50 protein-coding genes (2 of these 50 only partly in view) are annotated in these 56,628 nt (G+C 63.5%); 23 read left to right on the top strand and 27 right to left on the bottom strand.

Translation table 11 applies throughout. The features are described 5' to 3' along the window. Nucleotides 1-539 carry the 3' portion of a proline iminopeptidase-family hydrolase gene (locus tag BHD07_RS01050; RefSeq protein ID WP_338277155.1) on the top strand. 385 nt of this gene lie to the left of the window's left edge, so only the last 539 of its 924 coding nucleotides appear in the window; its start codon lies beyond the left edge, outside the window; it ends in the stop codon at nt 537-539. A gap of 30 nt (nt 540-569) precedes the next feature. On the opposite strand, the gene BHD07_RS01055 is transcribed toward BHD07_RS01050, so the two are convergent. The 3 genes from BHD07_RS01055 to BHD07_RS01065 are packed head-to-tail and all read right to left on the bottom strand — an operon-like array spanning nt 570 to nt 2,834. Then, nucleotides 570-1,565: a bile acid:sodium symporter family protein gene (locus BHD07_RS01055; RefSeq protein ID WP_338277158.1), complete on the bottom strand. Its 996-nt coding sequence runs from the start codon at nt 1,563-1,565 to the stop codon at nt 570-572. 58 nt (nt 1,566-1,623) lie between these two features. Next, the gene (locus BHD07_RS01060; protein ID WP_338277160.1) at nt 1,624-1,746 is read right to left on the bottom strand and encodes a hypothetical protein; all 123 of its coding nucleotides are present in this window, start codon (nt 1,744-1,746) and stop codon (nt 1,624-1,626) included. Nucleotides 1,747-1,787: 41 nt separating this feature from the next. Then, on the bottom strand, nt 1,788-2,834 hold the full coding sequence (locus BHD07_RS01065; RefSeq protein ID WP_338277161.1) for a threonine aldolase family protein: 1,047 nt from the start codon (nt 2,832-2,834) through the stop codon (nt 1,788-1,790). A 578-nt stretch (nt 2,835-3,412) separates the two neighbouring features. On the opposite strand from BHD07_RS01065, the gene gltB reads away from it, so the two are divergent. Next, complete coding sequence (gene gltB / locus BHD07_RS01070; protein WP_338277163.1) at nt 3,413-8,137, top strand: glutamate synthase large subunit; 4,725 nt, start codon at nt 3,413-3,415, stop codon at nt 8,135-8,137. Between the two features lie 97 nt (nt 8,138-8,234). Continuing rightward, the gene (locus BHD07_RS01075) at nt 8,235-9,692 is read left to right on the top strand and encodes a glutamate synthase subunit beta (RefSeq protein WP_018096768.1); all 1,458 of its coding nucleotides are present in this window, start codon (nt 8,235-8,237) and stop codon (nt 9,690-9,692) included. Nucleotides 9,693-9,765: 73 nt separating this feature from the next. On the opposite strand, the gene BHD07_RS01080 is transcribed toward BHD07_RS01075, so the two are convergent. After that, entirely contained in the window at nt 9,766-11,028 is a 1,263-nt protein-coding gene (locus BHD07_RS01080) for an SGNH/GDSL hydrolase family protein (protein WP_338277165.1), read from the bottom strand. A gap of 103 nt (nt 11,029-11,131) precedes the next feature. Further along, nucleotides 11,132-12,349 carry a lytic murein transglycosylase gene (locus BHD07_RS01085; RefSeq protein ID WP_338277167.1) on the bottom strand — a complete coding sequence of 406 codons (1,218 nt, stop codon included), beginning with the start codon at nt 12,347-12,349 and terminating at the stop codon, nt 11,132-11,134. A 300-nt stretch (nt 12,350-12,649) separates the two neighbouring features. Between BHD07_RS01085 and galU the strand changes: the two genes are divergently transcribed. Next, nucleotides 12,650-13,537 carry a UTP--glucose-1-phosphate uridylyltransferase GalU gene (galU, locus tag BHD07_RS01090; RefSeq protein ID WP_100672930.1) on the top strand — a complete coding sequence of 296 codons (888 nt, stop codon included), beginning with the start codon at nt 12,650-12,652 and terminating at the stop codon, nt 13,535-13,537. A gap of 43 nt (nt 13,538-13,580) precedes the next feature. Here galU and BHD07_RS01095 read toward each other — a convergent pair whose 3' ends face one another. From BHD07_RS01095 to BHD07_RS01115, 5 genes are all read right to left on the bottom strand, one after another. Beyond that, complete coding sequence (locus BHD07_RS01095; RefSeq protein ID WP_338277169.1) at nt 13,581-15,017, bottom strand: outer membrane beta-barrel protein; 1,437 nt, start codon at nt 15,015-15,017, stop codon at nt 13,581-13,583. Between the two features lie 99 nt (nt 15,018-15,116). Further along, on the bottom strand, nt 15,117-15,572 hold the full coding sequence (locus tag BHD07_RS01100; RefSeq protein WP_127709051.1) for an NfeD family protein: 456 nt from the start codon (nt 15,570-15,572) through the stop codon (nt 15,117-15,119). Between the two features lie 9 nt (nt 15,573-15,581). Next, the gene (locus tag BHD07_RS01105) at nt 15,582-16,568 is read right to left on the bottom strand and encodes an SPFH domain-containing protein (RefSeq protein WP_338277173.1); all 987 of its coding nucleotides are present in this window, start codon (nt 16,566-16,568) and stop codon (nt 15,582-15,584) included. Between the two features lie 144 nt (nt 16,569-16,712). Then, nucleotides 16,713-18,218 carry a xylulokinase gene (locus BHD07_RS01110; RefSeq protein ID WP_338277175.1) on the bottom strand — a complete coding sequence of 502 codons (1,506 nt, stop codon included), beginning with the start codon at nt 18,216-18,218 and terminating at the stop codon, nt 16,713-16,715. Nucleotides 18,219-18,330: 112 nt separating this feature from the next. Then, on the bottom strand, nt 18,331-19,317 hold the full coding sequence (locus BHD07_RS01115) for a sugar-binding transcriptional regulator (RefSeq protein ID WP_338277177.1): 987 nt from the start codon (nt 19,315-19,317) through the stop codon (nt 18,331-18,333). A gap of 112 nt (nt 19,318-19,429) precedes the next feature. On the opposite strand from BHD07_RS01115, the gene BHD07_RS01120 reads away from it, so the two are divergent. From BHD07_RS01120 to BHD07_RS01165, 10 genes are all read left to right on the top strand, one after another. Further along, nucleotides 19,430-20,785, top strand: coding sequence for a sn-glycerol-1-phosphate dehydrogenase (locus BHD07_RS01120; protein WP_338277178.1), 1,356 nt, complete (start codon nt 19,430-19,432; stop codon nt 20,783-20,785). A gap of 4 nt (nt 20,786-20,789) precedes the next feature. After that, nucleotides 20,790-21,602 carry an HAD-IIB family hydrolase gene (locus BHD07_RS01125; RefSeq protein ID WP_338277180.1) on the top strand — a complete coding sequence of 271 codons (813 nt, stop codon included), beginning with the start codon at nt 20,790-20,792 and terminating at the stop codon, nt 21,600-21,602. Then, nucleotides 21,599-23,134, top strand: coding sequence for a glycerol-3-phosphate dehydrogenase (gene glpD / locus BHD07_RS01130; RefSeq protein ID WP_338277181.1), 1,536 nt, complete (start codon nt 21,599-21,601; stop codon nt 23,132-23,134). Before BHD07_RS01125 ends, glpD begins: the two co-directional genes overlap by 4 nt. Nucleotides 23,135-23,257: 123 nt before the next feature. Next, entirely contained in the window at nt 23,258-24,145 is an 888-nt protein-coding gene (locus BHD07_RS01135; protein WP_102762211.1) for a carbohydrate ABC transporter permease, read from the top strand. A 1-nt stretch (nt 24,146) separates the two neighbouring features. Beyond that, nucleotides 24,147-25,028: a carbohydrate ABC transporter permease gene (locus BHD07_RS01140; protein WP_018096781.1), complete on the top strand. Its 882-nt coding sequence runs from the start codon at nt 24,147-24,149 to the stop codon at nt 25,026-25,028. 68 nt (nt 25,029-25,096) lie between these two features. Beyond that, the gene (locus BHD07_RS01145; RefSeq protein WP_324762327.1) at nt 25,097-26,593 is read left to right on the top strand and encodes an ABC transporter substrate-binding protein; all 1,497 of its coding nucleotides are present in this window, start codon (nt 25,097-25,099) and stop codon (nt 26,591-26,593) included. A 122-nt stretch (nt 26,594-26,715) separates the two neighbouring features. Next, entirely contained in the window at nt 26,716-27,441 is a 726-nt protein-coding gene (locus BHD07_RS01150; protein WP_018096783.1) for an SDR family oxidoreductase, read from the top strand. Nucleotides 27,442-27,491: 50 nt separating this feature from the next. Then, nucleotides 27,492-28,556, top strand: coding sequence for an ABC transporter ATP-binding protein (locus BHD07_RS01155; RefSeq protein WP_100672938.1), 1,065 nt, complete (start codon nt 27,492-27,494; stop codon nt 28,554-28,556). Between the two features lie 81 nt (nt 28,557-28,637). Then, nucleotides 28,638-30,686 carry a bifunctional aldolase/short-chain dehydrogenase gene (locus tag BHD07_RS01160; RefSeq protein WP_338277187.1) on the top strand — a complete coding sequence of 683 codons (2,049 nt, stop codon included), beginning with the start codon at nt 28,638-28,640 and terminating at the stop codon, nt 30,684-30,686. Between the two features lie 19 nt (nt 30,687-30,705). Then, nucleotides 30,706-31,722 carry a glycerol-3-phosphate dehydrogenase gene (locus tag BHD07_RS01165; protein WP_338277189.1) on the top strand — a complete coding sequence of 339 codons (1,017 nt, stop codon included), beginning with the start codon at nt 30,706-30,708 and terminating at the stop codon, nt 31,720-31,722. Nucleotides 31,723-31,756: 34 nt separating this feature from the next. On the opposite strand, the gene hemH is transcribed toward BHD07_RS01165, so the two are convergent. The 4 genes from hemH to BHD07_RS01185 form a co-directional block, all read right to left on the bottom strand. Continuing rightward, nucleotides 31,757-32,791 carry a ferrochelatase gene (gene hemH / locus BHD07_RS01170; RefSeq protein WP_445190474.1) on the bottom strand — a complete coding sequence of 345 codons (1,035 nt, stop codon included), beginning with the start codon at nt 32,789-32,791 and terminating at the stop codon, nt 31,757-31,759. A 124-nt stretch (nt 32,792-32,915) separates the two neighbouring features. Next, the gene (locus BHD07_RS01175) at nt 32,916-34,868 is read right to left on the bottom strand and encodes a 5'-nucleotidase C-terminal domain-containing protein (protein WP_338277190.1); all 1,953 of its coding nucleotides are present in this window, start codon (nt 34,866-34,868) and stop codon (nt 32,916-32,918) included. Between the two features lie 189 nt (nt 34,869-35,057). After that, nucleotides 35,058-35,426: an outer membrane lipoprotein Omp10 gene (omp10, locus tag BHD07_RS01180; RefSeq protein ID WP_003531074.1), complete on the bottom strand. Its 369-nt coding sequence runs from the start codon at nt 35,424-35,426 to the stop codon at nt 35,058-35,060. A 295-nt stretch (nt 35,427-35,721) separates the two neighbouring features. Beyond that, entirely contained in the window at nt 35,722-37,173 is a 1,452-nt protein-coding gene (locus BHD07_RS01185; RefSeq protein ID WP_018096789.1) for a homospermidine synthase, read from the bottom strand. A gap of 390 nt (nt 37,174-37,563) precedes the next feature. On the opposite strand from BHD07_RS01185, the gene BHD07_RS01190 reads away from it, so the two are divergent. Continuing rightward, complete coding sequence (locus tag BHD07_RS01190) at nt 37,564-38,514, top strand: sensor domain-containing diguanylate cyclase (RefSeq protein WP_018096790.1); 951 nt, start codon at nt 37,564-37,566, stop codon at nt 38,512-38,514. Here BHD07_RS01190 and BHD07_RS01195 read toward each other — a convergent pair. The 3 genes from BHD07_RS01195 to BHD07_RS01205 are packed head-to-tail and all read right to left on the bottom strand — an operon-like array spanning nt 38,479 to nt 42,197. Then, nucleotides 38,479-39,105, bottom strand: coding sequence for an aminotransferase class IV family protein (locus tag BHD07_RS01195; RefSeq protein WP_338277198.1), 627 nt, complete (start codon nt 39,103-39,105; stop codon nt 38,479-38,481). The genes BHD07_RS01190 and BHD07_RS01195 overlap by 36 nt on opposite strands. Next, a complete protein-coding gene (locus BHD07_RS01200) occupies nt 39,102-40,259 on the bottom strand; it encodes an aminodeoxychorismate synthase component I (protein ID WP_338277200.1) in 1,158 nt (385 codons plus the stop codon). The genes BHD07_RS01195 and BHD07_RS01200 overlap by 4 nt, the downstream gene beginning before the upstream one ends. Before the next feature lie 54 nt (nt 40,260-40,313). Then, the gene (locus tag BHD07_RS01205; protein ID WP_338277202.1) at nt 40,314-42,197 is read right to left on the bottom strand and encodes a M3 family oligoendopeptidase; all 1,884 of its coding nucleotides are present in this window, start codon (nt 42,195-42,197) and stop codon (nt 40,314-40,316) included. A gap of 199 nt (nt 42,198-42,396) precedes the next feature. Here BHD07_RS01205 and BHD07_RS01210 point away from each other — a divergent pair, with 199 nt between their 5' ends. Together BHD07_RS01210 and BHD07_RS01215 are read left to right on the top strand one after the other, a co-directional pair. Next, nucleotides 42,397-43,938 (top strand): sigma-54-dependent transcriptional regulator, encoded by a 1,542-nt coding sequence (locus BHD07_RS01210; RefSeq protein ID WP_338277204.1) that lies wholly within the window; start codon nt 42,397-42,399, stop codon nt 43,936-43,938. A 180-nt stretch (nt 43,939-44,118) separates the two neighbouring features. Then, nucleotides 44,119-45,942: a DUF882 domain-containing protein gene (locus BHD07_RS01215; RefSeq protein WP_338277206.1), complete on the top strand. Its 1,824-nt coding sequence runs from the start codon at nt 44,119-44,121 to the stop codon at nt 45,940-45,942. Between the two features lie 66 nt (nt 45,943-46,008). On the opposite strand, the gene BHD07_RS01220 is transcribed toward BHD07_RS01215, so the two are convergent. The 3 genes from BHD07_RS01220 to BHD07_RS01230 form a co-directional block, all read right to left on the bottom strand. Beyond that, nucleotides 46,009-46,281, bottom strand: coding sequence for a DUF2312 domain-containing protein (locus tag BHD07_RS01220; protein WP_018096796.1), 273 nt, complete (start codon nt 46,279-46,281; stop codon nt 46,009-46,011). Nucleotides 46,282-46,388: 107 nt separating this feature from the next. Next, nucleotides 46,389-46,694 (bottom strand): DUF1244 domain-containing protein, encoded by a 306-nt coding sequence (locus BHD07_RS01225; RefSeq protein ID WP_100672949.1) that lies wholly within the window; start codon nt 46,692-46,694, stop codon nt 46,389-46,391. A 19-nt stretch (nt 46,695-46,713) separates the two neighbouring features. Continuing rightward, a complete protein-coding gene (locus BHD07_RS01230; RefSeq protein WP_338277208.1) occupies nt 46,714-47,508 on the bottom strand; it encodes an N-formylglutamate amidohydrolase in 795 nt (264 codons plus the stop codon). A 229-nt stretch (nt 47,509-47,737) separates the two neighbouring features. Here BHD07_RS01230 and BHD07_RS01235 point away from each other — a divergent pair, with 229 nt between their 5' ends. After that, nucleotides 47,738-48,175: a DUF1036 domain-containing protein gene (locus tag BHD07_RS01235; RefSeq protein WP_100672951.1), complete on the top strand. Its 438-nt coding sequence runs from the start codon at nt 47,738-47,740 to the stop codon at nt 48,173-48,175. Continuing rightward, entirely contained in the window at nt 48,175-49,614 is a 1,440-nt protein-coding gene (pyk, locus tag BHD07_RS01240) for a pyruvate kinase (protein WP_338277212.1), read from the top strand. Before BHD07_RS01235 ends, pyk begins: the two co-directional genes overlap by 1 nt. A gap of 256 nt (nt 49,615-49,870) precedes the next feature. Here the strand turns inward: pyk and BHD07_RS01245 are convergent, their stop codons facing one another. The 5 genes from BHD07_RS01245 to BHD07_RS01265 all read right to left on the bottom strand — a co-directional run bounded on the left by BHD07_RS01245 (nt 49,871) and on the right by BHD07_RS01265 (nt 52,724). Further along, on the bottom strand, nt 49,871-50,485 hold the full coding sequence (locus BHD07_RS01245; protein WP_100672953.1) for a tetratricopeptide repeat protein: 615 nt from the start codon (nt 50,483-50,485) through the stop codon (nt 49,871-49,873). Between the two features lie 175 nt (nt 50,486-50,660). Beyond that, nucleotides 50,661-50,786 (bottom strand): type B 50S ribosomal protein L36, encoded by a 126-nt coding sequence (ykgO, locus tag BHD07_RS01250; protein WP_010970191.1) that lies wholly within the window; start codon nt 50,784-50,786, stop codon nt 50,661-50,663. A gap of 174 nt (nt 50,787-50,960) precedes the next feature. Then, nucleotides 50,961-52,010, bottom strand: coding sequence for a 5-(carboxyamino)imidazole ribonucleotide synthase (locus tag BHD07_RS01255; RefSeq protein ID WP_338277221.1), 1,050 nt, complete (start codon nt 52,008-52,010; stop codon nt 50,961-50,963). Then, nucleotides 52,007-52,519: a 5-(carboxyamino)imidazole ribonucleotide mutase gene (purE, locus tag BHD07_RS01260; RefSeq protein ID WP_018096802.1), complete on the bottom strand. Its 513-nt coding sequence runs from the start codon at nt 52,517-52,519 to the stop codon at nt 52,007-52,009. The genes BHD07_RS01255 and purE overlap by 4 nt, the downstream gene beginning before the upstream one ends. Nucleotide 52,520: 1 nt before the next feature. Beyond that, on the bottom strand, nt 52,521-52,724 hold the full coding sequence (locus tag BHD07_RS01265) for a YdcH family protein (RefSeq protein ID WP_003536028.1): 204 nt from the start codon (nt 52,722-52,724) through the stop codon (nt 52,521-52,523). Nucleotides 52,725-52,935: 211 nt separating this feature from the next. On the opposite strand from BHD07_RS01265, the gene BHD07_RS01270 reads away from it, so the two are divergent. Next, nucleotides 52,936-53,109: a YdcH family protein gene (locus tag BHD07_RS01270; RefSeq protein WP_003536026.1), complete on the top strand. Its 174-nt coding sequence runs from the start codon at nt 52,936-52,938 to the stop codon at nt 53,107-53,109. A gap of 152 nt (nt 53,110-53,261) precedes the next feature. Here the strand turns inward: BHD07_RS01270 and BHD07_RS01275 are convergent, their stop codons facing one another. Together BHD07_RS01275 and BHD07_RS01280 are read right to left on the bottom strand one after the other, a co-directional pair. Beyond that, complete coding sequence (locus BHD07_RS01275) at nt 53,262-53,522, bottom strand: ArsR/SmtB family transcription factor (protein ID WP_100672955.1); 261 nt, start codon at nt 53,520-53,522, stop codon at nt 53,262-53,264. Between the two features lie 78 nt (nt 53,523-53,600). After that, entirely contained in the window at nt 53,601-54,383 is a 783-nt protein-coding gene (locus BHD07_RS01280) for a sulfite exporter TauE/SafE family protein (protein ID WP_100672956.1), read from the bottom strand. A gap of 99 nt (nt 54,384-54,482) precedes the next feature. Here BHD07_RS01280 and BHD07_RS01285 point away from each other — a divergent pair, with 99 nt between their 5' ends. The 3 genes from BHD07_RS01285 to BHD07_RS01295 all read left to right on the top strand — a co-directional run. Further along, nucleotides 54,483-55,136: a thiamine phosphate synthase gene (locus tag BHD07_RS01285; protein WP_100672957.1), complete on the top strand. Its 654-nt coding sequence runs from the start codon at nt 54,483-54,485 to the stop codon at nt 55,134-55,136. A gap of 9 nt (nt 55,137-55,145) precedes the next feature. Continuing rightward, the gene (locus BHD07_RS01290) at nt 55,146-56,291 is read left to right on the top strand and encodes a tetratricopeptide repeat protein (protein WP_100672958.1); all 1,146 of its coding nucleotides are present in this window, start codon (nt 55,146-55,148) and stop codon (nt 56,289-56,291) included. A 239-nt stretch (nt 56,292-56,530) separates the two neighbouring features. After that, on the top strand, nt 56,531-56,628 hold the beginning of the coding sequence (locus BHD07_RS01295) for an inositol monophosphatase family protein (RefSeq protein ID WP_018096807.1). It continues 703 nt past the right edge of the window; 98 of the gene's 801 nt are visible here — the first part of the coding sequence; it begins with the start codon at nt 56,531-56,533; the stop codon falls past the right edge of the window.

Raw genomic sequence — 56,628 nt, forward strand, 5'->3', positions numbered from 1 at the left:
CCCCCGGTCTGAAGGCGCTGGTCATCGCCAATTCGCCGGCCAACATGCATACCTGGGTGGCGGAAGCCAATCGCCTGCGCGGGGAACTGCCGAAGGCGGTTCAGGATACGCTGCTCAGGCATGAGCAGGCCGGGACGATTACCGATCCGGAATACATCGCCGCCTCGCGCGTCTTCTACGACCGCCATGTCTGCCGCGTCACCCCGTGGCCTGCGGAAGTCGCGCGCACCTTTGCGATCATGGACGAGGACAATACGGTCTATCGCAACATGAACGGCCCGACCGAGTTCCACGTAATAGGCACGATGAAGGACTGGACGATCGAGGACCGGCTGATGCGGATCGAAGCACCGACCCTTTTGATTTCCGGAAGATACGACGAGGCCACGCCGCTCGTCGTCAAGCCGTATGTGGATCGCGTGAAGGGCTGCGAATGGGTGCTGTTCGAGCATTCCAGCCACATGCCGCATGTGGAGGAGAAGGAATTGTGCCTGGAAACGGTCTCTCGTTTCCTGTCATCCCACGATACCGACGCTTGATAAGACGACGCGCCGTTTCGTTCATGCTCTTCAGGTGGGCGTAGCCGGGACGGCGGTTCCCTCGAGCTCTGCCGCCTTGGCGGCATAGCGCTGGGCAATGACCGCACAGGCCATCAACTGGATCTGATGGAACAGCATGACCGGCAGGACGATCATGCCGATGTTCTGTCCGGCGAAGATCGCGCTTGCCATCGGAATGCCGCTCGCCAGGCTCTTCTTCGATCCGCAGAAGGTGATGGCGATTTCGTCCGCGCGGTCGAAACCGAGGAGCCGGCTGCCGAATGTGGTGGCCGCCAGAATAAGCGCGAGCAGAGCAATCTCGATTACCGTCAAAACGGTGAGGTCCGTCAGGGTGAAGGACTGCCAGAGGCCCGCCGTGACGGCCTGGCTGAAAGCCAGATAGACGACCATCAGGATCGAACCGCGATCGACCGGTGCGAGCAGTTTCTTGCGGGCGCGAATCCAGCCGCCGATCCAGGGCTGCAGGATCTGGCCTGCGACGAAGGGCGCAAGCAGCTGCAGGAGGATCTGTTCGATCGCGTCGAGCGATACGCCGCCATGTCCGCCGGCCGAGAAGATGACGCCGACGAGAAGCGGCGTCAGGAACACGCCCAAGATGTTGGATGCCGACGCCGCGCAGACGGCTGCCGGAACATTGCCGCCGGCCATCGACGTGAATGCGATCGACGACTGTACCGTCGAAGGCAGAACGCAGAGGAAAAGGATGCCGGTATAGAGCGACGGCGGCAGGATCCATGGCGGGACGAAACCGACCAGGAGGCCGATGAGCGGGAAAAGGGCGAAAGTCGAAAACAGAATCGCCAGGTGCAGCCGCCAATGCAGGAAACCGGCAATGACGACCTCGCGCGAAAGCCGTGCGCCGTGGAGAAAGAAGATCAGGCCGACGCCAAGCTTCGTCGCGATGGCGAACCAGGCCGCGGCGGCTCCGTCGATGGGCAAAACCGCTGCGAGAGCGACTGTCAGCATCAGGAGGATGGTAAAGGTGTCGGGGAGATAACGGCGCATGGTGCTTGCCGTGTAAGCCCATCCGGAAGCCGGATGCAAGCACTAGATCACGATGTTTTCAGATCGGGTCGACGAAAAACATGAACGCGATCGCTTCCGAGAAGTTGAGACGCGGGATGCGGGCGGAAAACCGCACGCACTTTTCCTCATCCCGCTCCATCGGTCGCGATGCGCGTGGCATTCAAGCGATTTCATGCGGCGCGCTTCGAAATCTGCCATGCATCAGCAGGCGGCGACGAAGCGGTCGACGTCCTCGGCGCGGGTGGCGAAGCTGGTGACCAGGCGATAGAGCCCTTCGTCTTCCGCGAGGTCGCCTTCGAGATCGTGCGGCACTTCCCAATCGTAGAAAAGGGCGCCCTGCTGCTGCAGCCGGCCGGCGGCCTCCCGCTTCAGCACGACGAAGACCTCGTTGGCATCGGGCGCCCAGGCGAGCCGGCTCCCAGCCGAAGCGGTGATGCCGTCGGCGAGGCGCCGCGCCATCGCGTTGGCGTGGCGCGCGAGATCGAGCCAGAGATCTCCGGCGAAATAGGCGTCGAACTGGGCGGAGACGAAGCGCGACTTGGAGAAGAGCTGAGCCGAGCGCTTGCGCAGGAAGTGCATCTCCTGCGCCTTCGAAAGGTCGAAGAGCACCAGCGCCTCGGCGCACCAGCAGCCGTTCTTCGTTCCGCCGAAGGAGAGCAGATCGACGCCACGCTTCCAGGTCATCTCGGCCGGTGTCGTCCCAAGGCTGACCAGGGCATTGGCGAAACGAGCGCCATCCATGTGCAGCGGCAGTTTATGGGACCGGGCGATCGAGGCGATCGTTTCGATCTGGTCGAGCGAATAGACGGTGCCGCTCTCGGTCGCCTGCGTCACCGTCACCGCCATCGGCTGACCGCCATGGACGTTCTCCTTCGGGAACCGCCGAATTTCGGCCTCGAGCTTCGCCGGCTCCATCTTGCCGTGGGCGCCCTCGACCGGGCACAGCCTCGCGCCGTGCGAAAAGAACTCCGGCGCGCCGCACTCGTCGACGTTCACATGCGCTTCGCGATGGCAGAAAGCGATTCCGCCCGCCCGATTGGCGCTCGAAAGTGCAAGGGAGTTTGCGGCGGTTCCGGTGCCCACGAAGAATACCGCAACCTCCCTCTCGAAAATCTCCGAAAAGCGCTGTTCCACCTTCCGATCGAGCTCGCTCGTGCCGTAGGCGGAAGCATAGCCCTGCGCATTCGTGACCAGACTTTCGGCGATCGCCGGATGCGCGCCGGCCCAGTTGTCGGAGGAGAAGATCATCTGAAGTTTACCCTGTTTACATCGAGCCACGCCGTGCGGAGAGGCGCGTCGGCGCGACCATAGCCGAGTCCCGTCGGCAAGCAAACGGCTGCGCTCGACTGTGCCTGCCTTGTAGTGCCAACCGGAGACCAGTTTGAAACCAAAGTAAAGAAAGTGCCGGATACGGGTAATTAAATTTTAAACCCGGGCAATTTCCGGCAATGTTCGGCAAAATCTCTCGTATTATTTGCGGCCGAGGCCCTTGCGAAGGAGGGCGGTTTCTGGCATAGAGCGCATGAAATAGGACAGGTTTGCTGTCCTATTTCGGTCTAGGGGCCGGAACAATCGCCGGAAGCACCGTGAAAAGCGGCAGCCGGCGTGAAGCGCGAGGGGGTTTCGCCGGATTTCATCCGGTCGTTATTCCTTGGCGTCAGGATGGTCGCGGACATCGGTGCCTGACGCGGCCGCGCTTCATTTGCGACCTGATCAGGATCATGCGACGATAATGCCCGGCTTGCCGCCGTGCGAAAAGCACCATGCGGCAACTGCGTGCGGGCCGCGTTATGCCCGGAATTCCCGGGTTCAACAGGAGGGAAAAGATGACGGATCATTCGCCATCACGACAGATTGGGCTCAACCTCGCACAAGACGCTGCGACGGCTGTGAAAACGCCCGCATTCCCCTCCGGCCTGCCGCGAAAACAGGGGTTGTACGATCCACGGAACGAACATGACGCCTGCGGCGTCGGCTTCGTCGCCCATCTCAAGGGCGAGAAGTCGCATCAGATCGTGCGCGACGGCCTCTTCATGCTCGAAAACCTGACCCATCGCGGAGCGGTCGGTGCCGACCCGCTGATGGGCGACGGCGCGGGCATTCTGGTCCAGATCCCCGACCGCTTCTTCCGCGAGGAGATGGCGAAGCAGAGCGTCACCCTGCCGAGGGCCGGCGAATATGCCGTCGGCTATCTCTTCATGCCGCGCGACGAGACGCTTATCGCTCACTTCAAGGAGGTGATCAGCGAGGTCGTGGCCGAGGAGGGCCAGATCGTGCTCGGCTTCCGCGACGTGCCGGTCGATAATTCGTCTCTCTCCAAGGCGCCCGATATCGCCGCGACCGAGCCGCACCATGTCCAGGTGTTCATTGGCGCCGGCCGGGAGGCCGCGAGCAGCGATGAATTCGAACGGCGGCTGTTCACACTTCGCAAGGTGATCTCCAACCGCATCTATGCGGAAGCCGATGGTGGCGATCTCGGCTTCTATATCGTGTCGCTGTCGACCACCACCATCGTCTACAAGGGCATGTTTCTCGCCTACCAGGTGGGTGCCTATTACAAGGACCTCGCCGACGAGCGCTTCCAGTCGGCCGTCGCACTCGTGCACCAGCGCTTCTCGACCAACACCTTCCCGTCCTGGAAGCTCGCGCATCCCTATCGGATGGTTGCGCATAACGGCGAGATCAACACGCTGCGCGGCAACGTCAACTGGATGGCCGCACGACAGGCTTCCGTTTCCTCGCCGCTCTTCGGCGACGACATTTCCAAGCTCTGGCCGATCTCCTATGAAGGTCAGTCGGACACGGCCTGTTTCGACAATGCGCTCGAATTCCTCGTGCGCGGCGGTTATTCGCTCTCGCATGCCGTCATGATGCTGATCCCCGAGGCCTGGGCCGGCAACCAGCTCATGTCGCCTGAGCGCAAGGCCTTCTACGAATATCATGCGGCGCTGATGGAGCCTTGGGACGGCCCGGCGGCGGTCGCCTTCACCGACGGCCGCCAGATCGGCGCCACGCTCGACCGCAACGGCCTGCGTCCGGCGCGCTACATCGTCACCAGCGACGACCGCGTCATCATGGCGTCGGAGGCCGGCGTGCTGCCGGTCGCCGAAGACAAGATCGTCAAGAAATGGCGGCTGCAGCCCGGCAAGATGCTGCTGATCGACATGGAAGAGGGGCGCATCATCTCCGACGAGGAGGTGAAGTCGTCGCTCGCCGGCAAGCATCCCTATCGCCAATGGCTCGACAACACCCAGCTGATCCTCGAAGAACTGAAGCCGGTCGAGCCGCGGGCGCTGCGGCGCGACGTGTCGCTGATCGACCGCCAGCAGGCCTTCGGTTACACCCATGAGGACACGAAGCTCCTGATGTCGCCGATGGCGACGACCGGTCAGGAGGCGATCGGATCGATGGGCACCGACACGCCGATCTCGGCGATGTCCGACAAGCCGAAGCTGCTCTACACCTATTTCAAGCAGAACTTCGCGCAGGTCACCAACCCGCCGATCGATCCGATCCGCGAGGAACTGGTGATGAGCCTCGTCTCCTTCATCGGCCCGCGCCCGAACATCCTCGACCACGAGGGCATGGCGCATGCGAAGCGGCTGGAAGTCCGCCAGCCGATCCTGACCAATGGCGACCTCGAGAAGATCCGCTCGATCGGCCACACCGAAGACCGCTTCGACACGAAGACGCTCGATTTCACCTATGACATTTCGCGCGGTGCCGAAGGCATGCTGGAAATGCTCGATCGTCTCTGCGAAAGGGCGGAAGCGGCAGTCAAGGGCGGCTACAACATCATCGTGCTTTCCGACCGGCAGATCGGTCCCGATCGCGTGGCGATCCCGGCGCTGCTCGCGACCGCGGCCGCCCATCACCACCTGATCCGCAAGGGTCTGCGCACCTCGGTCGGCCTCGTCGTCGAGTCGGGCGAACCGCGCGAAATTCATCATTTCTGCCTGCTCGCCGGCTACGGCGCGGAAGCGATCAACCCCTATCTCGCCTTCGACACGCTCGTCGACATGCACAAGCGCGGCGAGTTTCCGAAGGAAGTCGACGAGAAGGAAGTCGTCTACCGCTACATCAAGGCGGTCGGCAAAGGCATCCTCAAGGTCATGTCCAAAATGGGCATCTCCACCTACCAGTCCTATTGCGGCGCGCAGATATTCGACGCCGTCGGCCTTTCGTCCGCGCTGGTCGGCAAGTACTTCTTCGGTACTGCGACGACGATCGAAGGCATCGGCCTCGAGGAGATCGCTGCCGAAACCGTGGCGCGTCACAAGGCGGCCTTCGGGAGCGATCCGGTGCTTGCCAATACGCTCGACATCGGCGGCGAATATGCCTTCCGGATGCGCGGCGAAAGCCATGCCTGGACGCCGGACGCCATCGCCTCGCTGCAGCATGCCGTGCGCGGCAATGCCGAGGACCGCTATCGCGAATTCTCGGCGACGATGAACGAGTCGGCCAGCCGCATGAACACGATCCGTGGGCTCTTCACGATCAAGGGGGCCGAGGCGGCCGGCCGCAAGCCGATCCCGATCGAAGAGGTCGAGCCGGCTGCGGAGATCGTCAAGCGCTTCTCGACGGGCGCCATGTCATTCGGCTCGATCAGCCGCGAGGCGCATACGACGCTCGCGGTCGCGATGAACCGGATCGGCGGCAAGTCCAACACCGGCGAAGGCGGCGAGGAGAGCGATCGCTACCTGCCGCTGCCGGACGGCTCGACGAACCCCGAGCGGTCGGCGATCAAGCAGATCGCCTCCGGCCGCTTCGGCGTCACCACCGAATATCTGGTCAATGCCGACGTTCTGCAGATCAAGGTGGCGCAGGGCGCAAAGCCCGGCGAAGGCGGCCAGCTGCCGGGACACAAGGTAGATGCGACCGTCGCCAAGACGCGGCATTCGACACCGGGGGTCGGCCTGATCTCGCCGCCGCCGCATCATGACATCTATTCGATCGAGGATCTGGCGCAGCTGATCTACGATCTGAAGAACGTCAACCCGGAAGCCGATGTCTCGGTCAAGCTGGTATCGGAAGTGGGTGTCGGCACCGTTGCGGCCGGCGTTGCCAAGGCACGCGCCGATCACATCACCATTGCCGGCTTCGACGGCGGCACCGGTGCTTCGCCGCTGACCTCGCTGAAGCATGCGGGTAGTCCGTGGGAGATCGGCCTTGCCGAAACGCAGCAGACGCTGGTGCTCAACGGTCTGCGCTCCCGCATCGCGCTGCAGGTCGATGGCGGCCTGAAGACCGGCCGTGACGTCGTCATCGGAGCGCTGCTCGGCGCCGACGAATTCGGCTTCGCGACCGCGCCGCTGATCGCGGCCGGCTGCATCATGATGCGCAAGTGTCACCTGAACACCTGTCCCGTCGGCGTCGCCACCCAGGATCCGGTGCTCCGGAAGCGTTTCAAGGGGACGCCGGAGCATGTCGTCAACTACTTCTTCTTCGTTGCGGAAGAAGTGCGCGAGATCCTCGCATCGCTTGGTGCCAGAAGGCTCGACGACATCATCGGAGCCTCGGATCTGCTCGACCGCGACCGGATGATCGAGCACTGGAAGGCGAGGGGCCTCGACTTCTCGAAGATCTTCCACAAGGTGGAGGCTCCGAAGGAAGCCACCTATTGGACGGAGCGCCAGAACCATCCGATCGACGACATTCTCGACCGCAGGCTGATCGAGAAGGCGAAGCTCGCGCTCGAGACCAAGGTGCCGGTCGCCTTCGAAGCCGGGATCAGGAACGTCGACCGTTCGGCCGGCGCGATGCTTTCGGGCGCGCTTGCCAAGCGCTGGGGCCACAAGGGGCTGAAGGACGATACGATCCACGTGACCCTCAAGGGCACGGCTGGCCAGTCCTTCGGCGCGTTCCTCGCCCGCGGCATCACCTTCGATCTCGTCGGAGACGGCAACGACTATGTCGGCAAGGGCCTCTCGGGCGGGCGCATCATCGTCCGGCCGCCGGAGAACGCTCGGATCGTGCCGCACCAGTCGATCATCGTCGGCAACACCGTGCTTTACGGCGCGATTTCCGGAGAGTGCTACTTCAACGGCGTCGCCGGTGAACGCTTTGCCGTGCGCAATTCCGGTGCGATCGCGGTCGTGGAAGGCGTCGGCGATCACGGCTGCGAATACATGACCGGCGGTGTCGTCGTCGTTCTCGGCGGCACGGGCCGCAACTTCGCGGCCGGCATGTCGGGCGGTGTCGCTTACGTGCTCGACGAGGAGGGCGACTTCGCCCGGCGCTGCAACATGGCCATGGTCGAACTGCAGCCGGTTCCGGAGGAGGACGACATGCTGGAGAAGCTGCATCACCACGGCGGCGACCTCATGCACAAGGGCATGGTGGACGTCTCGGGCGACATGACGCGCCACGACGAGGAGCGCCTCTACCAGCTCATCTCGAACCACCTGCACTATACGGGTTCGGTCCGCGCCAAGGAGATCCTCGATCGCTGGGCGGATTACCGGCCGAAGTTCCGCAAGGTGATGCCGGTAGAGTACCGCCGCGCGCTCGAGGACATGGAGCGCATGAAGATGGCTGAAGCGGCCGAGTAACCGGCCTTCGTGAATACGGCTCCCGGCCCGCCCGGGTCAGGGGCCATCACGCGCGCTCGAGCGCGCCTGTTGAGATTGAAGATGTCAGGATCATAAGATGGGCAAGGTTACTGGGTTTTTGGAGATCGACCGGCAGGTGGCGAAGTACCAGCCGGCATCCGACCGCATCCGCCATTTCCGCGAATTCACCATTCCGATGTCCGATCAGGAGGTGCAGAAGCAGTCCGCTCGCTGCATGGACTGCGGCATTCCCTATTGTCACGGGCCGACGGGGTGCCCGGTGCACAACCAGATCCCGGACTGGAACGACCTCGTCTATAACGGCAATTGGGATGAGGCGATCCGCAACCTGCACTCGACCAACAACTTCCCGGAATTTACCGGCCGCGTCTGCCCGGCGCCCTGCGAGGAAGCCTGCACGCTGAACCTCGAAGACGTGCCGGTGGCGATCAAGACGGTCGAGCAGGCGATTGCCGACAAGGCCTATGAGATGGGCTATATCGTGCCGCAGCCGGCCGTGACCAAGACCGGCAAGAAGGTCGCGGTCATCGGCTCCGGGCCGGCCGGCATGGCGGCTGCCCAGCAACTGGCGCGCGCCGGCCACGAGGTGCATGTCTACGAACGCGAGTCCAAGCCCGGCGGGCTGCTGCGCTACGGCATTCCCGATTTCAAGATGGAGAAGAACTTCATCGACCGTCGGGTCGAGCAGATGCGGGGCGAGGGCGTGACCTTCCATTGCGGCGTCAATGTCGGTGTCGATGTCGCGGTGCAAAAGCTCGTCGATGAAAACGACGCCGTGCTCTATTGCGGCGGCTCCGAGACGCCGCGCGACGCCGGCATCCCCGGCGTGGAGTTCGTCGGCGTGCACGACGCCATGCCTTATCTGGTACAGCAGAACCGTCGTGTCGGCCGCGAGAACATCGACAGCGTGGGCTGGCCGTCCGAGCCGATCCTCGCCGGCGGCAAGCACGTCGTCGTCGTCGGCGGCGGCGACACGGCATCCGACTGTGTCGGTACCGCCTTCCGCCAGGGCGCCGTCAAGGTGACGCAGCTCGATATTCGTCCGCAACCGCCCGAGAAGGAAGACAAGCTTGCGGTCTGGCCCTTCTGGGCGACGAAGATGCGCACCTCCTCCAGCCAGGCCGAGGGTGCGGTTCGCGAGTTCCAGGTCGCGACGCTCGAGTTTGTCGGCGACGAGGACGGTAATCTCACCGGCGTCAAATGCTGTCAGGTCGACGAGCGCCGCAAGCCGATCGCCGGTACCGAGTTCATCATCAAGGCCGATCTGGCCTTCATCGCCATCGGTTTCCGCGGGCCCTTCGCAGACAGCGTCCTCAAGGATCTCGGCGACAAGCTGACGGTCAACACCGACCGCCGCGGTTCGACCAATGTCGTCGCCAACGAGCGCGACTACAGGACTTCGGTCGACAAATTGTGGGCGGCGGGCGACATTCGCCGCGGCCAGTCGCTCGTCGTATGGGCTATCCGCGAAGGCCGGCAGGCGGCGCGCGCGATCGACGAGGCGCTGATGGGCTCGACGGTGCTGCCGCGGTAGGGCCAGTCCTCGCCCGGCCCGGCAGGCGGATGAGGGGCAAAGGCGGTATTCCCGGAGAGCCGCGTTTCCGCAATCAACGGGTAGAACTGCCCGGCGGCCCCTGCTTCGTCAGCCGGAAATCGTCGATACGTCCGGCCGGGGCGACGACCACCTCGCCCTTTTCGATGAGCCGGTCGCGCGGGCTCTTGCCCGTGCTCTTGAGGGGCGTGTCGCCGCCGAGAAGGGCGGTCGCTCCATCGAGTTCGGGATCGATGAGGCTGATCGGCTGCGTCTTGATGATATCTTCGTTGGCAAGCGGCTTGCTGACGACCAGGTCCTTCAGGCCTTCCGCACCGGGAACGTCCGTGGTCGCTGCCGCTTCGCCCAATAGCTTGCGAATGTCCTTTTCGACATAGAAGGCCAGTTTGCGCTTGCCGGCCTTGGTCAGGTTGATGCCGTCAGAACCCCTGAGGCGGACCTGCTGCCCGTTGATGTCGGAGCCGGTCAGGACGAACTTTCCCCCTTCATCGACGAAGCCGTCCCAGATGTCGATGAACTGGCCGCCGACCTTCTCCACCTCTTCGCGGTAGATTCCGTTGAACGTCACCATGTCGGCGGTCATGGACGTCGATTGGAAGGGCGGCATTCCGACCCAGAGGACCGGAAGATTGTCCTTGCGCGCAAGCGTCGCCAGTGCGTTGACGCGCTTGCGGTATTCTTCCGTCCAGGCGTCGGTCCGGAACTTCTCCTGCACGTCGCCGATCCGCATCATCTGGCGATCATTGGCGCCGAGGCTCACGACGATGACGGCGGGCTTGAGTTCCGCGATGGCGTCCGGCAGCGCCTTGGGCCAGTCGAAATAGTCGTCGCGGACGATGCCCGAGGAGCCGTTGGCGCGCGTCTCGATGACGATGCCGGGCGTCGTTTCGAACGCGATCTTCAAACCGTCGCCAAGGCTGCCGGCAACGAAGTCTCCGACGACCAGGACCTTCTTGGCGTCCGGAGATTTCTCCACGACGACCGGCGCGGGCGGCGGTGCCGCGGCGGGCCGCGGCTTGGCCCGGCTCGGGCGCGACTGCCGTGGCTCCGATGGTTGCGCTCGGCGCTTCTGTATGCGCTGCGGCCGCGGCTGGCGCCGAAGATCGTATTGATCCTCGTAATAGACGCGCCTTTGCGGCGTGAAGACGCCGAAGAGCCTTTGCAGCACGTTGCGTCGTGGCACCCGCTCCTGCGCCTCGGCCACAGTGGCAAAGAAACCGGCGGCGACCATCGCCGCAGCGCCGAGCAAGACGGGAGCCAGCCGAAGCAAACGCGAAAACAGTCCCTTCCCGCGGTATCGGATCGTCAGCATGATCATTTCACCGTCGAATGGCAGACACTCCCGCAACCATACGCCAGATCACGGCGATTGGCACCGTTTGATCGGGAATCGCCGTGATGAGAGAAAGCTGCGGGTGCGTTCACCTGCGTAGGGCGCGCAACAGACGCTGTGTCGGCTCCCCGTCCGGCGCCAGGCCGTTCTGGTTCTGGAACGCCTGGATTGCCGCTTTCGAGCCCGAGCCGAAGTTGCCGTCGACTTCGCCGTCGTAATAGCCGAGTTCCTTCAACCGGTTCTGCAGTTCGAATTTTTCGCTGATGTCGAGCGAACCGTCCGGACGCGGCCAGCGTTGCTGCATGCCGGCATATCCTGCGATCTGATCCGCAAGAAGCCCGACCCCGAGCGCGTAGGAATCGGAGGCGTTGTAGCGCTTGATGACGAAGAAGTTCTTCGTCATCAAGAATCCGGGGCCGTTGCCGCCGCCGGGCAGCTTCAGTTCGGCCCGCATCTTCGGATTGCTGAAGCCCCTGCCGCCCGGACGGGAGAAGCCGAGGGCCGCCCACTGGCCGAGCGTCTTGGTCTGGCCCGAATATTTCGCCGCATTGGCCGGCGGGACGACCTCGTAACCCCATGTTTCGCCGGGGCGCCAGCCGTTCTTCCGCAAGAGATTGGCAGCCGTTGCAAGCGCATCCGGCACCGAGTTCCAGATATCCCGATGGCCGTTTCCGTCGGCATCGACCGCATAGAGCAGATAGCTCGTCGGAATGAACTGGGTGTGTCCCATGGCGCCCGCCCAGGAACCCGTCAGCTCCCGCGGGGTGATGTCGCCGCTCTGCAGGATCTTCAGTGCCGCGATGAGCTGGGTCTTCGCAAATTTGGACCGCCTTGAATCGGCATAGGCAAGGGTCGCCAGCGCCCGCGGCACGTAATGCAGCCGGTCGTCTTTCTGGAGAATCGCGCCGTAGTTCGATTCCATCGACCAGATGGCGAGCAGGATGGATTTGTCGACGCCGTAGTGCCGTTCGAGGGCATTGAGCGTGCGGGCATGCTTCGCCGCCATTTCCTGTCCTATCCGCTTGGTATACGGATTGACACGCGCGTCGACATACTCCCAGATCTTGTGCTTGAATTCGGGCTGATAAGCGGCCTTCTCCAGCACGGCCGGATCAGGCGTCTTCACGCCGGCGAAGGCCTTGCGATAGGTCGCGTGGCTGATGCCGCTCTTGGCAGCCGTTGCATAGAAGTTATTGATCCAGTTTTGAAAACCCTGATCCGCACGCGCGGGCGACGACCCAAAAGCGGCGGCAACAACGAGAGCGGCGGCGATATGTCGGAAGAACGTCCTGCGGTTTTTCATCATCTGCTGTCGGTTCCGTTTCTCGGTGGAGCGTTCAGCCGGCGTTCATGCCGGACCGACTACTCCGAGGTTCGCAATTTGCCCGCACCAGGCCACTGGAAAGGGCAGTATGCGGTTCTTCTAGGGACCGGACGGCGGAAGCCGTACCGGTCGAGGGAGAAGCCTACAGAAACGAAGTCAACAAAGTCTTTACCATGAAAATACCGAGTCGTCTTCCTTCGTAAAAAATTGGCAATGGGCGACTAAATCCAATTCAATTTTCCTGTTTCAGGCTAGACTGAGATGCACTGCAAGGAGGTGCCAATGACCGACAAGCGCAAAGTCCGCAAAGCCGTTTTCCCCGTTGCAGGTCTCGGGACCCGTTTCCTTCCCGCGACCAAGGCGGTTCCGAAGGAGATGCTGACGGTGGTGGACAAGCCGGTCATCCAATATGTCGTCGATGAGGCGCTCGAAGCCGGCATCGAGCATCTGATTTTCGTGACCGGCCGCAGCAAGGCGGTCATCGAGGACTATTTCGACATCCAGGTCGAATTGGACCAGACGCTGCGCGAGCGCAACAAGAAGGCGGAGATCGAGCTCCTCGAAGCCATGCTGCCGAAGGCCGGTACCACGAGCTTCACCCGTCAGCAGGCACCGCTGGGCCTCGGCCATGCCGTCTGGTGCGCCCGCGATCTCGTCGGCAACGAGCCCTTCGCGCTGCTCCTGCCCGACATGATCATGAAGGGCGAGAAGGGCTGCCTCAAGGGCATGGTCGAGCTCTACGAAGAGTCCGGCGGCAACGTCGTCGCGGTCGAGGAATGCGCGCCCGACCAGGCGCATAAATACGGGATCGTCGGCGTGGGCGAGACGGTCGGCGACGGTTTCCGGATCACCAAGATGGTCGAGAAACCGGCCAAGGGGACGGCTCCTTCGAACTTCTTCATCAATGGCCGCTACATCCTGCAGCCGGAGATTTTCCCGATCCTGGAAAAGCAGGAACGCGGCGCCGGCAACGAGATCCAGCTGACCGACGGCATGGTGAAGCTCGCCGAAGCCCAGGCCTTCGCCGCCTATCGCTTCCGCGGCGATACGTATGATTGCGGCGCCAAGGACGGCTTCATCCTGGCGAACGTCGCCTTCGCTCTCGAGCGCGGCGATATCCGCCCCATCGTGGAAGGACCGCTCAAGACGCTCCTGCAGGGTCTGAAGTAAGCTCGCGCGTAGCCGGGGAGGCCGCGCAACGCGGCCCTCCCGATCAGCGCCGGAGCGTCAGGCCGAGGCCAACCCGCGTGGTATCGGTCGAGCTACCCTCGTCCCTTTCCGTGCGCTCGTAGCTCACGTCTCCGGTGAGCGCGAGATAGCGGCTCATGTCCCAGGTGAGTCCGGCGCCGGTTCGCCAGGTCGTCTCGTCGGAGGCGGTCGCATCCGAAGGAAAATCGCGAAGGGTGAGACTGTTCGAAAGCCGGCCGACGAGGGTCGAACGCAACTGATGCGTGACCACGTTCGTCAGCTCGTAATTGATCGATCCCGCCTCGCCCGGAGTGGTCGAGGGATCGACATAGGTCAGCACGCCGAAAAGGACGTCGGTGCCGCGGTGCGGTGACCAGTTGACGCGGCCGTCGAGCGAGAATCCGTTGAGGTCGCCGAGCCGTTCGTCGTCGAAGCGGAAGGTCTCGTAACCGAGCGCCAGTTCACCGTTGAGCTTTTCGCCGAGATCGACCTCCATGCCGGCGCGGCCGGCATAGCTCTCATAGGAGCGCTCGAAGCCGAACGTATCCCGACGCAGATCATAGATCGATTTGCCGACGGAGGCCTCGAGGAAGGGGACGAGCGCCGGCGAAAGCTCGTAGCCGATCCGCCCGGTGAGGGTGCCGAGATTGCGGTCGCGATCCTCCTGCGAGAGCGTCGTCCCATTGTCGAGCTCGACATCGCCATAGGTGCGGCGCTCGAAATCCACGCCGAGCGAGCCGCGAATGAGACCGAGGTCGCGCTCGACCGCGGCGCCCAGGCGATAGCTATGGACGCCGGATTGGCTGTCTGCATTGGCGATGGCATTCGGGTCGTTCGCATCTTCGCGTTCGAAACTGTAGCCTGTCCTCAGCCTTGCAATGGTCTCCGCGCCGAGGTCGAGGCGCAGTTCCGCGTCGATGTCGGCGCGCGGCTCCTCCTGGCCCTCACCGGATATGTTGTCCTGGATCACGCCTTCGCCGGTCACGCTGAGCTGATGGCGGGACCAGTCGGAGGTGAGCGAACCCTTGAGCCCGGTCTCCATGAAGCTCCGGCTCTGACTGCTGCCGCCGTTCTTCTGCCGTTCGTGGTTGAAGGTCTCGCTGAGCGCCGGCTTCAGAACGAAGGTGCCGATGCGAATGCCGGGCGCCTGACCGTCATCGGGATCGATGCGCCTGCGCAGCCCGTCGATCGTCTCCTCGCGCCGGTTCAGGCGGTTGAAGTCCTCGTCCAGGGCAGGCGAAAGGTCGGTTCCGGCAAGGGCGCCGGTCTCCTGCGGGTCGATTAAGACCGGAAGCGGCTGGTCTGCTGAGGCGGCGACGGAGACGCCCGCCGGGGATGGATCGCCGAGGCTTTGCGCGCTCGCTGGCGCACAGGCGAGGAAAGCGCAGCCCGCCAGCAGCCATGCCGGCGGCTTCACACGCAAGGCGCCCGCCATCATCGAGCGTGAGATATTGGGCACCATGCGCCGTCTGTCCGCAATTTGATTGCAATCGTTTCGCAATCGTAAAGGCGCGTGGTTAACCAATCGTTTCTCTACCGCAGTTTCCGAACGCGGATGTGTTCAGATCTGCTCGACCGTCAGGTGGCGGCCGCTGCTCGCGACGATGCGCACGCGTGTGCCGACCGGAAGGTCGGGGCCCTCGACGGACCATGTCGTATCGTCGAGCCGCACGCGCCCGCGGCCCTCCTTGATCGGCTGCTCGAGCACTGCCGTCCGTCCGACGAGGCTTTCGCCGCGCCTGTTGAGCAGAGGCTCGTCGCTCTCGGCGGAAGAGGAGACGAAGCGCCGCCCGATAAGGACGGAAGCGACCGACAGCAAAGCGAAGGCGACGAACTGCACCTGCCAACTCCAGAACGGCGCCTCCCAGAAGAAGAGCGAGAGGGCCCCGGTGACGAGCGCGGCAAGCGCGATCCACACGAGGAAGACGCCGGGCAGGATCAGCTCCGCCGCCAGCAGCAGGAGGCCGAGGACCCACCAGCTCCAGGGGCCGAGTTCGAGGATGATGCGCGTGATCATGGGCGATCCTCAGGGCGTTTCCGAGGGAACGGCAGGACCGGTTCGGGGCGTCGACTGGCGCTGGCGCGGGGAGGACGCGGTGCCTTCACCGAAGACCTCCTTCGCGATCGCACCTATGCCGCCGAGCGAGCCGATGAGCGACGAGGCTTCCATCGGCATCAGGACGATCTTCTGGTTGCTCGCCGTTCCGATCGCGGCAAGGGCCTCGGTATATTTCTGCGCGACGAAATAATTGATCGCCTGCACGTCGCCGGCTGCGATCGCCTCGGAGACCATCCGGGTCGCCTTGGCCTCCGCCTCGGCCAGGCGCTCGCGCGCCTCCGCCTCGCGGTAGGCGGCCTCGCGCTGTCCTTCGGCCTGGAGGATCGCCGATTGCTTCGCGCCTTCGGCACGCAGGATCTGCGCATTTCTGGAGCCCTCCGCTTCGAGCACCTGTGCGCGCTTCTCGCGTTCCGCCTTCATCTGTCGGGCCATGGCGTCGACCAGGTCTTTCGGCGGCGCTATGTCCTTGATCTCGATGCGGGTGATCTTGATGCCCCAGGGATTGGCGGCCTCGTCCACGACGTGGAGCAATCGATCGTTGATCGTGTCGCGGTTCGACAGGAGTTCGTCGAGATCCATCGAGCCCATGACGGAGCGGATGTTGGTCATCGTCAGGTTGAGGAGCGCGTTTTCCAGATTGGCGACCTGATAGGACGCCTGTGCGGCGTTCAGGACCTGATAGAAGGCGACCGCATCCGCCGACACGCTCGCATTGTCCTTGGTGATGACCTCCTGCGTCGGAACGTCGAGCACCTGCTCCATCACGCTCAGCTTGGAACCGATGCGATCGATGAAGGGGACGATGAGATTAAGCCCCGGTTCCATCGTCCTCGTGTAACGGCCGAAACGCTCGACCGTATAGCGGTAGCCCTGCGGCACCGTCTTGATCCCGGCAAAGAGCACGAGGATCACGACAACGACGAATGCGACGACTGCGATATCCATACCGCCCATGACAGCCCCTTCCTTCTGCAACTCCAGCGTTTGGAGTCGCGCCCGAGTGATCAGGTGGCGATTCGCGGGGATAATTCAAGCGTGTCGGAAAGGTCCGCGCGTTTCTGCGATGCCTCACGGCCAACTGTCGTCAACACAAATGGGTCAGGTGCCGTTATCGGCATGGTCGAGGTGGCGGATCGCGTGATAGAGGTTTGCCTGCCGGCGGGACAGCGCCGCCCATGCTTCGGCGGTGGCTGGGCGCGGTTCGACCTGTTCGGCGAGGCGCGACATGGCGTCGGCGGCCTCGCTGAAATGCCCGTACCAGCCGGCGCCGACGGCAGCGGACATCCCGGCGCCGAGTGCGGAGGCCTCGTTCGAAAGGCTGCGAATGACAGGCAGTCCGCTGGCATCTGCGATCATCTGCCGCCAAAGCGGGCTGCCGGCGCCGCCGCCGATGACGAAGATCCGGTCGGCCAATACGCCCATCGATCTCATCTCGCGCAGGGACCGGACGAATTCCAGGGTAATGGCTTCCATCGAGGCACGGTAGAGATGGCCCATGCCCGTCTCAGGACCCATGCCGGTGAAGGCTGCGCGGGCATCCGCGTCCCAGTGCGGGTCCATGCAGCCCATGAGGTAGGAGCAGACGGTGACGCCACCGGAGCCGACACTCAGGCTGGCCGCGTCCGCTTCGAGCCTCTCGAAAATTGAGGAATCCGATCGTCCTCCGGCGAAGGTGTCCAGCAGCCAGTTGACGAAATAGGCGCCTGCGCGCTGGCAGCTTTCGAGCAGATAGCCTTCGCCGCTCGGCGAGACCAGGGTGCGCCAGTACCGGCTGAGCTTGCGGGTCGGGGTCCAGCAACCGCCGACGACGGCCGTACCGAGATTGAGATAGACGACGCCCGGTTTGATCACATTGACTCCCAGGCCGGCGCAATGGCCGTCGCCGCCGCCGGCATAGACCGGCACCCCCGCGGCGAGGCCCGTCGCCGCCGCCGCATCCGCGGTTACCTCGCCGATCAGCGTACCGGGCCGGTAAAGCGGCGGCAGCTTGGTGATCGGAATGCCGAGGTGGTCGAGAATCGCGCGGGACCATTGCTTCGTCTCGATATCGAGGAGCCCGAAGGGATCGCCGCTGGTCCAGCTTGCAGCGGCCTCGCCAGTCAGCTTCTGAGTCAGGTAATCATGTACGCTCAGTATCTGCGCCGCGTGGTCCAGCATTTCCGGCTCATACTGCCGATAATAGAAAAGGCGATACACGCAGGGAATGGTGTCGACCGGCTTGCCCGAGGTCGCATGCAGCCGCTCGGCGCCGAATTCGTCCGCGAGCAGCTGAACCACGTCCTGCGCGCGGCGGTCGAGCCAGAGGGTTGCCGGGCTGAGCGGCTTTCGGTCCTGGCCGAGCAGGACCATCGTTTCGCGCTGGTTCGAAATCGCAATACCGTCGACCCGGGCCGGATCGATCTGGCGCATGAGTGATGACAGCGCCTGGCAGGCGGCCGACCACCAGTCCTCGGCATCTTGCTCCGCCTTGAGCGGATGCGGCGTCGAGATGTGGTGCGGCGCGCGGCCCTCGGCACGCGGTGTGCCGTCCGCTGTCCAGGCGATGGCCTTGACGGATTGGGTCGATGAATCCAAGCCGATGACATAGCGTTCGTCCAGCTGCATGCGCACCTCCTCCACGGCTCAGCACTATGCGGCCCTCCTCAGACCGCACCACACGCGTTGGCCCTTCCTCCCGGCCGAGATCAGCCGCACCGGACGACCGGGGTCGCCCTGATCACTTCGCCAGCAACGCCTCTCCCGTGGCGATGTCGGTTACGAAATGGGTGGCGTAGCCGGCTTCGAGCGTGGCGGTGATCGCGGCGATCTTGACCGCGCCTCCGGCCACGCAAATGCGGCTCGCCACCTGCTTCAGCTCGTCGAGCGAAATGCCGACCATCCTTTCATCGTGGTCTCCGCCGATCGCGGCACCATGCGCATCGATGAAGCGACCGATAATCACGGCCGTGGCACCGCGCGCGACATAGTCGTCTATCTCCTCCCGGCTTGCGATGCCGGAGGCCCGCACCGTGCTCTTCGTGCCGATGTCGCCGACGCCGAAGAGAATGCGGTTGGTCGAATGCACCAGATCCATCTGCTTCCTCAGCACCGGTTCGTTGAGCAACGCCGCCTTCAGCTCGCGCGTCGACAGAACGGCAGGCGCCAGAAGGTTGACGCAGCGGGCGTGGATGCGGTTCGAAAGCAGGGAGGTGCAGAGTTCGGGCGAGAAGTTGGGCTCGCCGGTCGAACTGCCGGAGACCTGCACCACGGTAAGATTTCCGACAGGGCGCGTCAGGGAAATGCGGTCTGCGACGGCGAGTACGGTGCGCCCCCAGGCGACGCCGATCGTATCGCCGTCCTCGATCTGGTCGGCCAACACGCGCGCGCCGGCTTCGCCGAGCCGCTGCGACAGGCTCTCCTCGTCACCGTTCGGGATGACGAAGGCGCCTTGAAGGCCGAACTTCTCCATCAGCGCGCGGGCGACGCTGGTGCGGCCGCCGGCCTTGGGGTTGATGTTCACGGAGACGATGCCGCGCTCGCGTGCCTCCTGCAGGTAATTGACGATGGTGGCTCGCGATACGTTGAGCTGCTTGGCGATCTCGCTCTGCGTCATCTGGTCGGCATAGTAGAGCCAGGCGGCCCACATCACCGCATCATCGAACTCGGTGGGTATCCCCGCCGTGGTTTCCTCGCCGGTCCTGCCGGAAGTCTTTTCCCTTGCCATGGTGCTATCTGGCAGAGCCTGATGGCATTTGTCAATCAGCTCTGGCATCTGTATTGACATATGCCAATTCATGTTGTCACATGCTACGAGATTGAGAGCACGGAACGAGGGTATGGAAACGGCAAGCCAGCAGAACACCGCCGCATGTGCGCCCGAAGGAGGCTGGGCGGTCCTCATCGACGACATTCTTGCCGGGAACTGGATCAACCCCGAAACGGGTAGGCCGGCCAGCGTTCCCTACGAGAAGATCGCCATTGCGGAATCGCTGGACGGAGCCGAGGCCGATCTCGTCGCCAGCCTCGGCTTGGGCGAACGCTATGCGGTGGTCTGCGACGCAGCCACCTGGGATGCGATGGGCGGGCGCGTCGCATCCGCGCTGAAGAGCCTCGGTCCGGTCGATGCGGTCATTCTCGACCATCCGCATGCGGATATGGGTGCCGTGAGCGCGTTGACCGAAAGGCTTTCCGGGGCGGATGCCGTGATCGCGGTCGGTTCCGGCACGATCAACGACCTCTGCAAATTCGTCACCGGGCGCACCAATCGCCGATACGCCGTGTTCGCGACGGCCGCCTCGATGAACGGCTATACTTCGACGACTGCCTCCATCACCTTGGAAAACGGCCTGAAGGTCTCGCTTCCCTCGCATGCGCCGGCCGGCTTTTTCGTCGATCTCGCGGTCACTGCCGCGGCGCCTCGCTATCTCTCGGCGGCCGGTTTCGCCGATTGCCTCGTGCGCTCTGTCGCGCAAATCGACTGGTGGATGTCCCACCGGCTGACGGGCAGTCTCTATTCCAGCGTACCCTATATCCTCCAGGGTGCCGACGAGCGGGCGTTGAACGCGCGTGCGGCGGGCATTGCCGAAGGTCGCATCGAGGCCAACGGCTACCTTCATCGCGTCCTGACGCTTTGCGGCTTTGGGGTCTCCTTCACCGGAATGTCGAACCACGGCTCGATGGGCGAGCATCAGATATCTCACTATATCGACTGCTTTGCCGGCGAAAATCATCCGGGCACGCTGCACGGCCAGCAGGTGGGGGTAGCAACGCTGACCATGGCGCGGCTGCAGCGCATCTTCCTCGACAGCGACAAGCCGCCGGTCGTCCGCCCCACGAAGATCGACCCTTCCGAGATGGCCCGGCGTATGGGCGACGACATCGCCGCCCAGTGCTACGCCGAAATCCAGCCGAAGATTTTCGATGCAGCTTCCGCCGGCGAGATCAACGAAAAGCTCTCCGAACTCTGGCCGACGCTGCGCCGGGAGCTGGAGGCTTTCGCACTGCCGGTGGCCGAGATGGAGAGACTTCTACGGGATGCCGGCGGCCCGATGACGGCGGCCGACCTCGGGCTGCCCGCCGATACCTACCGGGAGGCCGTGCTGCACTGCCGAGAGATGCGCAACCGTTACACCTTCCTCGATATCGCCGCCGACGCGGGCATCCTCGAGGATTTCGCCGCCGGGGAGGCGTGAGGCGATGCGCGCGGTTGCCGAGATGCCTATCGATGTCGCCGCCCGGATCAAGGTGCTCTTTGCCGACATCGACGACACACTGACCAACGAAGGCCGGCTGCCGGCCGCCGCCTACGACGCCGTCGAGCGCCTCGCCGATGCGGGCGTTGCCGTTGCCCCGATTACCGGGCGACCGGCCGGCTGGTGCGACATGATCGCCCGCATGTGGCCGGTCGCGGGAGTCGTCGGCGAAAATGGCGCCTTCTATTTCGCCTACGACCAGACGGAGCATCGCATGCACCGCCGCTTCGCTATCGCCGAAGCCCAGCGTGCCGCCGACCGCGAGAAGCTCAGCCAGGTGAGCGCCCGTATCCTCGCGGAAGTGCGCGGCGCAGCGGTCTCTGCCGATCAGCTCTACCGAGAGGCCGATCTCGCCATCGATTTTTGCGAGGACGTGCCGGCGCTCCCGGCATCGGAGGTGGACCGGATCAAGCGCATCTTCGAGGAGGAGGGTGCCGTCGCCAAGATCTCTTCCATCCATGTCAACGGCTGGTATGGCGCCTATGACAAGCTGACCACGACGCGTCGCTTCGCCGCCGACATTCTGGGCGTCGACATCGACAGCGAGCGCGAGACGATCGTTTTCGTCGGCGACAGCCCGAACGATGCGCCTATGTTCGGCTTCTTCCCCAATGCCTGTGGCGTTGCGAACGTGCTCTCCTTCAAAGGTCGCATCGAGGCGGAGCCGGCCTATGTGGCGGCCCGCGAGGGAGGTCACGGCTTCGTCGAGGTTGCGAACCACATCCTCGACGCCCGGTCGGGGAGGGACGCGGCATGAAGGGAGCGGCCTTCGACATTGCCATTATCGGCGGCGGCATCAACGGAGCAGGCGTCGCCCGCGATGCGGCTGGCCGCGGTCTGAGGGTCCTGCTCACCGAACAATCCGACCTCGGTTCGGCCACATCCTCGGCCTCCACCAAGCTCATTCATGGTGGCCTGCGCTATCTGGAACACTACGAGTTTCGACTGGTCCGCCATGCTCTGGAAGAGCGCGAGCGGCTCTGGGGAATCGCGCCGCATATCATCTGGCCGCTGCGCTTCGTGTTGCCGCACCGCAAGGGATTGCGTCCCGCCTGGCTGCTGCGGCTCGGCCTGTTCCTCTACGATCATCTGGGCGGGCGCAAGCTCCTGCCGGCAACGCAGACCGTGCGGCTGAGGAACCACCCTGCAGGGGAGCCGCTGCGCGACGTCTCGTCAGTTGGGTTCGAATATTCCGACTGCTGGGTGCAGGATAACCGACTCGTCGTACTCAATGCGCGCGATGCGGCGATGAGAGGCGCCGACATCAGGGTGCGTACACGCTGCGTAGCCGCGCGCCGCGAAGGCGGTCTCTGGAGGCTGACTTTCGAAGATGCCGAGACCGGCCTGAAGAGCGAAGCGACGGCTCGCGCCCTCGTCAACGCCGCGGGCCCCTGGGCCGACAGGATCGTGTCCGACGTCGCGGGCGTCGGTGCGGCGGGCCGCGTACGCCTGGTTCAGGGCAGTCACATCGTCGTCAGGAAGCTCTACGAGCACGACCGCTGCTACATCTTTCAGAATCCGGACGGCCGCATCTTCTTCGCTATTCCCTATGAGGAGGATTTCACCCTCGTCGGCACGACCGATCGGGATTACAGGCACGCTCCCGAAGAGGTCACCGCGTCGGCGGAGGAGATAGATTATCTGCTGACCGCAGCATCGTCCTATTTCCGTGCCGATCTTTCCGCAGCCGACGTCGTCTGGACCTATTCCGGCGTGCGCGCTCTGTTCGACGACGGCGCAGCCAACGCGCAGGAGACGACGCGCGATTACGTGCTGGAGCTCGATCGGCCGGAAGCGCAGGCGCCGATGCTCTCCATCTTCGGCGGCAAGATCACCACCTATCGCTGCCTGGCCGAGGATGTCCTGGAACAGCTCGCGACGGTCTTTCCCGAGTGGACCAGGCAGCGGGGCTGGACGGCGGCGCAGCCGCTTCCAGGCGGCGCCTTTCCGGTTGGAACGGCCGACGATCTCGCAAGAGCCGTTCTCTCCGAGCATCCCTATCTCACCTGGCGGGAGGCGCGCCGACTGGTGCGTCATTACGGACTGGAGGCACGCGGCATTCTCGGCAAGGCACGGGAGCGCGCCCATCTCGGCCGCGACTTCGGCGGCTCCATGACAGAGGCGGAAATCATCTTCCTGATGGAGCGCGAGTTTGCACTAACGGCTGCCGACGCAGTCTGGCGGCGCACGAAGTCGGGACTGCGGATGACGAGCGAGGAGATAGAGGCGCTCGACAGATACATGCAGGAACGGCGCCGCAGCGGCGAGGCGGCGCGCGCGGCAGGCTAGGACCGCTTCCGGGGAAGGCGGGCGCACGAGGGGAGACGACGGTGTTCCGCACCGTCGAATTGTCGGAGGGGACGGACCAGGGCGGGTTACCGCCGCGACTGGCGTCCGTGGGAGGAGAAGGCAATGTCGATTGCACAGGTAAAACGCATCGCGATCTCGGATTCGCCGTGGCCGTGGCTCCTGCCGCTTATCGCGCTGCTCGCCGTCTTCACCATCTATCCGTTCATCTACAATGTCTGGCTGAGCTTCCACGAATTCGTGCCGAAGAGCCGAGGACTCAAGTTCGTCGGCGTCGACAACTGGATTCAACTTTGGAACGACAGTCGCTTCTGGGGTGCACTTGGTGTCACGTTCCTCTATTTCGCCGTGGCCCTGACGATCGAAATCGTCCTCGGCATGGCGATCGCGCTTCTCCTCGACGCCGAACTGCCGGGTTTCGGGATGCTGCGCGCGGTGCTTTCTATGACGCTGGTCATCCCCCCCGCCATTGCCGGCATGATGTTTCTCCTGATGGAGGATTCGCAGTTCGGGGCGCTCTCCTATCTGCTGGGCCTCGTCGGCCTGCTCGACAAGGCGACGCCGATGCTTGCCACGTCCTCGCTCGCGCTGATCGGGGTTCTGATCGCGGAAGTCTGGCAATGGACGCCGTTCATGGTGCTGATCTTCCTGGCCGGGCTTCGCTCGCTGCCGGCGGAGCCTTACGAGGCGGCGATGATCGACGGCGCATCGTCCTGGCAGATGTTCCGCCGGCTGACGCTGCCGATGATGTCGCGCGTCATCGCCGTCGCGGTGCTCTTGCGCGGCATCGACCTCTTCCGCGTGTTCGACTACGTCTTCGTCATGACCTCGGGCGGGCCAGGCACCGCCACCTACACGGTCAGTCTCTATGCCTGGCAGCAGACCTTCTCGTTCCTGAAGTGGGGCTACGGCGCCACGCTGAGTCTGACGAGCCTGATCATCGTCATGGTCATTGCCAACACATTCATCCGCGTTGCAAAGGTGAGGTGGTAACATGCATCAGAGCGCTTTCGCCCGCACGCTGCGCACCATTGCCGGTTGGCTCGTCGTCGGAGCCTTCTTCTTCCCGATCTATTTCTGGACATCGGTCGCCTTCCGCGACGCAAAGGACATCTTCAACTGGCCGCCGATTTTCTTCGGCTTCCAGCCGACCGTGAGGAATTTCGAGCAAGTCTTCGGCATATCGCTGGGTTTCGGCTTCGGCAGCCAGGAAGCCGTGACGCCGGGTGGCGGCAACTTCTACATGGGGCCGCGCCTTTGGGATTCGATCGTCGTCGCATCCTGCTCGACTGTGCTGGCGATCGTGGTCGCGACACTTGCCTCCTATGCACTGTCGCGCATGCATTTCCGCGGCCGCCATGAATTCGTCAACTGGGTGCTGTCGACCCGCATGATGCCGCCGGTAGCGGTGGCGATCCCGATGTTCTTCATATTCAAGCAGTTCAACCTGCTCGATACCTATACGGGTGTCATCCTCGTGCACGGTCTCATGAACCTGCCGCTGGCGGTACTGCTTCTGAAGAGCTTCTTCGACGACATACCGGCGGAGATCGACGAGAGCGCGCTGCTCGACGGCGCGTCGCGCTGGACGATCTTCCGACGCATCGTGCTGCCGATGGCCAAGGGCGGCATCGCCGCTACCGCCGTACTTTGCTTCATCTTCTCGTGGACGGAGTTTCTCTTCGTCCTGACCCTGACGCAGACCGGGCTGAAGACCGTGCCGGTCGTGTCGTCGACCTTCGTGACATCGATCGGAACGGCCTGGGGCAACATGGCCGCCCTCGGGGCAGCGGCGATCGTGCCCGCCTTCGTCGTGATCCTGCTCGTTCAACGCCACCTCGTCCGTGGCCTGACGATGGGTTCGCTGAAGCAGTGAGAATGCGGCGCTCGCGCCGACAACAGGAGAGATCGGGGCCATTTCCGGCGCCGATAGAGGAGGAAGACATGAAAGAGAAAGACAGAAAGTTTTATCTCGCGTCTGTGACCGACCGCTTCGTCCGCGGCCAGATCGACCGCCGCAGCTTCCTGCGCGCCGCCGGCACGCTCGGCCTCGGCGCAACCGCGCTCGGAATGGGTTTCGGCAACCGCCCCTTCGGCCTAAGCAGGGCGCTCGCCCAGGAACAGCTTCAGCCGTCGGCCGAGGTGATCTCCTGGCTCAAGGACGTCGCCAAGCCCTTTGCGGGAACGACGTTGAAGCTCGCCACGGAATCCACTCCGCCGTCGAACGCCATCAACTCGCAGCTGAAGAAATATTTCGAGGAAGCGACCGGCATCAGGGTCGAGATCGAGGTCCTGCCGCTCGAACAGGTTCTGCAGAAGCTGACGCTTGACGTCGCCTCTTCGCTCGGAACCTACGATCTCTATTACATCGACCAGAGCTGGTCGGCATCCTTCAGCCAGGACGTGTTCGATCCGCGCGAGCAGCTTCAGGACAAGCCAGACCTCGCCATGCCGAACTACAACATCGACGATTTCATGCCGGCTCTCGTCGACGGCATCGCCAAGTATGAGGATCGCTGGGTTGGCGTTCCCTACGACATTCCCATCTTCATCATGATCTACCGCAAGGACATCTACGAAAAGCTCGGTCTCAAGGCGCCGACGACGTTCGAGGACCTGCTGAACAATTCCGCCGCCATCACGAAGGAAATGGGGCCGAACCTCTACGGCTATGCCGGGCAGATGAAGTCGGGCCACTATGCGCTGGAGTGCGAGTGGACCTCCATGCTCTGGGGAAATGGCGGCTCGATCTTCAATGCCGACAAGAAGTTCGTCGGCAACGACGAACGGGGCATCGCCGCGCTCGACTATTACACCAGGCTCAAGGAAACCATGCCGCCGGGTGTCGACCAGTGGACCTGGGACGGCCAGGGCCAGGCGATCGCTCAGGGGGTTGCCGCCTCCATGCTTTCCTGGGGCGAGTTCTTTCCCTATTTCGACGATGCCAGCCAGACCAAGGTTTCCGGCCTCTGCGAGGCGGTCGTCCCGCCGCAGCCGGCCGCGCTCAGGAAGCCCGAAGAATGCGGCTACGGCGAAATCCCCGGTACCGGCCACCAGGGCGGCTCGTCGCTGGCGGTGTCCAGATATTCGAAAAGCCCGGATGCGGCTTGGATCTTCATGCAATGGGCCACCTGCGCCGACACGCAAGCCCTCATCACCACGCTCGGCGGCGGCACCGGCCCCACCCGCGCCTCGGTCTATGACGACCCGCGCGTCAAGGCCAATGCCCGCGTCGGCGCCGGCACGACCCGTCACTTGTCGGTCGTCCGCGAGACGATCGACAAATACATGGGCTCGGAACCGGACTTGCCGGAATGGGCGCAATTGTCGAGCGATACGATTCCCGTCGGTCTCGGCAAGTATTTCGCCGGCAGCTACGGCTCCTCCAAAGAGGCGATGGACGACATCGCCTCGCAGGTCGAAACCGTTCTGAAAGGCTGACGCACATCCGGATGGGGTGCCGCTGCATGTCGGATGCGGCGGCGACATTGCGCATCGGCAAGCGCGCGCCGTCTTAGCGGTGCCCCTTCCAGCCGGGACAAACGCAAAAACAGGGGACCACCATGCCCGAAAAACCGCTGATAGCGATCACTGGCGCCAGCTCCGGCATTGGAGAGGCCGTTGCACGCGCCTTCTCCAAGGCCGGCCATCCGTTGCTGCTCATAGCCCGCAGGCTCGACCGGCTCGAGTCGCTGGACTTGCCCAATGCCGTTCTGAAGAAGGCGGACGTGCGCGATCGCGCTGCACTTGCGGATGCGGTCGGCGAAGCCGAGGCGAAGTTCGGGCCGGTCGACATGATGTTTGCCAATGCCGGCATCGCACGGCTCGGCGACATCGCCCGTCAGGCACCGGAAGAATGGGACGAGATGATCGACATCAACACCAAGGGTGTGATGAACAGCGTGCATGCGGTGCTATCCGGTATGATCGGGCGGAAGCAGGGAACGCTGGTGATGATGAGCTCGATCGCCGGACGCAAGGTCTACCCGGACCATACGGTCTATTGCGGCACAAAGTTCTTCGTCCACGCGGTGTCCGAAAGTCTGCGCGAATATCTGGCGCCGCACGACGTGCGCGTCATCGTCGTCTCCCCCGGCATCATTGAAACGGAGGTGCTGGACCACGTGAAGGACGAGACCACTCTTGCCAATTACAAGGCGAATAAGGCGGCGATCGGCGGCGGTATTTCAGCCGAAATCGTCGCGGACCTCATCCTCGACGCCTATCGGCTGCCGCAACGCGCGATCGTCCAGGAAATCGTCATCACGCCGACGCGGCAGAAGTATTGAGACAGAGCTGCCGCGACGGCCGGCCGAAACGAACAAGGGAGTAACGACCGATGGCGACCGTTGAATATCAGAATATCGGCAAGTCCTTCGGTGCCGTCACGATCATGCGCGACATCTCCTTCCGAATCGAGGACCACGAATTCGTGGTCCTGCTCGGACCGTCGGGCTGCGGCAAGACGACCTTGCTCAGAATGACGGCCGGCCTTGAGGCCGTCAGCGAAGGCGATCTCATGATCGGCGGAAAGCGTGTGAACGACGTGCATCCGCGTGACCGTTCGATCGCCATGGTCTTCCAGAACTACGCGCTCTATCCGACGATGAAGGTCTACGACAACATCGCCTTCAGCCTGGAAGTGGCGAAGGTTCCTTCCGCGGAGATCAAGGAGCGGGTGGAATGGGCGGCCGCAACCCTCAACCTCACCCCCTATCTCGATCGTTATCCTAAGGAGCTTTCCGGCGGCCAGCGCCAGCGCGTCGCCATGGGTCGCGCCATGGTGCGCGAGGCGGAGGTGTTCCTGTTCGACGAGCCGCTGTCGAATCTAGATGCCAAACTGCGCGCTCATATGCGCACGGAAATCCGCCAGCTGCACAACCGGCTGAAGACCACCACTATCTACGTCACCCATGACCAGATCGAAGCCATGACCATGGCCGACAAGATCGTCGTCATGCGCGCGGGCAAGATCGAGCAGATCGGCTCGCCCGACGATGTCTACGACCGGCCCGCCAGCAAATATGTTGCAGACTTCATCGGCTCTTCGTCCATCAACTTCCTCCCCGGAACCGTGGTGGCGGACAATGGCGCTCCCGCCGTCGATACGGCGGCCGGCCGGCTGGCCGTAGAGGCGTCCCCGGCATTGAAGCCGGGCAGGAAGGTCGTCCTCGGCCTGCGCCCGACCGACGTGGTGGTCGATGCCGCAGGTCCGCTTGCAGCAAAAGCGATCCTCACCGAGCGGCTTGGCCATGACGCGCAGCTTTTCTGCCAGGGCCCGGAGGGAAGCTTCGTCGCGGTCGTCGACAAGGCGGAGCGGTTTTCGGAGGGCGCCGAGGTTCGCTTCGCGATCCCACCCTCCAAGGTGCACGTGTTCGATGCCGAGACCGAGGTCCGCATCTGACCGCTGCGGACCGGACATTACACTAATGATCGACTGGGAGCCGGCCGCTCGAACGCGGTGCCGGCCAGGAAAGGAACTGTCATGAAGTCGCGCTGGTTGGACTCCGAATTCACTTCGACCGTAGAGGGCTATACCGCCAAAGGCGTCAATCGTGATCTTGCGGTCCGCACCTATACGACCCGGCTGCTGGGCTCCGATCCGGAATTGGTATTGCACGGCGGCGGAAACACATCGGTCAAGACCACGTTCAAAGAGATGGACGGCACCGAGGTGGAGGTACTCTGCGTCAAGGGCAGCGGATGGGACATGGGTACGATCGAGCCGCAGGGACTGCCGGCGGTGCGCTTGCAGCCGCTGCAGGCGATGATCGGCTTCGAGACGCTCTCCGACGACGACATGGTGATGCTCCAACGCCGCCTGCTCATCGATCCAGCTTCGCCCAACCCGTCGGTCGAAGCCATCCTGCATGCGATCCTTCCCTTCAAGCACATCGATCACACCCATGCGAATGCGATCGTTTCGCTCACCAATCAGCCGCATGGCGAAGAGTTGATCCGGGAACTCTTTCCCGAGTCGATCATCGTTCCCTATGTGATGCCGGGCTTCGATCTGGCCAAGGCCTGCGATGCCGCCTTCAAGGCAAACCCGAAGGGCGACGGCATGATCCTGCTGAAGCACGGCATCTTCACCTGGTCGGACGAGCCGCGAGAGGCCTATGAGGACATGATCGCCAAAATCGACAAGGCCGAGCGGCGTCTCTCCCAGGGCAGGGCGAAGCCGTTCGCGGGCATCGTCCTCCCCGACAAGCTGGCCTCCGCCGCGGAGATTGCGCCGATCCTGCGCGGGGCTTTGGCGATCGAGACGGGTCTCGAAGGTACGCCGAAGCGGTTCGTTCTGGAGCACCGTACGGGCGAGAAGATCCTCGAATTCTGCAACGCCGAAAACGTCGACAGCCTGACGCGCCGCGGCAATGCGACACCGGAGCACGTGATTCACATCAAACGCTTCGGAGTGGCACTGCCGGCGCCGCAAAAGGACAGGCTCGGCGAATGGGCAGAGCAGGCGCGGGCTGCGGTTGCCGCCTTCGAGGCTGACTACAGGGATTATTTCGAGCGCAACAATGCCCGTGTCGGCGGTGGCAAGCGCATGCTCGACCCGAAGCCTCGGGTGTTTTATGTCGCCGGCATCGGCCTCTTCGCCGCCGGCGCGGCGCGAAAGAATGCGATCGTCGGTGCGGACGTGGCGGAAGCAACCATCGACGTCATCACCAAAGCGGAAGGCATCGAGGCGTTCGAGGCGCTCTCTGAGGCCGATCTCTTCGACATCGAATACTGGTCGCTTGAGCAGGTGAAGCTGGCAAAAGTGCAGGAAAAGCCTTTGACCCGACAGGTGGCGATCGTTACCGGCGCAGCAAGCGGGCTGGGTCTCGCGGTGGCAGAGGCACTGAAGGCGGAGGGTGCCGAACTCGCGCTCTTCGACATTTCCGAGGGGGCACTGAATGCGGCGGCGAAAAAGCTCGGCGCACTGCCGGTGCTGTGCGACGTGACCAATCCGGAGGCGGTAGACGCAGCTGTCGCCAAGGCCGTGGCGCATTATGGCGGTGTCGACATTCTGATCTCGAATGCCGGAGCCGCCTTCCAGGGCAAGCTGCTTGGCGTCGACGAGGCGACATTCCGAAGGGCCTTCGACCTCAATTTCTGGAGCCATCACTATGTCGCGCGTGCCGTGGTGCGCGTTATGGAGCAGCAGAAAACGGGCGGCGCGCTGGTGTTCAACGTCTCCAAACAAGCGGTGAATCCCGGCGCGGATTTCGGCCCCTACGGGACTTCAAAGGCGGCGCTGATGGCGCTGATGCGCCAATATGCGATCGAGCACGGCGGCTCCGGTATCACCTCGAACGCCGTCAATGCAGACCGTATCCGTACCGGCCTCATGACCGACAAGATGGTTGAGGAACGCTCGAAGGCGCGGGGCGTGACGGCTGAGGACTATATGCGAGGCAATATGCTTCGGCGCGAGGTGACAGGCGCCGACGTGGCGGCGGCCTTCGTGCATCTGGCCAAGGCACGGACCTCCACCGGCGCGGTCGTCACCGTCGACGGCGGCAATGTCGCCGCGATGATGCGCTGAACAGCGGCGGGGGGCATATATGGCAACGATCCTCGTTTTAGGGGCAGGCGTCATGGGTACTGCCCTGGCCGTGCCTGCCAGCGACAACGGCCACAGGGTACTGCTGGCCGGCACGCCGCTCGACACGCTGCCTGTCACCAGGATGAAGGCAGGCGAAATCCATCCGAAGCTCGACGCGACGCTTGCCGAAACGGTGACGATCCTCGCGGACGAGGAACTCCGGCCGGAACATGCCGACACGGCGGATCTCATCGTCGTCGGCGTCAGCAGCCCGGGTGTCGCCTGGGCGGCCGACCGGCTGAGCGGCCTGCTGCGCTCGAAAAAGCCGGTGGCTTTCGTGACGAAGGGTCTCGACCGCGAGGGTGAACGGATCGTCACCTATGCCGAGACGCTGCCGCCGCGGATCGCCAATATGGAGAGCTTCATCGGCATCGGCGGGCCATGTATCGCGCGCGAGCTTGCCAACCGCTATCCGACGTCCAGCATCTATGCCAGCCGTGACAGGGCGGCCGCGGACTTCGCCGCGGGCTTGATGCGGACACCTTATTACCGGCTCGCGGTGGGTGAGGATGTGACCGGCGTCGAGGCCTGCGCGGCGCTCAAGAATTTCTTCGCAATCGGTGTCAGCGCCATGCAGACCCGCTATCCGGACGGGCTGCGCGCCGACGGCCAGGCAAAAAACCCGACTGCGGCGGCCTTCAATCAGGCGGCTCAGGAAATGGCTTTGCTCTGCGAACGGATCGGCGGCAACCGTGCTTCCGCCTTCGACCGCGCCGGCATCGGCGATCTGCACGTGACGGTGGGCGGCGGACGCAACAGCCGGCTCGGTCACGGCCTCGGGCTTGGCCGAACCGTTGCGGACGTGATGTCGGGCGAGCTCGGCGGCGAGACGGTCGAAGGCATCGACACCGCACGAATGGTCGGCTCGTTGCTGCGGCAAATCGACGATGCCGCCACCCTTCTGCCTCTCGCAACCGCCATTACGAACGCCATAGTCGAGGACGGCGTATTCGTCTTCGACTTCGGGAGGATTTAGGTCGCGGCGATTCCCGGTCGGGAACGGCGCTGTTCTACAACCAACCTTCCAGCTCGCGGCGCACGACGTGGTTGAGCACCGCCATGCCCTCGGGGCTGTCGTTCAGGCAGGGGATATGGGCGAATTTTTCGCCGCCATTGTGGTGGAAGCTCTCGGCCGCCTGCCCGGCGATCTCTTCGAGCGTCTCCAGACAGTCGGAAACAAAGCCCGGATTGATGACGGCGATCTTCTTCACACCCTCCTTGGCCAGCCGTTCCACGGTGGCGTCCGTATAGGGTTGCAGCCACTCCTCGGGGCCGAAGCGCGACTGGAAGGTCACCTGCAGCTTTTCTTTCGGCCAGCCAAGTTTTTCGCGCAGAAGGCGTGCGGTCTTCTGACACTGGCAATAATAGGGATCTCCCTTTTCGAAATAGCTTTTCGGGATCCCGTGGAACGAGGCGAGCACCAGCTCCGGCTCCCAGTCGAGTGTCGCGAGATGCTTGGTGATCGAGGTGGCCAGGGCGTCGATGTAGACCGGATCGTCGTGATAGGGCGGCACGGTTCTGAGCGCCGGCTGCCAGCGCATCTTGAGCAAGGCCTCGAAGGCCTTGTCGTTGACGGTGGCGGTGGTGGCGGCGGCATATTGCGGATAGAGCGGGAAGACGAGAATCCGCTCGCATCCGGCTTTCTGCAGCGCCTCTATGCGCGACGCGATCGAGGGCTGGCCATAGCGCATCGCCCAGTCGACGACGACCTGCGGCCGGCCGCCGAAGGCATCCGCCATCAGTGCCGCCTGATTGCGCGTATAGGTTCTGAGCCAGCTCTCGTTCAGCTCGTTGTTCCAGATGAGCTCGTAGGCCTTGCCGACCTTGCGCGGACGTGTGTTGAGCACGATGCCGTAAAGGATCGGGTACCAGAAGAGACGCGACCATTCGATCACGCGGCGGTCGCTCAGAAACTCCCGCAGATAGCGGCGCATCGAGGCGACGTCGGTGCCGTCCGGCGTGCCGAGATTGACGAGGAGCACGCCGACCTTTCCGTAGCTGACGGCGGGGTGATTGGTGTTCGGCTCGGCATCCATGGCGGTCATTTCGGTCCTCGTGAGGCGCGCACCTTTGCAAGGTGGTGGTCGCGCCGGCAGTTTCAAAGCCTTCTAAGAAGAAAAACCGGCGCGGGAAAGCCCGCGCCGGTCCCAAATGTCGAGGCAAATCGTCTTACTCGGCCGGGATGTCCAGCTCGCGGCCGATTTCAAGCGCTCGCGGCGCCGGATCCCCGTTGGCGGCCGATATTTTCCTCCATTCGGTGCCGCTGCCGTAAAAGGATTCCGCGAGGTCCCACAGCGTATCGCCGCGCGCTATGACGTGCTTGCGTGGGCCTTCGGCAGCGGCTGCCGCCGGGAGTGAAGCCTCGGGGGCAGTGGTGGCGGCTTCGCTTTCCGCCGGCTTTGCGGCGGCCTCCGGCTCCGGCGCGGCGGCCTCCGGCTCCGGCGCGGCGTTCTCCGGCTCCGGTGCGGCGGCTTCCGGCTCCGGTGCTGCGCTGGGCGCGGCCTCCGGGGCCGCGGCAGCCACTTCCGTGATACGGCCGTCGGTGTAGGGCTTGAAGGGCTGGTGGGCGGCGAGGTAGTCGGCGAGCACGGTTTCGAGGCCCGGACCGTAGTCATAGGCATTCTCGCCCTTGTCCTTGAAGACGGCGTAACCGTCGCCGCCGCCGCGCATGAAGTTGTTGCTGACGAGCGAATAGGTCTTTTCCGGATCGAGTACCGCGAACCCGTCACCCTCCTTGACCTCGACGCTGGCGAGCCGGCTGCCGGCGGGCTTCGAACGATCGAACGAATATTTGAGGCCCGCGACCTGCGGGAAGCGCCCGCCGCCTTCTTCGACCTGGCTGAGCCCGTTTTCAAGGGCTGCGCGGATGTCGGAGCCCTTCAGCTGGAAGGTGGAAAGCGTGTTCTGGAAGGGCAGGACGGTGATGACTTCGCCCATCGTCACGTCGCCGCCGTCGATCGAAGCGCGCAAGCCTCCGCCGTTGGTGATGGCGACCGTCACGCCCTGGCCCTTGACGCGATCGAGCATCGCGTCGGCCACGAGACTGCCCATCTCGCACTCCTTGGCGCGGCAGGTCTCGCGCGATCCGTCGATCGGCGCCTCGGTTTTGGCAATCACTTTCGATCGCAACTCTTCGATGGGCTTTGCGAGTTCCTTGATCCGTGCGGCCACGGCCTCGTCCGGCTTCACGGAGGAATCGACGAGGATCGGGTCGCCCTTGGCGGCCTTGACGACGCCGTTGTCGTCGAACGTCACCACGAGGTCGCCGAGATATTTGCTGTAGGAGCCGGCCTGTACCACCGGCACCTGGTAGCCGCCGGGGTTGTCGACCATGGTGGGATATGGCCCCTCGGCCTTCTCGTCGGTGTTGGACAGGAGACTGTGGGAATGGCCGCCGACCACCACGTCGACGTCCGGGATCTTGGCGATCGCCGCGAGGTCGCGCGGATAGCCGACATGGGTGAGCGCGATGATCTTGTCGACGCCCTGCTTCTTGATCTCTTCGATCGCGCTGGTGATCGTCGCCACGTCCTCGCCGATCAGAATATCGGGCCCGACCGAGGAGAGCTCGGGCGTGTCATTTGCGACCGCGCCGACGATGCCGATCTTTTCGCCGCCGACATCCAGAACGATCGACGGCTTGATCCGATCGCCGATCTTCGATTTGTGACTCGGCAGGACATTGGCGGTGACGACGGGGAAGGTGACCTTGTCGAGGAAGCTGGCAAGGCCATCTTCGGCTTCGTCGAATTCGTGGTTGCCGACGGTCATCGCGTCGAACTTCATCAGGTTGAGGAACTCCGCTTCCGCGGTGCCCTTGTAGGTGGTGAAGAAGAGCGAGCCCTGGAAATTGTCGCCGGCGTTGAGCAGGAGCACGTTCTTGCCCGTCAGTTCCTGGCGCTTCTGGTCTATCAGCGTCTTGAGGCGGGCGACGCCTCCGAAGCACTCGTTCTTGCCCTCTTCCTCGGCCGAACAGGTCGAATCGAATTTGTTGATCGATTCGATGCGCGAATGAAGGTCGTTGATGTGCAGGATGTTCAGTTCATAATCGGCAAAAGCTGCGCCCGAAGAGAGCGCGAGAAGGGAAGCGGCAACGAGGCCGGTCCGCATGTGTCTGATCATGGTGTGCTCCTGTGTGCTGCCGGCCGAGTCGCAGGTAAGACCCGCCGCGCTGCAGCGGATGTTTTCACCAGTCGGGATCGACTTCAAGCCGCAAACGCATGCCGATGCCGCCGGATTTCAGACAAGGTTAAGCCGTCCCGGCAAGAAAAAGGGCCCGTCCAGGGCCCTCGTTCATCATCTGGCGCCGTGTCAGCCGCGGCGCGCCAGCGAGAACTGTGCGCCGGAGTCCGTCGTGCAGTTCAGCTGCGCCGGCGTTGCCAGCGCACAGTTGACCTTGGACTGGGTGTTGCGCACCAGCGAGGTCATGTTGATTTCCACCAGCGTCGGGCTGACGTTCACATAGTTGCCGGAGGCGAGAAGCTGGTTGGTGTCGGTCGTGCGCGTCGAGAAGGTGCCGCCTGCGAAAGTGGAGACGATGCCGTTCGGATCGACCCAGGAACCCTCGACACCCGTCGCCTGCGGCGCCGACGACATTGGCCGGAGTTCCCGAGGCTGAGACTGACAGGATGCCAGCGCGGCGGCAGTTGCCAGGAGGGTGAGGATGGCGAATGGCTTCATCGGCGTTTCTCCCGCGTCACGAGTTGAGCGGGATGCGAACGCAAAACCGCTTCATACTTTCCTGTCCCGCTCTACCGCATAATTCCGTGAATCGAAACCGATCGACGCACAATTGTGCGGCGTCTCACAGCACCGCAACGACCGTTGTGCGTCTTTTGAGACACGCGTGCGCGAAACATGCCGCGATCATGGGTTGAAAGCAAGAGCGGGCATGCGCGCGCCGCGCCCGGCATTCGAAAAGAAAAGGCCCGGAGCACTGCTCCGGGCCGATAGGGCGTGCTTCGTCGCGTGATCCTCAGCGGACGAGGATGTTCCTGAACTGCCAGGGGTCCTTCGTGTCGATGTCTTCCGGGAAAAGGCCCGGGCGCCCGTCGAGCGGCGTCCAGTCGGTGTAATGTCCTTCGACAGGGCCGAGATAAGGCATCTGCACTTCCAGGCAGCGCTTGTAGTCCATCTCGTCGGCTTCGACGATGCCGGCCTTCGGGTTCTCCAAAGCCCAGACCATGCCGGCAAGAACGGCGCTCGTGACCTGCAGGCCGGTGGCGTTCTGATAGGGCGCGATGCGGCGTGTCTCTTCCAGCGAGAGGCGGGAGCCGTACCAGTAGGCGTTCCTGGCATGGCCGTAGAGCAGCACGCCGAGCTCGTCGACGCCGTCGACGAGCTCGTGCTCGTCGAGGACGTGCAGCTCCGGCTGCGCCGTGCCGCCATTGCCGAACATCTCGTGCAGCGAGAGAACGGCGTCATTGGCCGGGTGATAGGCGTAATGGCAGGTCGGGCGGTAGGAAACGTCGCCGTCCTTGTCGCGGACGGTGAAGAAGTCGGCGATCGAGATCGCTTCGTTGTGCGTGACCAGGAAGCCGTATTGCGGGCCGGGCGTCGGGCACCAGCTGCGCACGCGGGTGTTTGCACCCGGCTGCTCCAGGTAGATCGCCGCCTTGCAGCCCTTCTTGTGCTTCTTGGCGTTTTTCGGCATCCAGTTCTCGTGGGTGCCCCAGCCGAGTTCGGCCGGCTGCAGGCCTTCCGAAATGAAGCCTTCTACCGACCAGGTGTTCCAGAACACGTTGAGCGGTTTCGGGTGCTTGGCGCGCTGGGTGTCGCGCTCGGCGATGTGAATGCCCTTGACGCCCGCTTTCTTCATCAGCTTCGCCCAGCCTTCCCGGTCGTCCTGATGCGGCTCTTCGTATTTCAGGCCGAGATCGTCGGCGAGATTGAGAAGAGCCTTCTTGACGAACCAGGAGACCATGCCGGGATTGGCGCCGCAGGTCGAAACCGCCGTGGTGCCGCCCGGGTTCTTTTCCTTCTCCCGGCGTACCGTTTCGCGCAGGGCGTAATTCGTGCGCTCGGAATTGTCCATTTCGGCATCGAAGTAGAAGCCGAGCCACGGTTCGACGACCGTGTCGACATAGAGGACGTCGAGCTTGCGGCAAAGCTTCATGAGGTCGAGCGACGAGGTGTCGACAGAGAGATTGACGCAGAAGCCCTGGCCGCCGCCTTCCGTCAGGAGCGGCTTCAGCAGTTCCTTGTAGTTGTCCTTGGTGACGGCCGCCCGCACGTGCCGCACGCCATGGCGCGCGAATATTTCCGCGTCCTTGGCATCCTCACGGGGCTCCACCACGATCAACCGGTTCTTGTCGTATTTGAAGTGGCGCTCGATCAGCGGCAAGGTGCCGTGGCCGATCGACCCGAAGCCGATCATCACGATCGGGCCGGCGATCTCGCCATAAACCGGATAGGTGGTGTCTGCCATTTTTGTCTTTCTCCTGAGAAAACATCCCTGTGCGATGCTTGGATGGGCGCAAGAAGCGAGCCTCGAATTCCTGGTGAGGACTGCATGTCGGGCAGAACCACTCAGGCAAACTATAGAGTGCAGCGGACTTTCGTGCGTCTGGATAGATGCGCGGCGCTGTAGAGCACAGTTTCCTGTCACAATAAAGAGCGGTCCCGTCAAGGCGGCACCTGCGACTTTGCTTAACCGGCTATCTTCCAGGGGCAGCGATGCCGCGGCCGCACCGGCACGACTTCGGGTCGATTCCGAAATCATCGCGAATGCGGGCAGCTTGCCGCAAGCGCATCGTGCTATAGCTTCAACAGAGCCCATTGCCTCGCATCGCGACCGAAGTTCCTGGAGCAGACCAACGTGACTGGTGATCACCTCAAGGCCCTGATGGGCTTGCAAGCCGCAACGCCGGTGCTCATCGCGCTCTATGATCCGCAGGATCGGCTGCGCTACGCCAATGAAGCCTTTCGATCGGCCTACCACGTCGGCGAGGGCGAAGCGCCGACCTGGGCGGAGATCATGCGCCGCAATCATGCCGCGGGCAGGGGCACCGTTCTCAAGACTGACGACCTCGAAGGCTGGATCGCCGCCACGGTCCACCGGCGCGGGAAGGTGCCTTTCCGCACGGTCGAGACCGACCTTCACGACGGCCGCTGGCTTTGGATGACGGAGACCGTGGACCAGAAAGGCTGGATGCTGTGCATCGCCGTCGACATTACGGAGGTGCGGGCGGGGGAGCGCAAGCTTCGCCAGGACCGGGATTTCGCGCTCAGGGCCTCACAGGTGGACGAACTCACCAGCGTGCCCAACCGGCGCTACACGATGGAAAGGCTCAACGAGTTCATCCGCAACTGCGCCGAGAACCCGCACATGTGGGGGTGCGTGGCAATCATAGACATCGACTATTTCAAGGCGATCAACGATCGCTATGGCCATCATCGCGGTGATGAGGTGTTGCTCGACTTCGCCCGGCAGATGCAGGAATTCGTCCGGCGCTCCGATTGCTTCGGGCGGATCGGCGGCGAAGAGTTCATGCTGATCCTGCCGGACACCACCGTCAGCGAAGCGAACCTCATCCTCGATCGGCTGCTGGACAGGGTCCGCAACGCCAGACCGCTTTCGAACATACCGGAGTTCTTCTACACCTGTTCGGTCGGACTTGCGGAGTATCGGGAGGGCGACAGCGTCAGGGACATTTATTCACGCGCGGACGATGCCCTTTACATCGCCAAGCGTGAAGGGCGCGATCGCGTCAAGCGTCATACGCTACCCGGATCAGACCGTGAGTTCAGCCCGGATCAGTCCCCTTAGGGAATTGCCGATGTAAAGACGGCCGCTTGCGAGGTCGGCGGGAGCCAACCGCTCGACCCGTGCCCGCCGCTGGCAGATGAGTTCCGTGCGCAGAACGCCGGCGAGGAGGCCGCAGGCGATCGGCGGCGTCTTCAAGTACCCGCTGCCGTCATCGAGAAAGACCGAAGTTATCGTCCCCTCGCAGACCTCCCCCTTTTCATTGAGCAGGATGACCTCGTCGGCCTCGGCCGTGGAAAACTCGCTGCGTGCCGCCTCGTAGCGGCTCCGGCGCGTGGTCTTCATCCGGAGGAGGCGGTCGCTGGAATCGAGCCGCGTCGAGGCGATCCGCACCCGCCACGCCGCGCCGTCGGCAAGCGGCACGAAGGGCGCCGTCGTCACGTCGATGCTGCCGTCGCGGTCGAGCGTGAGGCGCACGCGCAGCGGCGCTCGCGCGCCCGAAACGGCTCGCCCCAGCGTCGCCTCGGCTGAGGCCGCACCTGAAAAGCCGAGGCGCCTGGCGGAGCGCGTCAGTCGCGCCAGATGCAGCCGCAGCCTCGTAAAGCCATTCTCCGGTTCGTAGCGCAGCGTCTCGATCAGGGAAAAACCGGTCATCGGGCGATCTCGGCATCGCCGACGGCGAAGCGGGCCTTCAGCAGGCATTCCTCGTACTCTGCCTCGGCCTTGGAATCGAAGACGATGCCGCCGCCGACATTGAAGACAGCCCGGCCCCCGGCAAAGAGCGATATGGTGCGGATCGCGACATTGAAGCGCATGGTGCGGTTCGGGGCGATGTAGCCGATCGCGCCGCAATAGGCGTCACGCGGCCCGGACTCCAGATCGTGGAGAATTTCCATCGCCCGCATCTTCGGGGCGCCGGTCACGGAGCCGCAGGGAAAGAGCGCGGCGAAAATGTCGGCGATGCCGATCTCGGGCAGAAGCTTCGCCCTGACGTGACTCACCATCTGGTGGACCGTCGGATAGGTCTCGATGTCGAAGAGCTTCGGCACGTCGAGCGTGCCGACTTCGGTCACGCGGGAGATGTCGTTGCGCAGAAGGTCGACGATCATGCGGTTCTCGGCTTGGGTCTTCTCGTCGGCGCGCATCGCCGCGATGATCGCGTCGTCCTCATCAGGGCTCGCGCCGCGCCGCGCCGTGCCCTTCATCGGATGCGTCTCGATCCAGCCGTCGGCGTCGACCCGGAAGAAAAGTTCCGGCGAGCGCGAGATCAGGACCGGGCCGTCGAGGGCGACGAGCGCGCCGTATTTCACCGGCTGACGCTCGATCAGCGACCAGAATGCGGCAAGCGGATCGCCGGACCAGCGCGCATGGATCGGCATGGTCAGGTTGGCCTGGTAGCAATCGCCCTGGCGCAGGTGCCGGTGCAGCTTTTCGAAACGCTGGCGATAAGCAGGAAAATCCCAGCCTGCGCGGGGCTCCGCGAGGAAGGGCTCGTTTTCGATGCGCCGCTGAGGCACCGCAAGCGGATGGTCCTTTGCCGGCGCGTCGAAGACGCCGAAGGACATCAGCGGCGTTTCCCGGTTCTCCGGCGCGAAGGGGGCCAGTTTCTTCTCGAAAAGATGGCCCGCTTCGTAGGCCATGAAGCCCGCGATCCATTTGCCGGCACGATGGGCCGCCTCGATTTCGCCAAGGCCGCGGTGGAACTCAGCCCTCGTCCGTGCCGTGATGACGCGCAAAGGCTCGGCGAAAACCGTCGTGCGGTTCTCGCTGTCGTCCCGGAAGAGGACATAGGGCGCGTGTTCGATCATCGAGGTCGGTCGCTGTCAATTCGGTCCGACGGGGGCCGATAAGGCCCGAGCGGGTCACGCCTTATCAAGCGCCTCCAGTTCGTCGATGAGCCCTTCAATCATCGACAGGCCCTGTGCCCAGAACGACGGATCGGTGGCGTCGAGCCCGAAGGGCGCGAGAAGCTCGGAATGGTGCTTCGTTCCCCCCGCCTTCAGCATCTCGAAATATTTCTCCTGGAAGCCGCGCTCGGCGTTCTGATAGACGGCATAGAGGGAGTTCACCAGGCAATCGCCGAAGGCATAGGCATAGACGTAGAAGGGCGAATGGATGAAGTGGGGGATATAGGCCCAGTAGGTCTCGTAGCTCTCAGAAAGCCGGATCGCCGGGCCGAGGCTTTCGCTCTGCACCGACAGCCATATCCGGCCCAGGTCCTCGGCCGTCAGTTCGCCTTCCTTGCGGGCCGTATGCACCTTGCGCTCGAAATCATAGAAGGCGATCTGCCGGACGACCGTGTTGATCATGTCCTCGACCTTCTGCGCAAGCATCGCCTTGCGTTCGCGCTTGTCCTTGGTCCGGTCGAGGAGCGCGCGGAAGGTCAGCATCTCGCCGAACACGGATGCGGTTTCCGCAAGCGTCAGCGGCGTCGAGGCCATCAGCGCGCCCTGGGCGCCGGCAAGGACCTGATGGACGCCATGCCCGAGCTCGTGAGCGAGCGTCATCACGTCGCGCGGCTTGCCCATGTAGTTGACCAGAACATAGGGGTGCACGGAAGGGACGGTCGGATGCGCGAAAGCGCCCGGCGCCTTGCCCGGTCGGACCGGCGCGTCGATCCAGCTATCGTCGAAGAAGCGCCGCGCGATCGCCGCCATTTCCGGGGCGAAGGCGTGATAGGCGGAAAGGACCGTATCCCTTGCTTCGTTCCAGGGAATAAGCGCGTTCGGCGTTTCCGGCAGAGGGGCGTTCCGATCCCAGAAATCCATCTGCTCCATGCCGAGCCACTTGGCCTTCATCGCATAATAGCGGTGCGAGAGCCGGCGGTAGGCGGCCTTCACCGATGCGGCCAGAGCGTCCACGACCTCACGCTCCACCCGGTTGGCGAGATGGCGGCTGTCGGCGATATCCTCGAAACCGCGCCAGCGGTCGGAGATTTCCTTGTCCTTCGCAAGCGTGTTGGTGACGAGGGTGAAGGTGCGGATATTCGCTTTGAAGGTTTCCGCGAGCGCAAGCGCGGCCTTCTTGCGCACTTCGACTGAAGGGTCCTGCAGAAGGTTGAGCGTCACTTCCAGCGGCTGCTCCTTGCCGTCCACCGAAAAGGTCAGCGATGCGATCGTCTCGTCGAAGAGCCGGTTGAAGGCGTTTGCACCGGTCATGGACTTTTCGAGGAAAAGCTGCTCCAGCCTGTCGTCGAGCTGGAAGGGCTTGTCCTTGCGCAGGTCGAGGATCCAGGGCCGATAGTGGGCGGCAAGGCTGTCGGTCGCGAGGGCGGCGTCGATCACCTTGTCGTCGATGCGGTTGAGTTCCAGCGAGAAGAACAGGAGATGCGCCGATATGTCGGTAAGCTTCGACTGGACGTCGCCGTAGAGCTTTCCGTTCGCCGGATTGGACGTATCGGAGAAATAGGTAAGCCCCGCAAAGGAGGCGATGCGGCCCATGAGGTCGTCCAGCGCCTCGAATTCCTTCACGGCCGTGCCGATGCCCTGATCGCCGGTTCGGCCGGCAGCCTCCTTGAGCTTGCCCTTCCACTTCGCCTCGAAGGCGATCGCGTCGGCTTCCGCCTTCGCGAGGTCCGAGCGGAATTCCTCGGAAGAGGGCGAGAGGTAGAGGTCCGTGAGCCGCCAGGACGGCAGCTCGCCGAGCTCGGCCGGCGCTGCTGAAGCCTGTCCGGCCCCGGAATTCACCAGCGAGGCGCGCAGGAGGGATTGCCCGGAGGCGGCGAGGCGTGGCGAGGCAAAATTCATCGTCGGTTCTCTCGTTTTGAACAGGCCTTAACCCTGAAGCGAGGCAACGGCATGGCGCCCATTGCTACCGCCCGCAATGGATAAAATGCAAGCATTTCTCAAAACAGGATGTTCAGCCGTTTGTGGGACGAATGGCCGGTATGATTTGGCACATGATGCTGGCCAAAGGTACCCCGCGTGTCCCAAGCAGGAGGCTTTCGTGACATCTCATATTCTTGTCATCGACGACGATCCGGTGCAGCGGCGGCTGCTGACGAACATGATCGAGCGGCTGGGCCATGTCGCGCATCTCGCCGATAACGGGCGCAGCGGGCTCGAACTCCTGCAACGCAAGGGCGGGATCATCAACGTCATCCTGCTCGATCTTCTGATGCCGGAAATGAACGGGCACGGCCTTCTCGAGGCGCTCGCCGAACGTGGCATCGACATCCCGGTCATCGTTCAGACAGGGCAGGGCGGCATCGAAACGGTGGTCCAGGCGATGCAGGCCGGCGCCTTCGATTTTCTCGTAAAGCCGGTTTCGCCGGAGCGGCTGTCGATCGCCTTGGGCAACGCGCTGAAGATGGCGAGCCGCGACGGCAAGGTCAAAACCGCACGGCGTCCGCGCGGCGGGGCCGTCGGTTTCGACGATATCGTCTCGGCAAGCCCGGCGATGATCCGCGTCATCGATCTCGCGCGCCGCGCTGCCCAGTCGAACATTCCGATCGTGCTCGAGGGCGAGTCGGGCGTCGGCAAGGAAATGGTGGCCCGCGCCATTCAGGCGGCGAGCGACCGGGCGGCGAAGCCTTTCGTCACCGTCAATTGCGGCGCCATTCCCCACAATCTCGTCGAGAGCATTCTCTTCGGTCATGAGAAGGGAGCGTTTACGGGCGCAAGCGAAAAGCACAGCGGCAAGTTCGTCGATGCCGATGGCGGCACCCTCTTTCTCGACGAGATCGGCGATCTTCCGCTCGAGGTCCAGGTCAAACTGTTGCGCGCCGTCCAGCAGGGCGAGATCGAGACGATCGGGGCGCGTCAGCCGCAGAAGGTGAACGTCCGCCTCATCTCGGCCACCAACAAGGACCTCATCACCGAGGTTCGCGAGGGCCGGTTCCGCGAAGATCTCTACTATCGGCTGAACGTCTTCCCGATCACCATTCCGGCGCTACGCCGGCGCAAGGAGGATATCCCCGTTCTCGTACGCGCCTTCGTCGAGCGCTTCGCCGCCGAGCAGAGGCTGGATCAGAGGCTGACGGTATCGAGCGGCGCGATGGCGCTGCTGACGTCCTACGACTGGCCGGGCAATATCCGCCAGCTCGAAAACGCGATCTTCCGCGCCGTCGTTCTCGCCGAAGGCCACGAACTCACGGTCAGGGACTTTCCGCAGGTCGCCACCCAGATACCGGGATACATCGTTGCCGACCGCAGCGGTCTCTCCTGGGGCGAAGCCGGCCCGGAACGTCGTCCCGCTGCCGCTCAGCTCGCCGCTGCCCAGGCGGATGCTGGCCCGCGGGAACAACCCGCGCATTCCGAGACGACTCCGGACGGCCGCCTGGAGAACGCCATCGCCAGCCTCAGCGAGGGCGGCGAGGTCAGGAAGCTCGCCGAGGTCGAGGAGGAACTGATTCGCTTTGCCCTGAAATTCTACCGCGGCCAGATGAGCCAGGTGGCGCGCAAACTGGGAATCGGCCGCTCGACTCTCTATCGCAAACTCAAGGATTACGGCATCGATCCCGACAACCCCTTGCGTGAAGCGGCATAAAATCGACGCATTCACACCTCATTTGCCGTGCAAATCGTCCACCGCCGTTTAGACCTTGTTAGCAAACTGTTCACTATATTATAAGGGGCGGTGAACACTGTGGCATAATTGCCATGCTGTCACCTTATTTGACAGTCATCTGAGACAGCAAAGCACGGTTGTCCGTCGGACGGGGATTGAATGCCAAATTTGTTCGGTTTGGAGGAACCAGTCGGTTCCTTTGCGCGCAGACTCTGCTCGGCGGTCGCTCGAAAGGCGCCCCAGGTCCTGGCGTCCATCGCGCTGGTTTGCTCCCTCGTCACACCCGGGATGGCGCCTCCGGTCGAGGCCGCCGGCCAGACACGCACCCTCAAGCTCTATTTCATCCACACCAAGGAAAAGGCGCAGATCACCTTCAAGCGCAACGGTCGCTACGATCAGAAGGGTTTGCAGCAGATCAATCGTTTCCTGCGCGACTGGCGGCGGAACGAGCCGACCAAAATGGATCCGCGCCTGCTCGATCTCGTCTGGGAAGTCTACCAGAAGAGCGGTTCGCGCGACTATATCCACGTCGTTTCCGCCTATCGCTCGCCGGCCACGAACGGCATGCTGAGGTCGCGGTCGAAGGGCGTGGCGAAGAAGAGCCAGCACATGCTCGGCAAGGCGATGGACTTCTATATACCGGACGTGAAGCTCAAGGCGCTGCGCGAGATCGGCATGAAGTTCCAGGTCGGCGGCGTCGGCTATTACCCGACTTCCGGTTCGCCCTTCGTCCATATGGACGTCGGCGGGGTACGCGCATGGCCGCGCATGACGCGCAACGAGCTCGCGCGGCTCTTCCCGGACGGCAAGACCATGCATATTCCCTCCGACGGAAGGCCGCTGCCGGGCTATGAGCAGGCTGTGGCCGATTACAAGCGCCGCGTCGGCGCATCGGCGATCCAGGTCGCAGGCGGCGGCGCCAAGGGGCCGGGCGATACCGGCAAGCGCCGCAACCTCTTCGCCGCGCTCTTCGGCGGAGGCGGCGACGAGGATGAAGAACCCGCGGCAATTGCTGCCGGCGGCGCCGAAGAGGAAGCTCCGGCCAAGGTTCAGACCGCATCGGCGCCGGCGGCCCAGGATGCTCTTCCCGGTGTTGCAGGTTCCACTGCGGCGCCTGCCGGGCAGCAGGATATCAACGCACCGGTGCCGGCCGTGCGACCGGCATTCAAGGAAACTCCGGCTGACGGCGGCGTAGCGGTTGCACTCGTCGCGCCGGAAAAGAACAGTGCCCAGGAGGCGCTGGCAGCTGCCATGCCGCAGACAGCGGCCGTGCCTTCGGAATTCGCGGATTTGAGCACTCTCAAGGTTCCGGTTCCGCAAATGCTCGACCGTCGCGACATGAACGCCTTGATCGCCAACGAGACGCTCGTCGCCTCCGCCGACGGCCAGGCGCAGGAGTTCGGCTTCGTGCCGGTGCCGGGAATGCGTCCGGCCGGCGAAGAGGCGCTCGCGGCCGTGGCTCACGCCGAGGTCACCATTCCCGCTTCTGCGGATGGGCCTGCGCTCGCTTCCGCGGCGCAGCCGCCGAGTGCCGCCGGTACGCGCGTTGCCCTCGCAGCGCCGACCAGCGAGGATCGGGCGCCTGCATTTTCTCCGGCGATCGAGGTCGCCGCCTATGCGCCGCAGTCGGGTTCCGCTTCACGTGAGGCGATCTTCGACAGCGCCTTCGACACGGAGGCCGATGCTCCCTCGAAGGGCGCCCGTCCCAAGAGGCAGGATGCCCAGGCGAAGAGCCGGTCTTCCGTGCGCACGGAACCGAAACTGACGCAGAAGATCATTTCCGAGTGGGCACTTTCGGCGGGCCGTGTGGCTACCCTGTCGAAGCCGGTCAAGGCCCCGCGCTTCGTCAGCAAGTCGCTCCGCGTCGCTCCGACGACCGTTTATGCGGCCGGCTTCACCAGCAATAGCGGAGCGGTCGATACGGCGCGCTTCAGCGGCAGCGCGGTCAACTTCATGGAAGTGAAGAAGTTCAGCACAAACTGAGCCTTCGATTGCCGCTCAAATATAAAAAGCCCGCCAGGTCAGTCCGCCGGCGGGCTTTTTGCTGAGTCAGGCCGCGTCCTCGGATTCGGCGGCAGGGATCATGCCCAGCGCCTGGAGGTAGGTGTCGAGGATCGCTTCCTGTTCCATGCGCTCGTCGGCGTCCTGCTTGCGGATCGAAATCACCTTGCGCAGGATCTTGGCATCGAAGCCCATCGATTTTGCCTCGCCATAGACATCCTTGATGTCGTCGGCGATGGTCTTCTTCTCTTCTTCCAGCCGTTCGATCCGTTCGATGAAAGCGCGAAGCTGGTCGCGGGCAATGCCGTGAGCATCCGACATGGTCGTCTCCTTGTGGGGATGAATTTTCCGGGTGCTGTGAACTGCCGTGAACGGCCGCCGAGGTCAAGGGCGATTGCGCAACAACACAGGCATTTCCCGCGCAGGTCTTACTCCTTCGGGCGATTGCGTTCGAACGCGGCTTTCTGCTCGGACGAGGCCTCAGCCTGGTTCTGCGCCCGCCATTCCTCATAGGGCATGCCGTAGACGATCTCCCGGGATTCCTCCTTGCTCATCGGCACGCCGGAGGCCTCCGCCGCCTCGCGATACCAGTTCGACAGGCAATTGCGGCAGAAGCCGGCGAGGTTCATCAAGTCGATGTTCTGGACGTCGCTGCGTTCGCGCAGATGCTCGAGCAGTCGGCGGAAGGCCGCGGCCTCGAAAGCGGTGCGCTGTTCCGGGTTGATTTCGCTCATCGGGGTGGCCTCCTCTTCTTCAGTCGCTGTAAGCGCCCGTGCGGGACGGGTGGCGCTGGTATGCATGAAGCTCCGGCAGGGCGTTGAGCGCCGCAAGGATGGGCGCCAGACGTTCCGCCCAGGCGGCGACGCCCGCGGCATCGGCGATCAGGTCCTGGCGGACCTCTATCAGCGCATGCGCAATCCCGGGAGCCATGCAGTGCCGGTACATGGTATCGCCACGCAGCGCGCCGTCATAGGGCTCGTTGTTGCCGACGACGATGTCGCCGGCGGCCTCCAGCCGTTCGATTAGCGGAAACACGGCGCGCGGGTCGTTGTCCCAGAGAACCGAGGCATGCCAGGGGCGTGCCACACCCTTCCAGAAGGGCGTGAAGGAATGCAGGGAAATGACGAGAGGCGCTCTTGCGCCGGCCGCGGCGGACCGGGCGACGGTTTCGGATACGGCCTCGTGGTAGGGGCGGTGAAAGCGCCTTATGCGGTTCTGCCACTCCTCGTCCGAGATCGGGTGGTTGCCCGGAACGATCGCGCCATCGGAAATCTTCATGATCAGGGTGGGGTCGTCTTCGCCGCGATTCGGATCAATCAGGAGGCGCGAGAAACAGCCGAGCACGGCCGGTGCGCCGAGTGCGTCCGACAATTGCCGCGTCAGCGGTTCGATGCCGATATCGTAGGCGATGTGACGCTCGAAGGCGCTTTCGGGCAGGCCGAGCCGGCCATATTCCGGCGGCAGCCGGTTCATTGCATGGTCGGCAACCAGCACGAGACCCTTTGCCGGATCGCCCCCGGTGATCTCGTAAGGAGAGTAATGGTGCATTCGGCTCCTGCCAGGCTAAAGGTACCCACCTGATTGCACGCAAAGCTGCCATTCGCAAGAAAAACGCGAAGCTCTTATGCCGTTCCGTCACAGGAATGACGATTATAATCGATTAGAGTTGCGTTGACTTTCAAGGCTGGGCGTCGCAAGAAAGTGCCACGCAAATCAAAACGGAGTTCCGTAGGAAGCCGTGTCTAGATATCCTTTTTCCAGAGTGAAGCCGGGGTCGATGACGTTTGGATCCATCCTCCTGTTTTTCTTAGCAATTTCCGCTTCATTTCTCTCTGCCGGCGATGCCCGCGCTGATTTTCGAGTCTGCAACGGGACGCAGACTCTGGTCGGCGTGGCGATCGGTTATCGGGCCAAGGAAGGCTGGGTGACCGAAGGCTGGTGGCAGGTTCCAGCGACCACCTGCGCCACGCTGATCGAAGGCGAACTTCAGTCCCGATATTATTATCTCTATGCGGAAGATGCGGCCAAGGGCGGCCGTTGGACCGGCGACGTCAACATGTGCGTGGCCGAAAACGAGTTCAAGATCGTCGGCGTGCAGGACTGCTTCGCCCGCGGCTTCCAGCGCATGGGATTCAAGGAATACGACACGGGGCGGCAGGGAAGCTGGATGGTTCAGCTTTCCGACACGCCCGGCACGCAGGAAAGCCAGAATTGATGAGACGGAACAGGAAAGTCAAAATCCTCGCGACACTCGGGCCGGCATCGGCCGACGAGCAGATGATTCAGAAGCTGCACGAGGCGGGGGCCGATCTGTTCCGAATCAACATGAGCCATGCGAGCCATGAGGTCATGCGCACGCTGATCGAACGGATCCGTTTGGTCGAGGCGCGCTGCGGCCGTCCGATCGGCATCCTCGCCGATCTGCAGGGGCCGAAGCTGCGCGTCGGAAAGTTCGCCGAAGGCAAGGTCGAACTCAAGACCGGCCAGACCTTTACGCTCGACAACCGCGATGTGCCCGGCGACAGCCGCCGCGTCTATCTTCCGCATCCGGAGATCCTCGAAGCGGTGAAGCCCGGCCATCGCTTGCTCATCGACGATGGCAAGCTGCACCTGCGCGCCGAAAAGACCGATGGCAAGAGCATCGTCACCACGGTCGTTTCCGGCACGCGGATCTCGGATCGCAAGGGCGTCAGCCTGCCCGATACGCTGCTCGGCGTGGGTGCGCTGACCGACAAGGACCGCGTCGACCTCGACGCCGTGCTGGCGACAGGAGAGGTCGATTGGGTGGCGCTTTCCTTCATCCAGCGCCCTGAGGACCTTGCCGAGGTTCGCAAGATCGCCCGCGGCCGCGTTGGACTGATGTCGAAGATCGAGAAGCCGCAGGCGATCGAGCGGATCGACGAGATCATCGAGCTTTCGGACGCGCTGATGGTGGCACGCGGGGACCTCGGCGTCGAAATGCCGCTCGAATCCGTACCCGGGCTTCAGAAGCAACTGACGCGTGCCTGCCGGCGCGCGGGCAAGCCGGTCGTCGTCGCCACGCAGATGCTCGAATCGATGATCTCCTCGCCTGTGCCGACGCGCGCAGAAGTGTCGGACGTGGCGACCGCCGTGTTCGAGGGTGCCGATGCGGTGATGCTTTCGGCCGAATCCGCCTCCGGCGAGTACCCTGTCGAGGCGGTTTCGACCATGGCGTCGATCGCCAGCAACGTCGAGCGCGATCCGCATTATCCGGGGATCATCTACGCTCAGCGCACGCCGCCGGAAGCAACGGGCGCGGACGCCATCTCGCTTGCCGCTCACCAGATCGCCGAGACGCTCAAGCTTGCCGCGATCGTGACCTACACCTCCTCCGGCACCACCGGGCTGCGCGCTGCGCGCGAGCGTCCCCAGGTGCCTGTCATCGCACTTTCGCCGATCGTCCAGACGGCTCGCCGGCTTTCCGTGGTGTGGGGGCTGCACTGCGTCGTCACAGGGGATGCGACCGATCTTGACGACATGGTCAACCGCGCCTGTCGAATCGTCTCGACGGAAGGCTTCGGCAAGCCGGGAGACCGAATCATCGTTACCGCGGGCGTGCCGCTCGGTACCCCCGGCGCCACCAACATGCTGCGCATCGCCTATATCGGCTCGGACGGCCAATCGGGCATCTGAGTCGCCGCCTGCTCGATCGAGCGCATTTCGACGCAGCCCCTCATCCGCCTGCCGGCACCTTCTCCCCGCAAGCGGGGCGAAGGGGCTCTCGGCGCCGGCTTCGTCCGCTCTCCACGTTCACAGCGCGTCTTAGAGCATTTCAACGTTTCATAGAAACACTGAAATGCTCTAACCATTTAATCCAACGCACTTCCGGACGGCCGGTGGCGACGCCTTGCGCCTGCCTGCCGGACGTTCTCGCGTCCTCAGGTGCCGGTCACGTGCGGCTGCCGGCAAGCTTTTCCGCGAGTTCGCCGAGTTGCTCCTGCGCCTTCCGGTCGGAGGGGTAGATGTCGAGGAATTGCTGCCATGCGCGCATGGCAAGTTCATCCTTCCCGGCGGCCTCGAGCATGGTGGCCATGCCGGCGAGCGCGCCGAAATGGCGAGGCTCCAGGGCAAGGACATGATTTATGTCGGACATCGACTTTCGGAAGTTGCCCATCTGGTAGTGCAGTGTGGCGCGGCGGTTCCAGCCTTCGACATAGTCGGGGGCGAGGGCAAGCGCCTGGTCCAGAAGATCGAGCGCCGCCGACTGCTTCTCATCGGCAATCGCCTTGTTGGCCCATTGCATCAGGAGATTCACGGTCGCGCTACCGGAATCCTGCCATTCGAGACGGATGCGATCGGCCACCTGCCGGGCCTTGTCCTCATCGCCTTCCTTCTTGAGATCGGCGAAGAGGGCATCGACACGCTCTTTCGGAGTGGTAAGCGCAGCGACCTCGGCCTGAGGCGAGGGTTCTGCCGCACTAAGCGGCGTGGCGGCCACTATCGCGGCGGAGGTCACGGCAAGAGATGCCAGTATCAGCTTCATGAAAACACGCATGGCGGACATCGTAGCCCGCCATGAAACAAGATCAAATCAATTTTGGGAAATCGGCGAGCAAGCCGCCGTGTTCCGGATTTTCCTTGAATCGCGCCGATTCAGGAGACGTGCAGCAAGCCGAGTGCTACGACCTTTGCGCATCCGCCAAGACGCGCGGCGCTGCAGGCACGGCCTGCAGCAAGCATCAGCCCTGGCGTGCCTTGAAGCGCGGGTTCAGCTTGTTGATGATGTAGACGCGGCCCTTGCGACGAACCAGACGGTTTTCGCGGTGACGGGTCTTCAGGGACTTGAGCGAATTCTTGATCTTCATTTTTCCTGATCCGCAGGGTTTCGGGGAACGAAAATTCGCCCGGTAATTCCAACAATCAAAAGCGCGCCGTTCAGCGCGCTGTTCAAGTAGGCAGGCACATACCGTGTCGCCCCAATCGTGTCAACCGCATGACGGGGATTTTGCCGCCTGTCCCCGCCTTCCATGGCGTCCCGGTCAGAGCAGGCGGGTGAAGTGCCCCATCTTGCGGCCGGACCGCGCCTCGGCCTTGCCGTAGAGATGAAGGAGCACATTGCGTTCGGCAAGCAGGTCCGGAACGCGGGCGATATCGTCGCCGACGAGGTTCTGCATCACGCAATCCGAATGGCGCGACGGGTCGCCGAGGGGCAGGCCTGCAATCGCGCGGATATGCTGCTCGAACTGCGAAACGACGCAAGCGGCCTCCGTCCAGTGGCCGGAATTGTGTACGCGCGGCGCGATCTCGTTTGCGACGACGCCGCCGTCGGCCAGAACGAAGAACTCGACACCGATGACGCCGACATAGCCGAGCGCGTCGAGAATGGCGGTTGCCGCCTTGCGGGCGGCCGCCGTGGTCGACCCGCCGACGGATGCGGGCACGGTCGATGTGTGGAGAATGCCGTTGCGATGCACATTTTCGGCGGGATCGAAACAGGCGGTGGTGCCGTCGGGCGCGCGTGCGGCGATGACCGAGATCTCCCGGTCGAACGGCACGAAGCTTTCGAGGATCAGCGGGACCTGTCCGAGCGCCACATAGGCGCCGGCCGGATCGTCGGCAGCGGAACGGAAGACGCGCTGGCCCTTGCCGTCGTAGCCGAGCCGGCGGGTCTTGAGCACGCCGGCCCCGCCGAAGTCCGCAAGGGCGGCCTCCAGATCGGCCTGGCTGTCGACGGGATGGAATCCGGCGGTGGCGATGCCGCAGCCGTTGATGAAGCGTTTCTCGACGAGACGGTCCTGCGCGACTTCCAGCGCCTTCGGCGGCGGGAAGACCGGCCGCGAACGGGCGAGTTGCTCGGCGGCCGAGACCGGGACGTTCTCGAATTCGTAAGTGATGAGATCCGCCACCCGCGCAAGCTCGTCCAACGCGCGCGGATCATCGTAGGCGGCAATGATCTGGTCGTTCGCCACCTGCGCCGCCGGACAGTCCGGCTGCGGCTCGAGCACCACGGTGCGGAAGTTCAGGCGGGCAGCGGCCATGGCCAGCATGCGGCCAAGCTGGCCGCCACCGATGATGCCGATGGTCTTCATGCCTCGTCTACCGGATATTCCGCGACCGATACGGTCTGCTGTTCGCGCCAGTCGTCGAGACGGTCGGCAAGATCCTCGTCACCGAGCGCGAGCACGGCGGCGGCCAGAAGTGCCGCATTGATGGCGCCCGCCTTGCCGATCGCAAGCGTGCCGACCGGAATGCCGGCCGGCATCTGCACGATCGACAGCAGGCTGTCCTGGCCGGAAAGCGCTCTCGACTGGACCGGGACGCCGAAGACCGGAAGCGGCGTCATGGCCGCGCACATGCCGGGAAGATGCGCCGCACCGCCGGCGCCGGCGATGATCACCTGGAACCCCTCGTCGCGCGCGCCCTTGGCGAAGCGGACCAGGCGGTCGGGCGTGCGATGGGCGGAAACGATCCGGGCTTCGTAAGCGATGTCGAGCGCCTCGAGCGTGTCGGCCGCGTTCTTCATCGTCTCCCAGTCCGACTGGCTTCCCATGATGATGGCGACGGGCGGGGGCGTAGTATCGGTCACGTCTCGGTCCATTTCAGGCGATGATGTCGGGAATGATCTGGTCTTCGATCTTGGTGATCTTGTCCTTGATGGCCAGCTTCTTCTTTTTCATGCGCTGGACGCGCAAGGCGTCGCAACCCGTCTGGATCATCGCGTTGATTGCCGCGTCGTAGTCTTCGTGTTCCTGCCTCAGGCGCGCGATAGTCAGTCTGAGTTCGGCCTGGTCCTGGTCCGGCATGCAAAGCGATCCCCATAAGCCCGGCTTCGCCGATCCGCGATCCGGAAATTCCTGCGTCGCTCTACCACATCTTGGTTAGCGACGGGAAGTTACCCGGCGTCATCATTTCGCCTTCGACAAATGAAAAATGGCATGGCACATTAAAAAGGTTTCAACCATGGAACATCCGGCATTTGCGTGCCGGATGCAAGCTAAAGGGAAGGGACTGCCAATGACCATTGAGGCTCATCTTGCAACGCTTGAGAAAAAACATGGCGTCCTTGAAGAGGAGCTACACGAGGCTCTGAACTCTCCGTCCTGCGAGGACGAACTGATCAGCGAACTCAAGCGACGGAAGCTGCGCATCAAGGACGAAATCGAAAGACTCCGTTCCTCGACGCACTGAGCGTGAACGGTACTCCCGATTGAATCGGGATGCATCGCCACGCGGAACTGCAGAGGCGATGCAACGATAGGGTCAAAACAATCCCGAAAAGATAAATTGCATTGCTTGACCGGACCAAGGTCCGGTCGGCTTTGCGCGCCGAACGGAATGCATCAGGACCAGAATTGGTCCAGCCACAGGTTGAGCCGGTCGAAACCCGGCTTGTTGATCGCGTAGATCCGCCGTGTGCCGCTGGTCGAAACTGATACCAGACTGCAGTCAAGCAGGGCTTTCAGATGCTGGGAGACGGCGGGCCGGCTGATCGGCAGACCTTCGGCGAGCTCGTTGACGGTTCTTGGCGCGCGCCTGAGTTCCTCCAGCAGATGGCGCCGGTTCGGATCCGCAATGGCATCGAATGGGTCCGCGATCGTCATGCGCGGACGTTAGGCGAATTCCCCCGGAGCGGCAAGAAAATTGTGCGGTGCGGAATGTGCTTCGCACAGCAGCACCCGCTACACTCCTCCCGATACGATGCTCCGGAGCCCATCCCATACGAGCTTCGAGCCGGCGAGGAAGGCCATCGTGTACATGAAGGGATAAAAGACCTGCGCCTTCATCCGCCGAACGGTCCAGGCGCCGCAGGCGGTCGCGACCATGGCCAGCGGGAAGAGCGTTGCCGAGGTCTTGAGATTGCTGAGATCGAGTTGGCCAAGGGCGAAATAGGGGATGAGCTTCACCGCATTGAGGGTCGCGAAGAAGCGCACGATGGTGCCGGTATATTCGCGCGGCGCGAGCTTCAGCGGCAGTGCGTATATCTGGAAGGGCGGACCGCCGGCATGGGCGACGAAGCTGCCGTAGCCGGCGAAGGAGCCCCAGAGTGCTGCCGGACCGGCGCGCTGCGGTTTCGGCTGGATGGGCGGACCATTGCGGCTGCGCCACAGGGTGTAGACATAGCGCAGTACGAAGACGACGGTGATGAGCCCGATGATCAACCTCAGCGCATCGCGGGGCACATAGGCGGACGTGGCCCAGCCGACCGCGATGCCGGCGAGGGCGCCCGGGAGGAGCATCACAAGGGTTTGCCGATCCCCGTGCTTGCGCCAGATCAAAAGGGAAACGATGTCCATGGCGATGAGGATCGGCAGGAGCAGCGCCGCGGCCTGTACGGGCGAAACGACCATGGACAGGATCGGGACGCCCATCAGCGACAGGGCCTCGCCCATGCCCCCCTTGGACAGGCCAACGAGCACGACGGCCGGAACGGCAACGAGATAGAAGTCGATGTCGGGAAGCATTGGCGGCGGTTGATCCTTTTGTCATCTCCGTCTATCGGTTTTCCGCAATGAAATCGAGTGCCGGCTTCCGGCCCGAAGCGAGATCGCCAGGATTGACCCATGAGCAACATTGAAGACCGCTGCCGCCTCGTGCTGGTCGTTCCGGACATCGCAGATAGCGCGGAACGCGCGAAACTCGTCGGCGAGGCGCTGAGGGGCGGCGACGTAGCGTCCGTGATCGTGCCGCAATACGCGCTCGGCGATGCGGATTTCCAGAAGCATGCGGAAGCGCTCGTGCCGGTTATCCAGCAGGCCGGCGCCGCGGCCTTGATCGAGGGCGACACGCGCGTCGCCGGACGGGCGAAGGCGGACGGTCTCCACATCGCCGGCGGTCCGGATGCGCTTGCAGATGCGATCGAGCGGCACGCGCCGAAGTTGATCGTCGGCGGCGGCAACGCCACAGACCGTCACCATGCGCTCGAGATCGGCGAGCTGCGGCCCGATTACGTTTTCTTTGGCCGCACGGATGGCGACATAAAGCCGGAGGCGCATCCGAAGAACCTGGCACTCGCCGAATGGTGGGCGTCGATGATCGAAATTCCCTGCATCGTCATGGGCGGCACGGATCCGCAATCCGCGCTTCCGGTCGCCGAAACCGGTGCCGAGTTCGTTGCGCTCCGCCTTGCCGTATTCGGCGAGGCCGGTCAGGCGCCGTCGGTGGTTGCGGCGGTCAACGCATTGCTTGACGAAAAAGCGCCACGGTTTGAAGGTTAAGACCTGCCGATGGTAATCCGCTCTCTCGTCAAATCCAGCCGGCCCGCAGCCCTTGCCACCGCGATGCTTCTTGCAGTCGCGCCCGCCGTGGCTCAGCAACCGGTCGCGCCTGCGCCGGCCGACGAGGGCAGCGCGTCGAAGCGCGGGCGGATCACGCCTTTCAACGGCGCGGTCCTGCCGGAGGATGCGGAGCGCAAACCGGCAACGGCCGCTCCGGAAAAGCCGAAGCCCGGCGACGGCAGTGCGCCTTCGAAGGGCGTCACCGTTTTCGATCGCATGGGAGCCGAATTGCCGGCTCTTCCCGAGGAAAAGCCCTTCACCGGCAAGATCGACGAAGCCTACGGCGCCTTCCAGCGAGGGTACTACCTGACGGCGATCGACCTTGCCTTGCCGCGGGCCCAGCTCGGCGACCCCGCCGCCCAGACGCTTGTCGCCGCGATCCTGGAACAGGGTCTCGGCGTTGCACGCGACGCCAAGGCGGCGGCGTTCTGGTACGGCCAGGCGGCGAACAATGGCGACCCGGCGGCCATGTTCAAATATGCCCTGATCCTGATGGAGGGCCGCTACGTCAAGCGCGACCGGAAGAAGGCCGACGAACTGATGAAGAAGGCTGCCGATCTCGGCAACGCCTCGGCCCAGTTCAACTACGGGCAAACGCTCGTGGCCGACATGCCGGGCGAGCGGGGGCTGAAGGCGGCGATGCCTTATTACGAGAAATCCGCCGAGCAGGGCATTGCGGATGCGCAGTATGCGCTCTCGCAGATCTATCTCAATGTCGACGGCATAGAGGAGAGCAAGCGGGCCCGTGCGCGCGAGTGGCTGCTCAGGGCGGCGCGGGCGGGCTATGATACCGCCCAGCTCGACATTGCCATCTGGCTGATCGAGGGTATTGCCGGCGACCGCAATCTCGAAGAGGGGTTTGCCTGGATGAAACGCGCCGCCGAAAGCGGCAACGTCGTCGCCCAGAACCGGCTTTCCCATCTCTACGTCAATGCCATTGGAACCCGTCCGAACCCGGTGGAGGCGGCAAAGTGGTACGTGCTCTCGCGCCGGGCCGGCCTCAAGGACGATGCGCTCGAGGATTTCTATCTCGGCCTCAACGAAACGCAGCAGAAATCGGCGCTGGCGGCGGCAAACAAATATCGCTCGACCTGACACGCCCGGCAGACCCGATCTATTTCGCTTGAACTTCCGGGGTTTTTGTGGTCTTGAAGCCCCGGTTTTGTCTGCGGCCTCCCACCCCTGTGCCGCCGCGGACGGAGTGACATCTCACTCGGTTTTTTGACGACGGTTCTCCTGCCCGCGCTTCGAGCTGCGGCCCGCATGCGGACTGTCAGACAGGTTCAATGTCCGGTCGAGCGGTCTCGGCCGGCCTTCGCTAGAGGAATTGCCGTATGGCCCGCTCCGCCCTTCTCAATGTCATGGTCCAGGCTGTCTTCAAGGCCGGCAAGTCGCTGGCACGCGATTTCGGCGAAGTACAGAACCTGCAGGT

Source organism: Sinorhizobium sp. KGO-5 (assembly GCF_036245905.1).
GTDB lineage: Bacteria > Pseudomonadota > Alphaproteobacteria > Rhizobiales > Rhizobiaceae > Sinorhizobium > Sinorhizobium meliloti_A.

Coding starts and splice junctions, on each gene's coding strand:
- BHD07_RS01055 (WP_338277158.1), bottom strand. CDS start 1,565: ATGCGCCGTTATCTCCCCGACACCTTTACCATCCTCCTGATGCTGACA.
- BHD07_RS01060 (WP_338277160.1), bottom strand. CDS start 1,746: ATGCCACGCGCATCGCGACCGATGGAGCGGGATGAGGAAAAGTGCGTG.
- BHD07_RS01065 (WP_338277161.1), bottom strand. CDS start 2,834: ATGATCTTCTCCTCCGACAACTGGGCCGGCGCGCATCCGGCGATCGCC.
- gltB (WP_338277163.1), top strand. CDS start 3,413: ATGACGGATCATTCGCCATCACGACAGATTGGGCTCAACCTCGCACAA.
- BHD07_RS01075 (WP_018096768.1), top strand. CDS start 8,235: ATGGGCAAGGTTACTGGGTTTTTGGAGATCGACCGGCAGGTGGCGAAG.
- BHD07_RS01080 (WP_338277165.1), bottom strand. CDS start 11,028: ATGATCATGCTGACGATCCGATACCGCGGGAAGGGACTGTTTTCGCGT.
- BHD07_RS01085 (WP_338277167.1), bottom strand. CDS start 12,349: ATGATGAAAAACCGCAGGACGTTCTTCCGACATATCGCCGCCGCTCTC.
- galU (WP_100672930.1), top strand. CDS start 12,650: ATGACCGACAAGCGCAAAGTCCGCAAAGCCGTTTTCCCCGTTGCAGGT.
- BHD07_RS01095 (WP_338277169.1), bottom strand. CDS start 15,017: ATGGTGCCCAATATCTCACGCTCGATGATGGCGGGCGCCTTGCGTGTG.
- BHD07_RS01100 (WP_127709051.1), bottom strand. CDS start 15,572: ATGATCACGCGCATCATCCTCGAACTCGGCCCCTGGAGCTGGTGGGTC.
- BHD07_RS01105 (WP_338277173.1), bottom strand. CDS start 16,568: ATGGGCGGTATGGATATCGCAGTCGTCGCATTCGTCGTTGTCGTGATC.
- BHD07_RS01110 (WP_338277175.1), bottom strand. CDS start 18,218: ATGCAGCTGGACGAACGCTATGTCATCGGCTTGGATTCATCGACCCAA.
- BHD07_RS01115 (WP_338277177.1), bottom strand. CDS start 19,317: ATGGCAAGGGAAAAGACTTCCGGCAGGACCGGCGAGGAAACCACGGCG.
- BHD07_RS01120 (WP_338277178.1), top strand. CDS start 19,430: ATGGAAACGGCAAGCCAGCAGAACACCGCCGCATGTGCGCCCGAAGGA.
- BHD07_RS01125 (WP_338277180.1), top strand. CDS start 20,790: ATGCGCGCGGTTGCCGAGATGCCTATCGATGTCGCCGCCCGGATCAAG.
- glpD (WP_338277181.1), top strand. CDS start 21,599: ATGAAGGGAGCGGCCTTCGACATTGCCATTATCGGCGGCGGCATCAAC.
- BHD07_RS01135 (WP_102762211.1), top strand. CDS start 23,258: ATGTCGATTGCACAGGTAAAACGCATCGCGATCTCGGATTCGCCGTGG.
- BHD07_RS01140 (WP_018096781.1), top strand. CDS start 24,147: ATGCATCAGAGCGCTTTCGCCCGCACGCTGCGCACCATTGCCGGTTGG.
- BHD07_RS01145 (WP_324762327.1), top strand. CDS start 25,097: ATGAAAGAGAAAGACAGAAAGTTTTATCTCGCGTCTGTGACCGACCGC.
- BHD07_RS01150 (WP_018096783.1), top strand. CDS start 26,716: ATGCCCGAAAAACCGCTGATAGCGATCACTGGCGCCAGCTCCGGCATT.
- BHD07_RS01155 (WP_100672938.1), top strand. CDS start 27,492: ATGGCGACCGTTGAATATCAGAATATCGGCAAGTCCTTCGGTGCCGTC.
- BHD07_RS01160 (WP_338277187.1), top strand. CDS start 28,638: ATGAAGTCGCGCTGGTTGGACTCCGAATTCACTTCGACCGTAGAGGGC.
- BHD07_RS01165 (WP_338277189.1), top strand. CDS start 30,706: ATGGCAACGATCCTCGTTTTAGGGGCAGGCGTCATGGGTACTGCCCTG.
- hemH (WP_445190474.1), bottom strand. CDS start 32,791: ATGACCGCCATGGATGCCGAGCCGAACACCAATCACCCCGCCGTCAGC.
- BHD07_RS01175 (WP_338277190.1), bottom strand. CDS start 34,868: ATGATCAGACACATGCGGACCGGCCTCGTTGCCGCTTCCCTTCTCGCG.
- omp10 (WP_003531074.1), bottom strand. CDS start 35,426: ATGAAGCCATTCGCCATCCTCACCCTCCTGGCAACTGCCGCCGCGCTG.
- BHD07_RS01185 (WP_018096789.1), bottom strand. CDS start 37,173: ATGGCAGACACCACCTATCCGGTTTATGGCGAGATCGCCGGCCCGATC.
- BHD07_RS01195 (WP_338277198.1), bottom strand. CDS start 39,105: ATGACCGGTTTTTCCCTGATCGAGACGCTGCGCTACGAACCGGAGAAT.
- BHD07_RS01200 (WP_338277200.1), bottom strand. CDS start 40,259: ATGATCGAACACGCGCCCTATGTCCTCTTCCGGGACGACAGCGAGAAC.
- BHD07_RS01205 (WP_338277202.1), bottom strand. CDS start 42,197: ATGAATTTTGCCTCGCCACGCCTCGCCGCCTCCGGGCAATCCCTCCTG.
- BHD07_RS01215 (WP_338277206.1), top strand. CDS start 44,119: ATGCCAAATTTGTTCGGTTTGGAGGAACCAGTCGGTTCCTTTGCGCGC.
- BHD07_RS01220 (WP_018096796.1), bottom strand. CDS start 46,281: ATGTCGGATGCTCACGGCATTGCCCGCGACCAGCTTCGCGCTTTCATC.
- BHD07_RS01225 (WP_100672949.1), bottom strand. CDS start 46,694: ATGAGCGAAATCAACCCGGAACAGCGCACCGCTTTCGAGGCCGCGGCC.
- BHD07_RS01230 (WP_338277208.1), bottom strand. CDS start 47,508: ATGCACCATTACTCTCCTTACGAGATCACCGGGGGCGATCCGGCAAAG.
- BHD07_RS01235 (WP_100672951.1), top strand. CDS start 47,738: ATGACGTTTGGATCCATCCTCCTGTTTTTCTTAGCAATTTCCGCTTCA.
- pyk (WP_338277212.1), top strand. CDS start 48,175: ATGAGACGGAACAGGAAAGTCAAAATCCTCGCGACACTCGGGCCGGCA.
- BHD07_RS01245 (WP_100672953.1), bottom strand. CDS start 50,485: ATGTCCGCCATGCGTGTTTTCATGAAGCTGATACTGGCATCTCTTGCC.
- ykgO (WP_010970191.1), bottom strand. CDS start 50,786: ATGAAGATCAAGAATTCGCTCAAGTCCCTGAAGACCCGTCACCGCGAA.
- BHD07_RS01255 (WP_338277221.1), bottom strand. CDS start 52,010: ATGAAGACCATCGGCATCATCGGTGGCGGCCAGCTTGGCCGCATGCTG.
- purE (WP_018096802.1), bottom strand. CDS start 52,519: ATGGACCGAGACGTGACCGATACTACGCCCCCGCCCGTCGCCATCATC.
- BHD07_RS01265 (WP_003536028.1), bottom strand. CDS start 52,724: ATGCCGGACCAGGACCAGGCCGAACTCAGACTGACTATCGCGCGCCTG.
- BHD07_RS01270 (WP_003536026.1), top strand. CDS start 52,936: ATGACCATTGAGGCTCATCTTGCAACGCTTGAGAAAAAACATGGCGTC.
- BHD07_RS01275 (WP_100672955.1), bottom strand. CDS start 53,522: ATGACGATCGCGGACCCATTCGATGCCATTGCGGATCCGAACCGGCGC.
- BHD07_RS01280 (WP_100672956.1), bottom strand. CDS start 54,383: ATGCTTCCCGACATCGACTTCTATCTCGTTGCCGTTCCGGCCGTCGTG.
- BHD07_RS01285 (WP_100672957.1), top strand. CDS start 54,483: ATGAGCAACATTGAAGACCGCTGCCGCCTCGTGCTGGTCGTTCCGGAC.
- BHD07_RS01290 (WP_100672958.1), top strand. CDS start 55,146: ATGGTAATCCGCTCTCTCGTCAAATCCAGCCGGCCCGCAGCCCTTGCC.